Source organism: Aeromonas sp. 602396 (assembly GCF_049173735.1).
GTDB lineage: Bacteria > Pseudomonadota > Gammaproteobacteria > Enterobacterales > Aeromonadaceae > Aeromonas > Aeromonas veronii_A.
The window spans coordinates 1-57,671 of the sequence record NZ_JAAKSD010000019.1 but is presented as its reverse complement, the minus strand read 5'-3'; the positions used below and the strand labels follow the sequence as shown (position 1 = coordinate 57,671).

The 57,671-nt window shown below is 59.2% G+C and carries 48 protein-coding genes and 1 riboswitch (1 of these 49 running past the window's edge); of the genes, 20 read left to right on the top strand and 28 right to left on the bottom strand.

What is annotated here, in order from left to right; all coding sequences use genetic code 11:
* Window positions 1-1,957 carry the 5' portion of an immunoglobulin-like domain-containing protein gene (locus G5229_RS19120; RefSeq protein ID WP_421210056.1) on the bottom strand. Its footprint begins 233 nt before the window's first position, so 1,957 of the gene's 2,190 nt are visible here — the first part of the coding sequence; the start codon lies at window positions 1,955-1,957; its stop codon lies off the left edge, out of view.
* Window positions 1,958-2,007: 50 nt separating this feature from the next.
* A riboswitch (cyclic di-GMP riboswitch) is annotated at window positions 2,008-2,093 on the bottom strand.
* Window positions 2,094-2,529: 436 nt separating this feature from the next.
* Here G5229_RS19120 and prlC point away from each other — a divergent pair.
* Both prlC and G5229_RS19110 read left to right on the top strand, forming a co-directional pair.
* Window positions 2,530-4,572: an oligopeptidase A gene (prlC, locus tag G5229_RS19115; protein WP_266135498.1), complete on the top strand. Its 2,043-nt coding sequence runs from the start codon at window positions 2,530-2,532 to the stop codon at window positions 4,570-4,572.
* A 207-nt stretch (window positions 4,573-4,779) separates the two neighbouring features.
* The gene (locus G5229_RS19110) at window positions 4,780-7,326 is read left to right on the top strand and encodes a putative bifunctional diguanylate cyclase/phosphodiesterase (RefSeq protein WP_216952439.1); all 2,547 of its coding nucleotides are present in this window, start codon (window positions 4,780-4,782) and stop codon (window positions 7,324-7,326) included.
* Between the two features lie 5 nt (window positions 7,327-7,331).
* Here the strand turns inward: G5229_RS19110 and G5229_RS19105 are convergent, their stop codons facing one another.
* Window positions 7,332-8,072, bottom strand: a complete 741-nt coding sequence (locus G5229_RS19105; RefSeq protein WP_421210054.1) for a substrate-binding periplasmic protein — start codon at window positions 8,070-8,072, stop codon at window positions 7,332-7,334.
* Between the two features lie 70 nt (window positions 8,073-8,142).
* Here G5229_RS19105 and G5229_RS19100 point away from each other — a divergent pair, with 70 nt between their 5' ends.
* Window positions 8,143-8,889, top strand: coding sequence for a class I SAM-dependent methyltransferase (locus tag G5229_RS19100; protein WP_216952437.1), 747 nt, complete (start codon window positions 8,143-8,145; stop codon window positions 8,887-8,889).
* A gap of 59 nt (window positions 8,890-8,948) precedes the next feature.
* Here G5229_RS19100 and G5229_RS19095 read toward each other — a convergent pair whose 3' ends face one another.
* The 4 genes from G5229_RS19095 to rhlB form a co-directional block, all read right to left on the bottom strand.
* Window positions 8,949-9,218 carry a Rho-binding antiterminator gene (locus G5229_RS19095; RefSeq protein WP_266135500.1) on the bottom strand — a complete coding sequence of 90 codons (270 nt, stop codon included), beginning with the start codon at window positions 9,216-9,218 and terminating at the stop codon, window positions 8,949-8,951.
* Window positions 9,219-9,243: 25 nt separating this feature from the next.
* Window positions 9,244-10,221, bottom strand: a complete 978-nt coding sequence (locus G5229_RS19090; RefSeq protein WP_266135501.1) for a DUF4382 domain-containing protein — start codon at window positions 10,219-10,221, stop codon at window positions 9,244-9,246.
* 195 nt (window positions 10,222-10,416) lie between these two features.
* A complete protein-coding gene (gppA, locus tag G5229_RS19085; protein WP_421210052.1) occupies window positions 10,417-11,907 on the bottom strand; it encodes a guanosine-5'-triphosphate,3'-diphosphate diphosphatase in 1,491 nt (496 codons plus the stop codon).
* Between the two features lie 12 nt (window positions 11,908-11,919).
* Window positions 11,920-13,209, bottom strand: coding sequence for an ATP-dependent RNA helicase RhlB (rhlB, locus tag G5229_RS19080; RefSeq protein ID WP_005339414.1), 1,290 nt, complete (start codon window positions 13,207-13,209; stop codon window positions 11,920-11,922).
* A gap of 113 nt (window positions 13,210-13,322) precedes the next feature.
* Here rhlB and trxA point away from each other — a divergent pair, with 113 nt between their 5' ends.
* From trxA to G5229_RS19050, 6 genes are all read left to right on the top strand, one after another.
* On the top strand, window positions 13,323-13,649 hold the full coding sequence (trxA, locus tag G5229_RS19075) for a thioredoxin TrxA (protein ID WP_005339416.1): 327 nt from the start codon (window positions 13,323-13,325) through the stop codon (window positions 13,647-13,649).
* A gap of 204 nt (window positions 13,650-13,853) precedes the next feature.
* The gene (rho, locus tag G5229_RS19070) at window positions 13,854-15,119 is read left to right on the top strand and encodes a transcription termination factor Rho (RefSeq protein WP_005339417.1); all 1,266 of its coding nucleotides are present in this window, start codon (window positions 13,854-13,856) and stop codon (window positions 15,117-15,119) included.
* Between the two features lie 108 nt (window positions 15,120-15,227).
* Window positions 15,228-16,220 carry a hypothetical protein gene (locus G5229_RS19065; RefSeq protein ID WP_335844328.1) on the top strand — a complete coding sequence of 331 codons (993 nt, stop codon included), beginning with the start codon at window positions 15,228-15,230 and terminating at the stop codon, window positions 16,218-16,220.
* A gap of 33 nt (window positions 16,221-16,253) precedes the next feature.
* Window positions 16,254-17,723 (top strand): 4-hydroxy-3-polyprenylbenzoate decarboxylase, encoded by a 1,470-nt coding sequence (gene ubiD / locus G5229_RS19060; RefSeq protein WP_005339421.1) that lies wholly within the window; start codon window positions 16,254-16,256, stop codon window positions 17,721-17,723.
* Between the two features lie 146 nt (window positions 17,724-17,869).
* Window positions 17,870-18,568 (top strand): NAD(P)H-flavin reductase, encoded by a 699-nt coding sequence (gene fre / locus G5229_RS19055; RefSeq protein WP_058053186.1) that lies wholly within the window; start codon window positions 17,870-17,872, stop codon window positions 18,566-18,568.
* A 218-nt stretch (window positions 18,569-18,786) separates the two neighbouring features.
* Window positions 18,787-19,800: a sensor domain-containing diguanylate cyclase gene (locus tag G5229_RS19050; protein ID WP_227341660.1), complete on the top strand. Its 1,014-nt coding sequence runs from the start codon at window positions 18,787-18,789 to the stop codon at window positions 19,798-19,800.
* A gap of 54 nt (window positions 19,801-19,854) precedes the next feature.
* Here G5229_RS19050 and ubiK read toward each other — a convergent pair whose 3' ends face one another.
* On the bottom strand, window positions 19,855-20,112 hold the full coding sequence (ubiK, locus tag G5229_RS19045) for a ubiquinone biosynthesis accessory factor UbiK (RefSeq protein ID WP_005339429.1): 258 nt from the start codon (window positions 20,110-20,112) through the stop codon (window positions 19,855-19,857).
* Between the two features lie 300 nt (window positions 20,113-20,412).
* On the opposite strand from ubiK, the gene G5229_RS19040 reads away from it, so the two are divergent.
* The gene (locus G5229_RS19040) at window positions 20,413-22,857 is read left to right on the top strand and encodes a VolA/Pla-1 family phospholipase (protein WP_421210049.1); all 2,445 of its coding nucleotides are present in this window, start codon (window positions 20,413-20,415) and stop codon (window positions 22,855-22,857) included.
* Between the two features lie 66 nt (window positions 22,858-22,923).
* Here the strand turns inward: G5229_RS19040 and glpG are convergent, their stop codons facing one another.
* From glpG to G5229_RS19005, 7 genes are all read right to left on the bottom strand, one after another.
* Complete coding sequence (gene glpG / locus G5229_RS19035; protein ID WP_265774920.1) at window positions 22,924-23,757, bottom strand: rhomboid family intramembrane serine protease GlpG; 834 nt, start codon at window positions 23,755-23,757, stop codon at window positions 22,924-22,926.
* Window positions 23,754-24,077: a thiosulfate sulfurtransferase GlpE gene (gene glpE / locus G5229_RS19030; RefSeq protein WP_005355913.1), complete on the bottom strand. Its 324-nt coding sequence runs from the start codon at window positions 24,075-24,077 to the stop codon at window positions 23,754-23,756. Before glpE ends, glpG begins: the two co-directional genes overlap by 4 nt.
* Before the next feature lie 122 nt (window positions 24,078-24,199).
* Window positions 24,200-24,901 (bottom strand): ABC transporter ATP-binding protein, encoded by a 702-nt coding sequence (locus tag G5229_RS19025; RefSeq protein WP_005339433.1) that lies wholly within the window; start codon window positions 24,899-24,901, stop codon window positions 24,200-24,202.
* Window positions 24,902-24,911: 10 nt separating this feature from the next.
* Entirely contained in the window at window positions 24,912-25,685 is a 774-nt protein-coding gene (gene livG / locus G5229_RS19020; protein WP_219296971.1) for a high-affinity branched-chain amino acid ABC transporter ATP-binding protein LivG, read from the bottom strand.
* Entirely contained in the window at window positions 25,682-26,950 is a 1,269-nt protein-coding gene (locus tag G5229_RS19015; protein WP_216952426.1) for a high-affinity branched-chain amino acid ABC transporter permease LivM, read from the bottom strand. The genes livG and G5229_RS19015 overlap by 4 nt, the downstream gene beginning before the upstream one ends.
* Window positions 26,950-27,876 (bottom strand): high-affinity branched-chain amino acid ABC transporter permease LivH, encoded by a 927-nt coding sequence (gene livH / locus G5229_RS19010; protein WP_005339439.1) that lies wholly within the window; start codon window positions 27,874-27,876, stop codon window positions 26,950-26,952. The genes G5229_RS19015 and livH overlap by 1 nt, the downstream gene beginning before the upstream one ends.
* Window positions 27,877-27,942: 66 nt before the next feature.
* On the bottom strand, window positions 27,943-29,064 hold the full coding sequence (locus tag G5229_RS19005) for a branched-chain amino acid ABC transporter substrate-binding protein (protein WP_227341657.1): 1,122 nt from the start codon (window positions 29,062-29,064) through the stop codon (window positions 27,943-27,945).
* 434 nt (window positions 29,065-29,498) lie between these two features.
* Between G5229_RS19005 and G5229_RS19000 the strand changes: the two genes are divergently transcribed.
* Window positions 29,499-30,503 (top strand): substrate-binding domain-containing protein, encoded by a 1,005-nt coding sequence (locus G5229_RS19000; protein ID WP_005355925.1) that lies wholly within the window; start codon window positions 29,499-29,501, stop codon window positions 30,501-30,503.
* A gap of 64 nt (window positions 30,504-30,567) precedes the next feature.
* Here the strand turns inward: G5229_RS19000 and G5229_RS18995 are convergent, their stop codons facing one another.
* Both G5229_RS18995 and G5229_RS18990 read right to left on the bottom strand, forming a co-directional pair.
* On the bottom strand, window positions 30,568-31,893 hold the full coding sequence (locus tag G5229_RS18995) for a 6-phospho-alpha-glucosidase (RefSeq protein ID WP_227341656.1): 1,326 nt from the start codon (window positions 31,891-31,893) through the stop codon (window positions 30,568-30,570).
* On the bottom strand, window positions 31,890-33,479 hold the full coding sequence (locus G5229_RS18990; RefSeq protein ID WP_227343141.1) for an alpha-glucoside-specific PTS transporter subunit IIBC: 1,590 nt from the start codon (window positions 33,477-33,479) through the stop codon (window positions 31,890-31,892). Before G5229_RS18990 ends, G5229_RS18995 begins: the two co-directional genes overlap by 4 nt.
* Before the next feature lie 282 nt (window positions 33,480-33,761).
* Between G5229_RS18990 and G5229_RS18985 the strand changes: the two genes are divergently transcribed.
* The gene (locus G5229_RS18985) at window positions 33,762-34,469 is read left to right on the top strand and encodes a GntR family transcriptional regulator (RefSeq protein WP_227341655.1); all 708 of its coding nucleotides are present in this window, start codon (window positions 33,762-33,764) and stop codon (window positions 34,467-34,469) included.
* 156 nt (window positions 34,470-34,625) lie between these two features.
* Window positions 34,626-35,843 carry a 4Fe-4S binding protein gene (locus G5229_RS18980; RefSeq protein WP_227341654.1) on the top strand — a complete coding sequence of 406 codons (1,218 nt, stop codon included), beginning with the start codon at window positions 34,626-34,628 and terminating at the stop codon, window positions 35,841-35,843.
* A 122-nt stretch (window positions 35,844-35,965) separates the two neighbouring features.
* Here G5229_RS18980 and G5229_RS18975 read toward each other — a convergent pair whose 3' ends face one another.
* The 4 genes from G5229_RS18975 to glyQ form a co-directional block, all read right to left on the bottom strand.
* The gene (locus G5229_RS18975) at window positions 35,966-36,730 is read right to left on the bottom strand and encodes an EAL domain-containing protein (RefSeq protein ID WP_227341653.1); all 765 of its coding nucleotides are present in this window, start codon (window positions 36,728-36,730) and stop codon (window positions 35,966-35,968) included.
* A 542-nt stretch (window positions 36,731-37,272) separates the two neighbouring features.
* The gene (locus G5229_RS18970; protein ID WP_227341652.1) at window positions 37,273-38,136 is read right to left on the bottom strand and encodes a hypothetical protein; all 864 of its coding nucleotides are present in this window, start codon (window positions 38,134-38,136) and stop codon (window positions 37,273-37,275) included.
* 113 nt (window positions 38,137-38,249) lie between these two features.
* Complete coding sequence (gene glyS / locus G5229_RS18965) at window positions 38,250-40,319, bottom strand: glycine--tRNA ligase subunit beta (protein ID WP_227341651.1); 2,070 nt, start codon at window positions 40,317-40,319, stop codon at window positions 38,250-38,252.
* A gap of 9 nt (window positions 40,320-40,328) precedes the next feature.
* The gene (gene glyQ, locus G5229_RS18960) at window positions 40,329-41,258 is read right to left on the bottom strand and encodes a glycine--tRNA ligase subunit alpha (RefSeq protein WP_010672400.1); all 930 of its coding nucleotides are present in this window, start codon (window positions 41,256-41,258) and stop codon (window positions 40,329-40,331) included.
* Between the two features lie 222 nt (window positions 41,259-41,480).
* On the opposite strand from glyQ, the gene G5229_RS18955 reads away from it, so the two are divergent.
* Both G5229_RS18955 and G5229_RS18950 read left to right on the top strand, forming a co-directional pair.
* Entirely contained in the window at window positions 41,481-42,053 is a 573-nt protein-coding gene (locus G5229_RS18955) for a DNA-3-methyladenine glycosylase I (protein WP_139494348.1), read from the top strand.
* A gap of 129 nt (window positions 42,054-42,182) precedes the next feature.
* Window positions 42,183-42,839, top strand: a complete 657-nt coding sequence (locus tag G5229_RS18950; RefSeq protein ID WP_005339468.1) for an OmpA family lipoprotein — start codon at window positions 42,183-42,185, stop codon at window positions 42,837-42,839.
* 144 nt (window positions 42,840-42,983) lie between these two features.
* Here the strand turns inward: G5229_RS18950 and G5229_RS18945 are convergent, their stop codons facing one another.
* Window positions 42,984-43,331, bottom strand: coding sequence for a RidA family protein (locus G5229_RS18945; protein ID WP_201991043.1), 348 nt, complete (start codon window positions 43,329-43,331; stop codon window positions 42,984-42,986).
* A 21-nt stretch (window positions 43,332-43,352) separates the two neighbouring features.
* On the bottom strand, window positions 43,353-43,598 hold the full coding sequence (gene tusA, locus G5229_RS18940; RefSeq protein ID WP_227341650.1) for a sulfurtransferase TusA: 246 nt from the start codon (window positions 43,596-43,598) through the stop codon (window positions 43,353-43,355).
* A gap of 279 nt (window positions 43,599-43,877) precedes the next feature.
* Here tusA and G5229_RS18935 point away from each other — a divergent pair, with 279 nt between their 5' ends.
* On the top strand, window positions 43,878-44,069 hold the full coding sequence (locus G5229_RS18935) for a hypothetical protein (RefSeq protein WP_005339471.1): 192 nt from the start codon (window positions 43,878-43,880) through the stop codon (window positions 44,067-44,069).
* 75 nt (window positions 44,070-44,144) lie between these two features.
* On the opposite strand, the gene G5229_RS18930 is transcribed toward G5229_RS18935, so the two are convergent.
* From G5229_RS18930 to G5229_RS18905, 6 genes are all read right to left on the bottom strand, one after another.
* The gene (locus G5229_RS18930; RefSeq protein WP_064339027.1) at window positions 44,145-45,383 is read right to left on the bottom strand and encodes an ABC transporter substrate-binding protein; all 1,239 of its coding nucleotides are present in this window, start codon (window positions 45,381-45,383) and stop codon (window positions 44,145-44,147) included.
* Window positions 45,384-45,387: 4 nt separating this feature from the next.
* The gene (locus G5229_RS18925) at window positions 45,388-46,833 is read right to left on the bottom strand and encodes an ATP-binding protein (RefSeq protein WP_005339474.1); all 1,446 of its coding nucleotides are present in this window, start codon (window positions 46,831-46,833) and stop codon (window positions 45,388-45,390) included.
* A complete protein-coding gene (locus G5229_RS18920) occupies window positions 46,830-47,552 on the bottom strand; it encodes a response regulator (protein WP_005339475.1) in 723 nt (240 codons plus the stop codon). Before G5229_RS18920 ends, G5229_RS18925 begins: the two co-directional genes overlap by 4 nt.
* 278 nt (window positions 47,553-47,830) lie before the next feature.
* Window positions 47,831-48,994, bottom strand: coding sequence for an acetyl-CoA C-acyltransferase FadA (fadA, locus tag G5229_RS18915; protein ID WP_005342451.1), 1,164 nt, complete (start codon window positions 48,992-48,994; stop codon window positions 47,831-47,833).
* Window positions 48,995-49,015: 21 nt separating this feature from the next.
* Complete coding sequence (fadB, locus tag G5229_RS18910) at window positions 49,016-51,163, bottom strand: fatty acid oxidation complex subunit alpha FadB (RefSeq protein WP_421210043.1); 2,148 nt, start codon at window positions 51,161-51,163, stop codon at window positions 49,016-49,018.
* A 204-nt stretch (window positions 51,164-51,367) separates the two neighbouring features.
* Entirely contained in the window at window positions 51,368-53,305 is a 1,938-nt protein-coding gene (locus G5229_RS18905) for an acetoacetate--CoA ligase (protein WP_421210041.1), read from the bottom strand.
* A 191-nt stretch (window positions 53,306-53,496) separates the two neighbouring features.
* Here G5229_RS18905 and pepQ point away from each other — a divergent pair, with 191 nt between their 5' ends.
* Genes pepQ through hemG form a run of 4 tightly spaced genes read left to right on the top strand, consistent with a single transcriptional unit; the run spans window position 53,497 to window position 57,462 of the window.
* On the top strand, window positions 53,497-54,819 hold the full coding sequence (gene pepQ, locus G5229_RS18900) for a Xaa-Pro dipeptidase (RefSeq protein ID WP_421210039.1): 1,323 nt from the start codon (window positions 53,497-53,499) through the stop codon (window positions 54,817-54,819).
* Entirely contained in the window at window positions 54,819-55,436 is a 618-nt protein-coding gene (locus G5229_RS18895; RefSeq protein WP_106844541.1) for a YigZ family protein, read from the top strand. The genes pepQ and G5229_RS18895 overlap by 1 nt, the downstream gene beginning before the upstream one ends.
* 36 nt (window positions 55,437-55,472) lie before the next feature.
* Entirely contained in the window at window positions 55,473-56,930 is a 1,458-nt protein-coding gene (locus G5229_RS18890; protein ID WP_421210037.1) for a TrkH family potassium uptake protein, read from the top strand.
* A gap of 7 nt (window positions 56,931-56,937) precedes the next feature.
* A complete protein-coding gene (gene hemG, locus G5229_RS18885; protein WP_005339483.1) occupies window positions 56,938-57,462 on the top strand; it encodes a menaquinone-dependent protoporphyrinogen IX dehydrogenase in 525 nt (174 codons plus the stop codon).
* Window positions 57,463-57,671 lie beyond the last annotated feature (209 nt).

The window sequence follows — 57,671 nt, the reverse complement described above, 5'->3', positions numbered from 1 at the left end:
GCTTCTGGCCATCTGCCAGACCGGTGATGACTACTTCGTAGCTACCGTCGGTCACATTGCTGCCCTGCAGCACCAGGGTGCTGGTGCCGTTCACCTGGCTGCTGGTGGTACCGTGGCTGTGGCCGCTCTGCTCCAGAGTCGCGGTGATCTGTACCGGGTTGGCGGTGGTCACGTTGAAACGGATGCTGACCTGACCGTTGACAATGGTGTAGTCGGAGCCCATGGCGCTGACGGTGAAGTCGCTGCTGCCTTCTGCGGGTGGCGTTGTGCCGCCGCAGTCGCTGTCGCCCTGTACGCGCCAGACGCCCCAGTCACCCGTGGTGCCCGGCTCTTCGTTCTGGGTCCACCAGCCTGCCAGCCAGTTCTTGCCGTTGTGGCTGACGATGTCGCCGCCCACGTAGACCTTCTTGGCATCCCAGCTGTTTTCACAGACGGCGCCCTGCTCCCTGACGGTCACGTTGCGCTGCTGGGTTACCTGCTGACCGGCGCTGTCGCTCACCTGATAGGTGAGGGTGTAGCGGCCGACCTTGCTGCTGTCGACGCTGCCGCTGACCTTGATTTGGGCGGTCAGGTCGCCATCTTCCTCATCGTGGGCGCTGACGCCGCTCATCGGATCGAAGGGGGTACCCAGCTCCAGCGTGGTGTCGGTGACACCGCTGAACACCGGCTTCATGCTGTAGACCTCGACGGTGCGAATCTGCTCGGTTGTCTGGTTGTCGCTGTCGCTCACCTTGTAGGTGAGGGGATAGAGGCCGATGCACTGGCTGTCTACCGAGCCTTCCACCTGGATCTGGCCAGTCAGGTCGCCATCTTCCTTGTCGTTGGCGCTGACACCGGCCAGCGGATCAAAGGCGGTGCCCTGCTTGATGCGGGCATCGCTCAGGCCGCTGAACACCGGCTTGCCGTTGTCGTCCGGGGGCGTGATCTCCTGATCGTGTATGAATGGGCCGTAGCTCTTGATGAAGGATTCGTTGTAGGACTGACCGGCGGCGTTGCGGCCCATGTCCCAGTTGATGGACCAGGTCATCACGCCGCGCAGCGGTTGCCCCTCGCTCTTGAGGCGGTTGAAGGCGTTGTAGAGCTTCTGCGGATCCTGCACATAGCCGGTGGCGGCGGCGTCGATGTTGGTCGGAATGCCGAACACCAGCTTGTCATGGGGGATCTTGTAGAAGCCGCGGGTACCGTTGCTCAGCGAATCCGCCATGTAGTAGATGAACTCTTCTTTCAGGGCATCGTTGTTCTGGGCAATCCAGCCGATGCCATCGATGTAGATACCGTCGCCACCCTGGTTGTAGAACTGGGGGTTGATCCAGTCGTAGTACCCTTCCAGATTGCGGATATAGGGGATGTAGGCGCCAGTCTGGGTCAGATAGGGGAACTCCGGCGCCATGGTGATGAGGAAGTTTTTCCCCTGGGCGCGGTAGTGATCCTTGACCAGACGCAGGGCTGCCGGGATCACGGTCTGGTTGTCGGCGGCGGTGATGGCGGCCTGTTCCAGATCGATATCCAGCCCGTCGAAGCCGTAGGTCTCCACCAGACGGATGATCTCGTCGGCAAAGGCCTGATCCTGACCCTTGCGCAGCTCGATGTGTGCATCGGCACCGCCCAGCGCCAGCAGCACGGCACGGCCCTGACGGTTCAGCTCGGCGATCTGCTCGATAAACTGGCTTTCGCTCATGCCGATGGCCGGGTCGAGTTTGAAGGTGGGGATGGGATCGCTGCCATAGACCTTCATGAAGGAGACATCGACCACGTTGTATTGCGGGTTGACCTGATCGAGCTTGACGCAGGGGGCGATACCGCCCTTGTAGCCCGAGCCGTCACACCAGTTGTGCCAGTAGCCGACCACTACGCCGGACTGGGGGTTGACCATCGCCTGACCGGCACTGGCGGCATATGCCATGGGGGTGCCCATGCCGAGCAGGCAGCCAAGCAGGGATAATTTGAGTTTGTTCATTGTCTCTCCGTACGGTGCAAATAGGGCGTCGGTTGTGACCGGACGTCCCCGGGGGCAGCCCCGCTGTCATAGGTGTTTTCCCTTAGACCGGTGGCTTTGCGTCGCGCCCTTTCGGGTCACTTTGCCTTTTTCACCCGATTTCTGTGCAGCACAGAGAATCAAGTGACCTGCATGGCAGGCTGCCTATGATAGATGCTTGAAAATAAATTAATCAATAGTTGGTTTTGATTCTAATTAACTGAAATATATTGATAATTTGTTACGCCGCCCACATTCAGTCAGTACCCCTGATTGACCATTACAGTGCCTGGGAAGCAGCGGTGGCGTCGGTAAATGGCGACTTGTTGCCCCTTTAAAGTAGCGGTAAGAGCCAAAAAAGCTCACAGATTCATCCTGTTACTGACTGTTGATGACAAAACAGCGGCAATGGCAGAGATCCGGGTCGCAATGGCTGGAAAAGTACAGGGTTGTGGCGGATTCCCGCTTGATTATTGCGTGGCTTGGCCACATGTTAGAAAGCCATACAGAGCTGCTAAAGCGGTCTGTTCAAGACCAAACAAGAGGTAACCGGGATGAATAACCCTTTGCTGACAATGGATTCTCTGCCCCCTTTCAGCCAGATCAAGCCGGAGCAGGTTCAGCCTGCCGTGATTCAGGCGATTGCTGACTGCAAGCAGAAGATCAGCGATGTGCTGGCCCAGCGTGATCCCCATACCTGGGATAGCCTGATTGCCCCGCTGGAAGAGGTAAATGACCGCCTGTCACGGATCTGGTCACCGGTCAGCCACCTCAACTCCGTACTCAATAGCGAAGCGCTGCGCGAGGCCCATGACGCCTGCCTGCCGCTGCTCTCCGAATTCCAGACCTATGTTGGTCAGCATGAAGGGCTCTATCAGGCCTATCTGGCCCTCTCCCAGAGCGATGATTTCCCGCTGCTGAGCGGCGCCCAGCGCAAGGAGATCCAGAATACCCTGCGTGACTTCCGCCTCTCTGGCATCGGTCTGCCTGCCGAGGCGCAGCAGCGTTACGGCGAAATTCAGGCCCGCCTCTCCGAGTTGGCCTCCCGTTTCAGCAACAACGTGCTGGATGCGACCCAGGGCTGGCACAAGCTGGTGGGCGATGAAGCCGAATTGGCCGGTCTGCCCGACAGCGTGCGTGCCGCTGCCCGTCAGATGGCTGAACTTAAAGGCAAAGAGGGGTGGCTGTTCACGCTGGATATCCCTTCCTACCTGCCGGTGATGATGTATGCCGACAACCGCGAGCTGCGCGCCGAGATGTACGAAGCCTTCACCACTCGCGCTTCCGATCAGGGCCCCAATGCGGGCAAGTGGGACAACTCCGCCATCATGAGCGAGCTGCTCACCCTGCGCCGCGAACTGGCTCAGTTGCTGGGCTTTGCCAACTATGCCGAGCTCTCCTTGGCCACCAAGATGGCGGACAAGACCGAACAGGTGGTGAGCTTCCTCACCGATCTGGCGGCCAAATCCCTGCCACAAGGCAAGGCTGAGCTGGAGGAGATCCGCACCTTCGCCGCCGAGCAGCATGGTCAGAGCGAGCTGGCAGCCTGGGATCTCGCCTACTACGCCGAGAAGCTCAAGCAGCACAAATTCTCCATCTCCGACGAGCAGCTGCGCCCCTACTTCCCCGCCAGCAAGGTGGTGAAGGGGCTGTTCGAAGTGGTGAAGCGGGTGTTCGGCATGAAGGTGCGCGAGCGCCTCGGCATCGACACCTGGCACCCGGACGTGCGCTTCTACGACATCTTCGATGCCGACGACGAGCTGCGCGGCAGCTTCTATCTCGACCTCTACGCCCGCGAGCACAAGCAGGGCGGGGCCTGGATGGATGTCTGTCTGGGTCGTCGCTACCGTCAGGATGGCTCGCTGCAAAAACCGGTGGCCTACCTGACCTGCAACTTCAACGGCCCGGTGGATGGCAAGCCTGCGCTGTTCACCCACAACGAAGTGGTCACCCTGTTCCATGAGTTTGGCCACGGCATTCACCACATGCTGACCCGCATCGACGTGGCCGGCGTGGCCGGTATCAACGGCGTGGCCTGGGATGCGGTGGAGCTGCCGAGCCAGTTCCTCGAGAACTGGTGCTGGGAGTCCGAGGCGCTGGCCTTTATCTCCGGCCACTACGAGACCGGCGAGCCGTTGCCTGCCGATCTGCTGGAGAAGATGCTGACCGCCCGCAACTTCCAGGCGGCGATGCAGATGTTGCGCCAGCTGGAGTTCGCCCTGTTCGACTTCCGTCTCCATCAGGAGTTTGACCCGGCCAATCCGGCACAGCTCCCGGCGCTGCTGGACGAGGTACGCAGTCAGGTAGCAGTGATGACGCCACCGGCGTTCAACCGCTTCCAGCACAGCTTCTCCCACATCTTCGCGGGCGGCTATGCGGCGGGCTACTACAGCTACAAGTGGGCCGAGGTGCTCTCTGCCGATGCCTTCTCCCGCTTCGAGGAGGAGGGGATCTTCAACCCGGCCACCGGCCAATCCTTCCTGAAGAATATTCTGGAGAAGGGGGGCTCGAAGGAGCCGATGGAGCTGTTCCGAGCCTTCCGTGGCCGTGAGCCCAAGGTGGATGCACTGCTGCGACACAGCGGGATCGCTGCCTGAGATTCCTGACCCGCCGCCTGTGTGAGCTTCAAGCAGGTACACTGTTTTGCGGCATAGTGGGATCGAGTCGTGATTTCTGCGACAAAAAGGGACCTTTTGGTCCCTTTTTTCAAGGCTTTTTAATATCTTGCTGATTGCATATTTGCACTGCCCACGGCTCTTCAGTAGAGTCGTGTTCTAACCTTCAAGGAGAGAAAGCCACTTGCCATGAGGCGAGCACTCGATTCCGTCTATCAAATCATCTCCAGTCTGGCTCATTCGAGCGGCCAGGGATATTTCGATACCTTTGTGAGTGAAATCGCCGCTGCTGTGATGGCTGATGTCGTCCTGATCGCCAGTAGGGAATCAAATGCTACCCACCTGACGGTTCAGACCGCCTATCCCTCCTCCCTTGACACCGATGCCCTGACGCTGCCACTGACTGACTCTCCCGATGCCATTACCTGGCAGGAGGGGGAAGCCTGGTTCAGCGATCGTCTGCTTCAGCTCTTTGCCAACGTTCCCCTTGCACAGGAGTGGCAACCTCAGGCCTATGCCGGGATTGTCCTCAGGAATGCAGATGGCGAGACCATAGGTATCTGCGCCCTGCTTTATCGTCAGCCGCAGGCCAATATGAGCAAGGTGATTGGGTTACTCCGGTTGCTGGCTCCGTTGGCGGGTCGTGAGCTGGCGCTGATGCTGCAACGACAGCTGCCCCCCCCTCTGCCTGAACCGTCCCATGCATTGCAGAGCATGCTGTTCCAGGCTCCGGTGGGGATCGGTAAGCTGGATCTGGCTGGCCGTATCCTCTGGGCCAACCCGGCCATCGAGCAGATGCTTGGCTATCCCCTCGACGAGTTGCTGCAGCGATCCATCTCCGACATCAACCATCCCGAGGATTGGCAGGGCAGCCTCGTTTGCTACGAAGAGATCCGCCGTGGCGAGCGCAGCAGTTTCACCCGGGAGAAGCGCTACTTCTGCAAGGGGGGGCAGATCCTGTGGGGGCGGGTAACCGTCACCCTGATCCGTGACAAGCAGCAGCAGCCGGACTACCTGATGGTGCTGCTGGAGAATATCGATCCTCTCAAGCGCCATGCGGAGCAGCTCAAGCTCTCCCACCGGGTCTATGACAATCTCTCCGAGGCGATCCTGGTCTGTGATGCCGATAGCCGCATCATCTCGGTCAATCCGGCCTTCGAGCAGATCACCGGCTACAGCAGTGACGAGGTGCGAGGCCAGCGCCCCAGCCTGCTCAAGTCGGGGCTGCACGATCAGACCTTCTATGCCGACATGTACCATGCGCTGGAGCGGGTGGGGGTATGGCGTGGTGAGGTGTGGAACAAGCGCAAGAATGGCAAGCTCTATCCACAGCAGTTGATGATTAGCACCCTGCGGGAAGGGGGCAGGATCAGCCAGTACATCGCCATCTTCAGCGACCTCTCCCAAACCAAACTGGCCGAGCAGAAGATCGCCGCGCAGGCCAACTATGACAACCTCACCAGCCTGCCCAACCGCTGGCTGTTCAGTCGCTGTCTCAGCCGCTTCTGCGAGCGGGGCGAGCGCTTTGCGCTCATGGTGCTCGACCTCAACAACTTCAAGGCGGTCAACAACAGCATGGATCACCATGCCGGTGACGCCCTGTTGCGGGAGGTGTCGGACCGGCTGGTGAGCCGGGTGCGCACCGAGGACCTGGTGGCCCGCATCGGTGGTGACGAGTTCGCCTTTCTGGTGCCAGGCATCGTCACCCGTCGTCAGGCCGAGGTGTTTGCCAAGCAGGTTATCGGTAGCTTTACCCGTCCCTTTATGCTGGCCAACCAGCATCTCTATGTTACGGCAACCGTGGGGATGACCCTCTGCCCCGTCGATGGTAGCGAGAGTGACGAGCTGCTGCGAAACGCCGAACAAGCGTTGTTTGCCGCCAAGCGGCAGGGGCGGTTGATCGGTACCTACTGCTCCTCAATGCGGGAAGAGGTGCGTCAGCGCCACCAGATGCAACAGGATCTGGCGGAGGCGATCAAGCTGGAGCAGTTAACCATGGCCTACCAGCCGATCTGGGACAACCGCAGCGGTCGGGTCGCCAAGCTTGAGGCGCTGGTGCGCTGGTATCACCCCCAGTGGGGACAGGTGTCGCCAGCCGAGTTTATCCCGCTGGCGGAAGAGGCGGGGTTGATTCAGGGGCTGGGTGCGCTGGTGTTGTGGCAATCATGCCGGGATCTGGCTCGGTTGCAGCAGTCCGGCTTCCCTGATCTGCAGATGTCGATTAACCGCTCCACCATGGAGTTCCAGACTATCGACCCTGAGGCGAGCGAGTGGCTCAAGGTGATCCAGCACTTCGGGCTCGATCCTGCCGACATCGTCATCGAAATCACCGAATCTCTGCTGATGGAGAGCAGTGATCAGCACAGGGTGCGGATCGATGCCCTGCGCGAGGCGGGTTGCAAGCTGGCTATCGATGATTTCGGTACCGGCTACTCGGCCCTCAACTATCTGCGCTCTTTCCCGGTGGATCTGGTCAAGATCGACCGCTCTTTTGTGCGCCATATCCCCTTCAACGAGCAGGATCGGATGCTGCTGGACGGCATCATCAACATAGTGCACAACCTCGGTATGCAGGTGGTGATTGAGGGGGTAGAAACCCGCGAGCAACTCAACTTCCTCTGTCAGAAGGGATGTGCCTTCACCCAGGGTTATCTGCTCAGCCGCCCGCTGGCCTATGACGATCTCACCGAATATCTGCAGCTCAATGACAAGGGGATGTTTCTGCAGATCAGTTAGGGGGTTTACTCCTTCGATGTCATCTCTGCCTGCTTCGTTTGCAGTGTCCGGTAATTCTCGCCGAGATAGCGCAGATAGATGCGATCCAGTACCCCTTCATCCAGCATCTGTTGCAGCGCCTTGTTGTAGGCAGGCAACAGGTCTGCTTTCTGCTTGCCAAAACAGAGGTAGAGCGGTGTCGAGTCGATAAAGGGGGTGAGGGGGCGGATCTTGACGTCCTGCTCCCTGGAGAGGATGGGGGCCGAGAAGTAGTCGAGGATGATGAGGTCAACCCGGCTCTTCTCAAGCAACAGCAGCAACTGCTTGTCTGAATGGGCCTTGATGGGGTCCCATCCGGTGAAGTTCCTGATCTTGTCGGTATAGTCATAGCCCCTGACCATCCCTACTTTCAGCCCCTTGGCCATCTCCCACGAGAAGTTCTGTAGCGGACTGTCACTGCGCACATAGGCGGCCAGCGGATAGAAGGCGGTAGCAAGATCAGAGTGGTAGCAGTCGGGGAGGGGGGCATTGTCGAGGATGCCATCAGCCAGTTGGGTACTCACATACTGTTCGCAGCGCCCCCACGGCAGTTCGAGCAGGGTTAGGGTCATTCCGAGGCGTCTGGTTGCTTCCTGATGGATCTCCACCGATATCCCTTCCATCAGTTTGCCCTGTTCGGCGTAGGAGAAGGGGGGCCAGTCTACACCGCATACCTTGAGACTGGTGCTGCTCTGGGCGGCAAGCAACAGGGCTATCAGCAGCTGCATGGGATTCTCCGGGATATGAGGGGGGTTGTGGTACACTCGCTTCACTGAACTTAGAACGCATCCAGAGACCATGCAAATCCTCCTCGAAGACCCCGCCAAGGCCGCGCAGGCAGACGCGCTGGCCAGCCAGCTTGGCCAAATCGACCTTCCCCTGTTTGCTCTGGTGTTTACCCCGGAGCGGCTGGAGTTGCGCAAGCTGGATGAGCCCAAGCTGGGGGCCGTCTATGTGGATTTCGTCGAAGGGGCCGTCGCCCATCGCCGCAAATTTGGCGGCGGTCGTGGCCAGTCCATCGCCAAGGCAGTGGGGCTCAAGGCCGGCGCCACACCGACCGTAGTGGATGCCACTGCCGGACTGGGGCGTGATGCCTTCGTTCTGGCTTCTCTTGGTTGCAAGGTGACCCTGATCGAACGCAGCCCTGTGGTAGCCGCCCTGCTGCAGGATGGTCTGGCTCGAGCCGCCGAAGACCCGGAGATTGGCCCCTGGGTGCGCGAGCGGATGCAGTTGCTGCACGGCCCGGCGGTGGAGACCTTGCTAGGGCTAACCGAGCGGCCTGACGTCATCTACCTCGACCCCATGTTCCCCCACAAACAGAAGTCGGCGCTGGTGAAAAAAGAGATGCGGGTGTTTCAGTCGCTGGTGGGGCCGGATCTTGACGCCGATGCCCTGCTGCCGGCGGCGCTGAAGATGGCACAAAAGCGGGTAGTGGTGAAGCGACCGGACTATGCTGGCTGGCTCAATGAGCACAAACCCAGCATGGCTATCGAGACCAAGAGCAACCGCTTCGATGTCTATGTGATGGCGGCGCTGGCGGGATAACGCCGCACGCGAGGGGTAAAAGAAGAGGGCCAACCCGATGGGGTTGGCCCTCTTGCCATCTATTGGCCGTCTGACTGGGCTGGTGGAGCGAAGCGGATCAGCTTCTCCTCTCCCTGCCAGCTGAATCTCATGGTCGCCAGATCCGCCAGACTGAGTTGCTCGCCGCTGTGCAGCTGGAGATACTCTACTCCATCGCGGGCCTCTATGGTGCGGATCCGATCCGCCCACTGACGTCCGTCCCGACTGGTCAGCGCGACCGGCAACTGCCAGCTGGCGGCGATCTCCAGCCAGTCGTAGAGATCGCAACTGATGGGTTGGTAGGTGTTCATGTGCGGGTTGCCCTCTTGTCGCCGGTTACTGGAAATTGATGATGGTGGCGGGCGCCACCACCGCCTGGGCTTTCTGCACCTGTTCCAGTTGCAGCGGGTCGCCAGCCAGCGCCGGATCGTCCTCGTGGCCATTGCAGACCAGCGCCAGATCGTAGCTACCGAGATTAACAAATCCCAACTCGTAACCAAAGCCGCCACCGCTTTGCGGCAACACGGGCGCGCTGGCATAGAAGCCGTTGTCGCTGTCCGCCATGTCGGGGTAGTTGTCGTCACTTCTGGGTTGGTAGAAGTAGACGAAAGCCTTGTCGGTCAGCAGGCCGCCACACAAGCCAGCTGCTACCGTGCCCCTGACGATGGTGACCTGGGTGTTATTCACCAGCCGCACCCCTCTGGGCTTGAGCTTGTAGTACTGCTCGTGGCCGGGCAGCACCATGGCCTGGCGCAGGTCGAACTCGGTGGTGAAGGCGCTGAGGCCGTTTGCTGCGATGGTGAAGGCATCCAGCTTGAGCTCGCTGCTTGGCACTTCCAGCGGCTTGATCCCCCCATCATCCCGTTTGACGTAGGAGTAGGGGGTGCCATTCAGAAATTGGTTGCTGACCTCCCGTCCATCCAGTATCCGCAACCTCATCTGGCTGTAGTCACCGGGCATCACGCTCTGACCGGACAGCAGGGGGCGACTGGCGGATCCTTGATAACTCAGCAGGTCGATGTAGGTGAACTGCGGCCGGTCTGCACTGTCGAGCGGTATCGTCTCGCCGCTCGGGGTGCAGCCATCGTCCTGGGCCGAGGTGAGAAAACTGGCGGTGGTCCAGATCTGTTCGTTGCCGGCGACGGGGTGGATGCTGATGTTGGCGACGGCGATGCAGACCTTGCTGACCGCATCCACCGGGGCGTCGGAGAAGGCCAGCGAGAGCTGGGCTGGTTGTGGTTGGCTATTGCTGTCGCCACCACCGCCGCAGGCGGTGAGCAGGGTGGTCAGTCCGATCAGAGTCAAGGATTTCATGGCGTCCATTCCGGTTGGTTATGAAGACACCCCAACTCTAGTCGAACGTTGGTCATGAAGGGGAGGCTGGGCCCAGACGCAAGGGCGGGATCTGCCCGTCAGCCCAATAACATCAAGGTGCAGGCCTGAGTAGCACCAGTGTTGGCTGCGAAAGAGATTGTCGGAACGCCGGGGCACTGATTGGGCGTGGCCCAATCAGGCTTCCAGCAGGCGGGTGGGCCAGCCCATTTTCTGCTGGCGCTCTACCTCGAGGCGCAGCTCGCTGGCACGCAGGTAGTGTTCATCCATCCAGCCCTTGGGCAGGGTCAGGGTCAGTGACTCCTCTTCTGCCTGCAGGGTGAAGCTGGGCACTGTGCCCTGGGTGCGGCGCATGCAGAGGATCAGCGCGATGCGCAGGATACGGGCCAGCCGGATCGCCTGACGACCGGTGACTGCACCCTGTTTCTCCAGTGGTTCCAGCTTGAATTCGTCCCGCTGGTTGAACAGCAGGGCCGACAACAGCTTCTTTTGCGCAGGGGTAAAGCCCGGCATGTCGATGTTGTCGATGATGTAGGCGGCGTGTTGCGGCGCCTTCTTGTACTCGATACAGAGGCCGATCTCGTGCAGCAGGGCAGCATAACGCAAGATTGGGCGGCCGTAGCGTTTGGAGAGTCGCCAGGCCGGTTGCAGCAGGTTGAACGCCTCGACGGCGGTATCGCGCACCCGCTCGGCGTGCTCTTTATCCAGCTGATAGCGGCTGATCAGGCTGTCGGCGGTACGATCCCGGGCATCACAGTCGTGATTGTTGCCAAGCAGACCGTAGATCAGTCCTTCACGCAGGGCGCCACCCGCGAGGGTCATGCTCTCGATATCGAGGGTTTCGAAGATGGCAATCAGGATGGCGAGGCCGGAGGGGAACACTGTCAGCCGCTCGGCCGCCAGCCCTTCCAGCTGCAGCCGGTCGAGCTTGCCGCAGGCGATGGCCTGACCCATCAGCTCCTGCAGTTTCGGCAGGGTGACCCGCTCGCTCTTCCCTTGCGCCAGCATGATCTCTTGCAGCGCCTGTACCGTGCCGGAGGCGCCAACGCAGGTGCGCCAGCCAAGGGCTCGGTAATCATCCGCCACCTTCTCCAGCACCGCCTTGGCGGCAGCAATCGCCTGCTCGAAACGGGCTTCGGAGAGCTCACCATCACCGAAGTGATTGTTGAGCCAGGTGACGCAGCCCATGTGCAGGCTGTTGAGCAGTTTCGCTTCGCTGTGCTCGCCAATCACCAGTTCGGTACTGGCACCGCCGATGTCGATCACCAGCCGGTTTCCTTCCCCGGCAGAGGTCCAGGAGACCCCTTCATAGATGGTCTTGGCCTCTTCCTCGCCCGAGATGATTTCGATGCTGTGGTTGAGTACCCGTTCCGCTTCGCTGAGGAATTCGTCGACGTTGGTGGCAAGCCGCAAGGTTGCGGTGCCTACCACCCGGATGTTGTCGGCCGGGATGTCCTGTAACTGTTCGGAGAAGAGACGCAAACAGTCCCAGCCCCGCTCCATGGCGGCACGGCTGAGACGAAATTCCGGATCTAGCCCGGCTGCGAGGCGAACCTTGCGCTTGACCTTGGCGACGGTGCGCAGGGCACCGGCGACCTCGCGCACCACCAGCATATGAAAGCTGTTGGAGCCGAGGTCGATAGCGGCATAGAGAGGCGAGTTGTGCAACGGGCCTATCCTTTAGCTTTTGCGCGGCGGACGACGACGGTTGTTGCTGTTGCCACCGCCCTGGCGATCCCGCATGTTGCGGTTCACCGGCTGACGGTTGCGGAACACCCGTTTCGGCGGGGTCACGTCATCCAGCAGCGCTTCGCGATCATATTTGCTGACCGGAATGGCGTGGTGGATGTACTCCTCGATGGCCGGCAGGTTGAAGGCATAGTCTTCACAGGCCAGGCTGATGGAGTGACCGCTCTTGCCGGCACGGCCGGTACGACCGATACGGTGTACATAGTCTTCGGCGTCGTCGGGCAGGTCATAGTTGAAGACGTGGGTCACGTCAGGGATGTGCAGACCACGGGCGGCCACGTCGGTGGCGACCAGAATATCGAGCGCACCCTTGGTGAAATCCTCGAGGATCTTCATCCGCTTCTTCTGCGGCACATCACCGGTCAGCAGACCGACGCGGTGGCCGTCGTTTTCCAGCCAGGCGTGAACGTCTTCACAGACATGCTTGGTGTTGGCGAAGACGATCGCTTTTTCCGGCCACTCCTCTTCCATCAGGGAGAGCAGCAGCAACATCTTGTCTTCATTGGAGGGGTAGAACAGCTCCTCCTTGATCCGCACGCCGGTCATCTGCTCCGGCTCTACCTGCACATGTTCCGGATGGTTCATGTGTTCGTAGGCCAGCTCCTGCACACGCAGGGAGAGGGTTGCGGAAAACAGCATGCTCAGACGCTCGGTCGCGGGCGGCATGCGGCGGAACAGGAAGCGGATGTCCTTGATGAAGCCCAGATCGAACATGCGATCCGCTTCGTCCAGTACCACGACCTGAATGTTGCTCAGATCGATCACCTTGGACTTGAAGTAGTCGATGATGCGGCCAGTGGTGCCGATCAGGATGTCGACGCCCTGCTCCAGCACGGCCAGCTGCTTGTCGTAACCTTCGCCGCCGTAGGCGAGGCCGAGTTTCAGGCCGGTAGAGGCGGCAATGCTGTCGGCATCGTTATAGATCTGTACTGCCAGTTCCCGGGTGGGTGCCATGATGATGGCTCTGGGTTGATTAACCAGACGGGGCTTGGTCAGCGGGTGAGTCAGCAAATAGTTGAATGTCGCGGCCAGGAAGGCAATGGTCTTGCCGGTTCCTGTCTGGGCCTGACCGGCGAGGTCATGACCTTCTACCAGCAGTGGCAGAGACAGTGCCTGGATGGGCGTGCAATAGTGAAATCCCTTTGATTCCAGACCAGCCAGAACTTCGGGTTCGAGGCCCATTTGGGCGAATTTGTCGGTCGTTAAGTGTGTTTTGCTCATGGCGGTAGGTTATCAGGTTAGGCTTGCAATAATAAACAGGATCATTTCAAATAGGGCAACTATTGCCTTTATTGACGAGTCAATAAAGCCTTATTTACTGACTGGAGTTGGAGATGAGTGACAAGATTGTTCAGCTGAGCGATGCCAGCTTCGAGGCAGATGTAATCAAAGCCGATGGCGCCGTTCTGGTCGACTTCTGGGCCGAGTGGTGTGGTCCGTGCAAGATGATTGCCCCGATCCTGGAAGAAGTTGCCCAAGAGTACGAAGGTCGCGTGACCGTAGCCAAACTGAACATCGACCATAACTCTGATACTCCGCCGAAGTACGGCATTCGTGGTATCCCGACCCTCTTGCTGTTCAAGAATGGCGAAGTGGCAGCGACCAAGGTCGGTGCACTGTCCAAGACTCAGCTGAAAGAGTTCCTGGACGGCAACCTGTAATAATTAAAGAGGAGCGCATTGCAATAATGCGCTCCTTGTGTTTTATCACCTAGACGCTCATCCCGATTGGTGCTAGTTTATCGCTCGTTTGCTAACCTTTTTGCCTGACTCTTTGCTAACCACAGCCTGGCAATCAAATCCGATCAGCATCAATCCAGCAGACTGTCTCCTCATTTCAATCCTTGCTTACAGACTTTCACCACTATGAATCTGACTGAATTAAAGAACACTCCTGTGTCCGAGCTGGTCAAGCTTGGCGAATCCATGGGGTTGGAAAATCTGGCTCGGGCGCACAAGAAAGATATTATTTTTGCAATCCTCAAGGCGCACGCCAAGGGTGGTGAAGATATCTTTGGCGACGGTGTGCTGGAAATCCTGACCGATGGTTTCGGCTTCCTGCGCAGTGCAGACGGCTCCTATCTGGCAGGCCCTGACGATATCTACGTCTCCCCGAGCCAGATCCGCCGTTTCAACCTGCGTACCGGCGATACCATCTCCGGCAAGATCCGGCCACCGAAAGAGGGCGAACGCTACTTCGCACTGCTCAAGGTCAATGAGGTCAACTACGACCGTCCGGAAAACTCCCGCAACAAGATCCTGTTTGAAAACCTTACCCCCCTGCATGCCAACGAACGTCTGCGTATGGAACGGGGTAATGGCTCTACCGAAGATATCACCGCCCGTGTACTGGATCTGGCTTCCCCCATCGGTAAAGGCCAGCGTGGCCTGATCGTGGCGCCGCCCAAGGCCGGTAAGACCATGCTGCTGCAGAACATCGCCCAGAGCATCGCCTACAACCACCCGGACTGTGAACTGATCGTTCTGCTGATCGACGAGCGTCCGGAAGAGGTGACCGAGATGCAGCGGATGGTGAAAGGTGAAGTGATCGCATCCACCTTTGACGAACCTGCTTCCCGTCACGTTCAGGTTGCCGAAATGGTGATCGAGAAGGCCAAGCGTCTGGTCGAGCACAAGAAAGATGTGGTGATTCTGCTGGACTCCATCACCCGTCTGGCCCGTGCCTACAACACCGTCATCCCGTCATCCGGCAAGGTACTGACCGGTGGTGTGGACGCCAACGCCCTGCACCGTCCGAAGCGCTTCTTCGGCGCCGCGCGTAATGTTGAGGAGGGCGGCAGCCTGACCATCATCGCCACCGCGCTGATCGATACCGGTTCCAAAATGGACGAGGTTATCTACGAAGAGTTCAAGGGTACCGGCAACATGGAACTGCACCTCTCGCGCAAGATTGCCGAGAAGCGTGTCTACCCGGCTATCGACATCACCCGCTCAGGCACCCGTAAAGAAGAGCTGCTCACCTCAGGTGACGAGCTGCAGAAGATGTGGATCCTGCGCAAGATTGTCCACCCGATGGGCGAGATCGACGGTATCGAATTCCTCATCGACAAGCTGGCGATGACCAAGACCAACGACGAGTTCTTCGACGCCATGCGGCGCCAGCAGAAGTAAGTCCGGTCAGAAAATGACGAAACCGCGGCCCTGGTCGCGGTTTTTGTTTATCTGTTTTCCGGTCGCCCTAGTAGTATGAGATCCCGATGTCACATGGATGGAGACGTCATGAAGCCTGTTTTCTGGTTATTGCTGGGGTTGCTGAGTGCAATGCCAGCCTGCGCGCAGAGTGCTCCGGTCGCGGTGACAGCCGAGACGTTGCAGACTCACCAACGCTATCTGGCGGGCCGTCTGCAGGAGGGGCAATTTGCAGCCATCGACTCTCTGCTGGCGACCCTGAGTCGCGAGCGGCGGGAGTTCCTGCTGTTGCAACTGCTGCGGGATATTCCCGCTACCACCCCTGGATCCCCTGCGTTGCAACAGTGGGTCGAGGCTCAGGCCGACAAGGCCCCCGAGTGGCTCATGGAGCAGCAGGTCGACGGTTTTCTGGTGCAGCAACCTGTCTATGATTTTGCCGCGCAGGCCCGTCTGCTGCTGGGGGCGTGGCAACTGCAATCACTGGTGCAGCGCTATCGGCAGCAGCTTGCCCAGGGCAGCTTCCAGCTAAAGTCCATCTACTACAGCAGTAACCCCGATCTCGCCATGCAGCAGCAAGCCCTGTTGCTGGCCCTCGACACCTTGCCGCAACCGATCTGGATGCGGGAGGCGCAAGCGCTGGCCAGCCAGAATATCTATCTGCCCGACAATCATCTGTTGTTCCATCTGTTGCAGCGCACCGGCGAACCGGCGCTCTATAGCATGCTGTGGCGGCGGCCGGCAGATCAGGATGCGCTGCGCGCACTCTCCACCATCAGCCGCTTTCATCACGGCAGTGCTGCTAGCGATCTGCTGATTGCCGCCAGTGGCAATGAGGGATTGAAGGGAGCCGCCTTGCGGCATCTGAGCGCACTCTCCCCCTTGCCACCTCAAGCCCAGAAATACCTGCTGGCGGAGCTCTCCAACCGCCAATACGGGGCGCTGGTGGCCGGTCTGTTGATGGAGGTGGACGAGCCCCAACTGCTCTCTGCGCTGGCCAGACGCCTTGGCCAGCGTGACATGCCACCCATTGCACCGAGTCTGCTGCCCGATTCGGGTACACCCGATGGGCAGCCAGGGTTATAATGCGTGACCTCCTGAACCCGGTTGGGAACTTGCATGAAATACAAGGATTTGCGTGATTTCATCGCGCAGCTGGAACAAAACGGACAACTCAAGCGCATCACCCGCGAGATAGATCCCTATCTGGAGATGACCGAGATCAGCGATCGCACCCTGCGTGCGGGTGGCCCGGCTCTGCTGTTCGAAAATCCCAAAGGCTACACCATGCCGGTGCTGACCAACCTGTTCGGTACCCCGGATCGGGTTGCCATGGGCATGGGCCAGCCCGATGTGGGCGCTCTGCGTCAGGTCGGGGTCTGGCTCTCCTATCTCAAGGAGCCCGAGCCGCCCAAGGGATTCAAGGAGCTGATGGAGAAGCTGCCGATCTTCAAGCAGGTGCTCAACATGCCGACCAAGCGCCTCTCTTCCGCGCCCTGCCAGCAGGTGGTGCAGGAGGGAGATGCGGTCGATCTCGACCAGATCCCCATCCAGCACTGCTGGCCCGGCGATGTGGCGCCGCTGGTCACCTGGGGCCTTACCATCACCCGTGGCCCCTACAAGAAGCGCCAGAACCTCGGCATCTATCGCCAGCAGAAGATCGCCAAAAACAAGCTGATCATGCGCTGGCTGGATCATCGTGGCGGTGCCATCGATTTTCGTGAGTGGCAGGAGGCCCATCCCGGTGAGCGATTCCCGGTGGTGGTGGCACTTGGCGCCGATCCCGCGACCATTCTCGGCGCGGTGACGCCTGTGCCGGATACTCTCTCCGAATATGCCTTTGCCGGTCTGCTGCGCGGCAGCCGTACCGAGGTGATCAAGGCCATCAGCTGCGATCTGGAGGTGCCCGCCAGCGCCGAGATCGTGCTGGAAGGCTATCTTGAGCCGGGTGAGATGGCGCCGGAAGGGCCCTATGGCGATCACACCGGTTACTACAACGAGGTGGACGAGTTCCCAGTCTTCACCATCACTCACATCACCAAGCGGCGCGATGCCATCTATCACAGTACCTACACCGGCCGTCCGCCTGATGAACCGGCGGTGCTGGGTCTGGCGCTGAACGAGGTGTTCGTGCCGCTGCTGCAGAAGCAGTTCCCCGAGATTGTGGACTTCTATCTGCCGCCGGAGGGGTGCTCCTACCGGATGGCGGTGGTGACCATCAAGAAGCGTTACCCGGGCCACGCCAAGCGGGTGATGCTGGGGGTCTGGTCATTCCTGCGCCAGTTCATGTACACCAAGTTCGTGGTGGTGTGTGACGATGACGTCAACGCTCGCGACTGGAAGGATGTGATCTGGGCCATCACCACCCGGATGGACCCGGCACGGGACACCACCTTGATCGAGCATACGCCGATCGACTATCTGGACTTCGCCTCGCCGGTCTCTGGCCTCGGTTCCAAAATGGGGCTGGATGCCACCAACAAGTGGCCGGGCGAGACCAATCGGGAGTGGGGTCAACCCATAGTGCAGGATGAGGCGGTGAAGCAGAAGGTCGATGCCATCTGGGATGAGCTCAATATCCTCGGATGAGGCAAACATGAGAGCTTTGCTGCAAAAAGTGATGCGATCCGCACTGATTTGAGTATTCTCGACTGACGGGGCCAGGGCTGCTGGTCGTCACTCCATAGTGAAACAATGAGCGAAGCGGGCCGAGCGAGCCCGCCACAAGGACAAGAATGCAACGTATCAAATGCCGCGTAGAGGAACTGCGCGAATATGTCGACACCATCTGGCATGTGGCCCTGGCGCCGCAGCAAGCGATCAGCTTCAAGCCGGGCCAGTATCTGCTGGTGGTGATGAGCGATTCGGACAAGCGCCCCTTCTCCATCGCCAACTCGCCGACCCGCCCGGGCGTGCTGGAGCTGCAAATTGGTGCCACTCCCGAGAACGCCTATGCCGGTCAGGTGCTGGCCCGCATGCGCGAGCAGGGGGAGATCGAGGTCGAATTGCCGGCTGGCAAGGCGTTCCTGCGCGATGAGTCTCCCCGTCCGCTGATCCTGATGGCGGGCGGCACCGGCTTCTCTTACGCCCGCTCCATTCTGGAATATCTGATCGACACAGGCAGCAAGCGCCCGGTGTTCTTCTACTGGGGGGTACGTCAGGCTCACTGGCTCTACGAACTGGAGCAGATGCAGCAGTGGGAGCGTGACTATGCGCCGCTCACCTTTATCCCGGTGGTGCAGGAGCCGGATGCTGACTGGACCGGCAAGAGCGGACTGGTGCACAAGGCGATCATGGATGACTTCGTCAGCCTCCACGACTACGACATCTATGTCGCCGGTCGCTTCGAGATGGCGGGGGCCGCGCGTGAGGAGTTCAAGATCCTCGGCGCCGAGCCGGAGCGCATCTTCGGTGACGCCTACGAATTTATCTGACGGGATCCCCGCTTGGATGACGCAGCCCCCGGTTTTGCCGGGGGCTTTTGTTTTTGTGGCTGCCGCAGTACCTGATCGTACCGAATGGTTGGATTATCGCGGCGTTATCCCATTATTTTTCAATATTTTGGCTATGAATGGCTACTAATCTGGCTTGGCTGGTGGCATCTTTGTTTGGATTGACAAGAGCATCCATAGAGCAAGCACAAGGAGGCGCAGTGTTAAGCAAAGAGGCAAGGGGGCAACCCGGGTATGATCGGGAGGCACCCTGCGCGACTGAGCTGGCCGCCATGCCGGAACCCTCCTCCGGTGGTGATGCGTTTGCCCGTTTGCAGGCAGAGATCGCCGCTTTGCAGCATGAAAACGGCCTGTTGCAGGAGAAGCTCAATGCCGCCCTCGATGGCACCGGCATCTGTCTCTGGCAGGGCACCATTCCCACCGGCGAACTGCGGGTCTTCAATCTGCAGAACTTTCAGGCTGGCGATATGGCCCCTCATTTCGATCAGTGGAGCGCCAAGCTCCATCCCGACGATCGCGCCCATGCCATGGGCAGCTACTTTGCCCACCTTGAGAGGAAAACGCCCTTCTACGAAGCTGAATACCGCACCATCAGCCCGGCCGGGGAGATCACCTGGCTGTGGGATCGTGGTCGCGTAGTGGAGTGGGATGATGAGGGCAGGCCATTGCGGATCATGGGCTCCCATATCGATATCACCCAGCGCAAGGCTTATGAGCAGCGGCTGGCAGAGCGTGCCAACTGCGATGCGCTCACCGGCCTGCTCAACCGGCAGGGATTTGGCAAGGCGTTCGCTCTACAGCCGCCACAAGGGACGGGGGCACTGCTCTTTATCGATCTGGATGACTTCAAGGGGATCAATGACCAGTTGGGCCACGCTTGTGGTGATCAGGTACTGCAGCAGATGGCGGAGTGGTTGCGTCTCATTATGCCGGGCTCTGCCCTGTGCGGCCGTTACGGCGGTGACGAGTTTGTGGTTTATCTGCATCGTGATGTATCAAACCATGCTCTGGCTCATCTGGCCGATGCCCTGATCTGCCGGATGCATGGTTACGTGCCCAAACCCGGTTGCCCGCAGCGGGTGGGGCTGAGTATCGGCATCGCCCTGTGGGAGGAGCAACCATTGAGCTTCCGACAGGCATTGGAGGTGGCCGACCGGGCCATGTACGAGGCCAAGGCGCGCGGCAAGCGGGCCTGGTATCTGCTTCAGGTGTGATGCTTTTTACAGGTTCAATACAAAGCAAAAACCCCAGCTGAGCTGGGGTTTTCGTTATTCGCCTTTGGCGCCGAGCTGCTGCTCGAGCTGAGCCAGCTTGCTTTCGAGGGCGGCCAGTTTTTCCCGGGTACGCAGCAGCACCTTGGTCTGCACGTCGAACTCTTCACGGCTGACCAGATCCAGCTTGCCCAGCTGCGCTTGCAGTACCTGACGCATCTTCTTCTCGGCCTCTTCACCCATGCTGCGAATGCCGGGTGGCAGGGAGTTGTGCACCTGCTTGGCGATCTCTTCCAGTTTCTTCGGGTCGATCATGATGTCCTCCTTAAGCGTTGGCGGACATTCTACCGACAATTCCCTCACTTTGCCGAGATCGCGGCGGCTTTTTAGTCGTGATGGTGCCCGCTGGCTGGTCGGGTCTGGTTAATCACTCACTGTTGTTACCCTTGCGCCCCTTTGTTGACGTAAAACCTTGATTCTCGCCACAAACCTGAGCAGAAGATGACCAACATGAGTCTCGTTGGTTGTTGGTTTTATGTTAACGTCTTGCAGTCGCGGTCGTGATGGCCTCGTTGGCTGGTGATGGATAACAACCCTATAAAAAGAGAATAAAAAATGAAGAAGAAGCTAATTTATGCAGCTGTTGTCAGCGCTCTGCTGAGCGGATGTGGTGGAGATGACAACAAGGGAGATACTACCAGCTCCCTGGACTATGCCCTGAGTGGAGCCAATGGACTTCGCCCGAGTGTGCTGGCCCCCCGCGCCAGCGATGGTACCCTGAAGTTTTCGACAGAAACTGCTGATCTGTCGAACCCGGTATCTGCCCTCTCCACCCTTGATGGCTGGTCAACCACCCAACCCGTCCAGCTGGTACCGGCGACCGTGACCGGTGTCTCTGTGCCGGCCCCGGCGGCCAGCGAGTATGTCTCTGCCGTTGCGCCCCTCTACCTGCTGGAGCTGGTACTGGATCCGGTGACTCAGCGACCCGTTGGAGTGAAGAACAATAAGACTCTGACCTATGGCACTGACTTTGTGGTGAGTGATGGTGGCGGCAAACTCAATCTGGTTCCGCTCAAGCCGCTCAATCCCTCTTCCTACTACATGATCGTGGCGACCGACTCCCTCAAGGACAGTCGTGGTACGCCGCTCAAGGCCGGCGGTGATTACAGCAACTTCAAATCGACGGCTGGTGCAACCGCGCAGGAGCAGACCATCAGCAGCCTGATTGCGCTGCAGGAAGCGTTGTTCAAGGCCGCTACCGGGATTACCGGCGATCGGGTGATTTTCTCCGACTGGTTTGCCACCCAATCTGGCGCCGATGTGCTGCTGGCTGTGAAGGGAGCTGCGGCCACCGTGTTGCAGAGCCCGACCCTGGATGCCGCATCGTTGTGGAAGCAGGACGCCAAAGGCAACACCAGCCTGCCGGGGACCTATACGATTGATGCGCTCAATGGCGGGGTATCCTTCCTGACCCAGCTGGCGAACGAGCCATTCTTGCCTCAAGATGATCGGGATGCGATTGCTGCCGCTGTCGCTGCCAATGCCACATTGAACGGCATCGCGGCGGTGACCAAGGTGTATACCGGTGCCGTCAAGCTCCCTTACTTCCTCTCTACTCCAGCGATAGCCGGCTCCTGGGACAAGGCCAAGACCCAATCTTGGCATGGCGCCATTCCCAGCCTCTATGCCATCGCCAATGCGTTGAAAGCGGGTGATACCGAGGTGATCGGTGGGCTGGTCGGGGCGGGTGTGGACCCAGTACTGCTGGGTGAGCTGATCGCCGATCCGAGCCGTCAGGCCGATCTGCTGAGGGAGGCGAGCAAGCTGATCGGGGTGACCCTCACCTCGGGTGGCAAGCCGCTGGATGCCGAGCGCAATATCGGTCGTTTCAACCCGCTGCCGACCCTGACCGAAGTACAATCTGTACCGCTGCGGATCTTTGCCCCCACCACTGACCTCAGCACTGTCACCGATGTGATCATCTATCAGCACGGGGTCACCTCCATCAAGGAGAACGCCTATGCGCTGGCGCTGAGCCAGATAGGTGCCGGGTTAGACCCATCAGTGAACAAGGTGGTTGCTGTGGTGGTGATCGATCACCCGCTGCACGGTGAGCGTGGCTATGCCCTGAGCGGCAGCATGGATACCGTCACCACCTCCGAGAACCCGACTCCCTATCTGAATTTGGGTTATCTGACGGTGGCGCGGGACAACCTGAAACAGAGCGTGGCCGATCTGCTTGGCCTTCGCCTGGCTGTCGGTCTGGCCAATGCCAAGGGGCTGGGTGGCCAATTGGGTGGTGCTGGTCTGAAGGTGCATTTCCTCGGTCACTCACTCGGTGCCATTACCGGGGCCAATCTGCTGGCTGTAGCCAACCAGACCACCGGCAGTGCTCAGGCTGATGCCCTGTTCAAGTTCGATACCGGCGGTCTTGCGATGCCGGGTGGCGGCATCGCCCCGCTGCTGCTCAACTCGCCGAGCTTCGGGCCGACCATCAAGATGAGCGTGCTCACCTCGGGCAGTCCTGAGTTGAAGGCCGGGTTTGAGGCTTATGCTCCCGGTTGCCAGACGGCGGTGCCGACCTGTTTCGTGAACGAGTTCCTGCCCAGTCTGGATGCGGCTACTCAGGCGGGGGCTGCGAGCACCTTGCAGAGCTATACCTTTGCCGCCCAGTCAGTGCTGGACTCTGCCGACCCGATCAATCTGGGCAGTGGCGTCGCCAAGAGCTTCCCGCTGTTCGCCACCGAAATTGTTGGTGATGGGGCGCTCAGCTTACCGGATCAGGTGATCCCCAACAGCATCGCCTCCGCGCCTTTGGGTGGTACCGAGCCGCTGTTCCGGGTACTGGGTTTGCAAGAGCTGAAGGGTTCCGGCGTGCTCCCGGCGGGTCACCATGCTGCGCGCTTCCTGAAAGGGGGCCATAGCTCGCTGCTGGCCCCTGACGAGAACTTTGATCCGACTGGCGCGGTCACCACCGAGAGCCAGACCCAGTTCGCCAGCTTCTTTATGAGTGGCGGTGCGGCGGTCAAGGTGACTGACGACACCCTGCTCAAGCAGTAACTGCGCAGACCATAAGCAAACGCCGCCCTTCGGGGCGGCTTTCTCGTTTCTGAAACTGCTGAATAATCAGGTCGGCTGGTGGTTGCGATCCAGCCAGCCTTGCAGCAGGCCGACCAGCAGGCCGGTCAGGTGGGCGATGTTGGCGGTGCTGGTTCCGAGCATGTCGAAGAAGCCGAGCACCATCCAGAACAGCATAAAGCCCATCAGCGCCGGTGGCAGAGTCAGGCCACAGGCCGGTTGCAGCTTGCTGCGCAGCCAGCAGTAGCCGAGCAGGGCATAGACCACGCCGGAGAGGCCGCCAAACAGCGGGCCGCTGGCGAAGAACTCGGCGATATTGGGCAGGGCGGCGCCCACCAGCAGCAGGATCAGCAGCTTGCCGCTGCCAAGGCGCTGCTCGATCTGACCGCCGAGATACCACCACCACAGCAAGTTGAACACCAGATGGAGTACCGAGAAGTGGATCAGGGCGGGGGTGAAATAGCGCCACGCCTGCCAGTCGGTGAACTGGGCCAGCGTCGGGTGGAATGCCAGTTCATCGTAGATGGGTAGGCCGATGGCCTCGATGCCGTAGATGGCGAGGCAGGCGATGATCACCACCAGCGTCAGTGGCCCCGCCTGATGGAGGAAATCGGTGATGGGATCCGTCATCCCCTTGCTGTAGTCGATGCGGGCATCGGCGCGGCCGGATTGCCAGGAGGCTTCCATATAGCGCGGGTGGCCCGGCTCGGCCAGAAAGCGCTTCACCTCCAGCTGGGCTTGGGCAAGGCGTAGCTCGTCCGCCAACCAGATGGTGACCCCCAGCTCGGACTGGGTCAGCTCGCAGGAGATCCCCAGGGTCGCCAGATAGTCCACCAGCGCTTGTGCCATGCGGGCGTTGTCGAGCACTAGCAGCTGGATCATGCCTCGCCAGCCTCGATGGGAAACTCCCGGCGCCACGCCTCGAAACCGCCATCCAGACTGTAGACCTCGTCATAACCCTGTTGCAGCAGGTATTGGGCGGCCCCCTGACTGCTGTTGCCGTGATAGCACATCACGATGACCGGGGTATCGAAATCCACTTCGTTCATAAAGCGCACCAGGGTGCCGTTGGTGAGGTGGAAGGCGCCGACCGCGTGGGCCGCTTCAAAGGATTGCGGGTCGCGAATATCCACCAGACGGGCTTCACCCGCGCTCAGTTTCTGGTGGGCATCATGGGCATTGATATGGGCAAACTGGTCCATCGGGATGTCCTGCGAATAGGTTGATTACGGGCCAGTGTACCGCAAGCTTGGGCGCAAACTAACCCCACAAAAGATAAGGGAGCCAGCGGCTCCCTTGTTGATATGGCATGCGGGTGAGTGGGTTAACCGCCCAGATAAGCCTGCCGCACCGCCGGGTTGGCCAGCAGGGCGGCGCCCGTGTCTTGCAGCACCACGTGGCCGTTCTCCAGCACATAGCCGCGGTCGGCCAGCTTGAGCGCCTGGTTGGCGTTCTGTTCCACCAGAAAGATGGTCATCCCCTTCTGCCGCAACTGTTCGATGGTGTCGAAGATCTGCTGAATGACGATGGGGGCCAGCCCCAGCGAGGGTTCATCCAGCAGCAGCAGGCGCGGTTTGCTCATCAGGGCGCGGCCGATGGCCAGCATCTGCTGCTCGCCGCCGGACATGGTGCCTGCGCGCTGCTCCAGTCGCTCATGCAGGCGCGGGAACAGGGTGAACACCTGATCCAGCAGGCCATGCTGCTCGGCCTTGTCGACGAAGAAGGCGCCCATCAGCAGGTTCTCCTCCACCGTCAGGCGGGCGAAGATACGGCGCCCCTCCGGCACCACGGCGATATCCTTGCGCATGATGCGGGCGGTGGTGAGGGAGCTGATCTGTTCCCCCTCAAACCAGATGGAGCCGCTGCTGGGCTTGGGCTCGCCGCAGAGGGTCATCAGCAGGGTAGTCTTGCCCGCGCCGTTGGCGCCGATCAGGGTGACGATTTCCCCCTCTTTCACCTCGACGCTAACATCGTGCAGCGCCTGAATTTTGCCGTAGTGGGTCGATACGTTGCGAAGTTCTAACATCTTGTTTTCCTTACGACTCGCCCAGATAGGCCTTGATCACTGCCGGGTTGTTACGGATCTCATCCGGCTTGCCATGGGCCAGCGGGGTGCCCTGGCTGACCACGAAGATGCGGTTGGAGATGCCCATCACCAGCTTCATATCGTGTTCGATCAGCAGCACCGAGACCCCGAATTCGTCCCGCAGGCTCATGATGAGCTCGTCCAGCTCGTCGGTCTCCTTCGGGTTGAGGCCGGCAGCAGGTTCATCCAGCATCAGCAGCTCGGGACGGGTCGCCATGCAGCGGGCGATCTCGAGGCGGCGCTGCTGACCGTAGGCCAGATTACCGGCGGCGCGGTTGGCAAGATCCTTGAGGCCCACTTTATCCAGCCAGAAGGCGGCCCGCTCCAGCCCCTCCTGCTCCGCCCGGCGGAAGGCCGGGGTCTTGAACAGACCGGCGATAAAGCTGGTGTTGAGGTGCTGGTGCTGGGCAACCAGCAGGTTCTCCACCGCTGTCATCTCCTTGAACAGCCGCACATGCTGAAAGGTACGCACAATCCCCTTGCGGGCGATGAGGTGGCCGGGCAACCCCTGGATCTCCTCACCCTTGTAGCGGATGATGCCGCCGCTCGGGCAGTAGAAGCCGGTCAGGCAGTTGAAGATGGTGGTCTTGCCCGCGCCGTTGGGGCCGATGATGGAGATCACCTCGCCCTTGTCGATATCCAGTTTTACCCCGTTGACTGCCAGCAGGCCGCCGAAGCGCATCGACAAATCAGAGACTTCCATTAACTTCTGATGAGTACTCATTTCTTCAACTCCAGATGCGGACGGGTCATCGGCAGCAATCCCTGTGGTCGCCAGATCATCATGAACACCATCAAGAGGCCGAACATCAGCATGCGGTACTCGTTGAACTCGCGGGCCAGCTCCGGCAGCACCGTCATCACGATGGCTGCCAGCACAACCCCGATCTGGGAGCCCATGCCGCCCAGCACCACAATCGCCAGCACAATGGCCGACTCGATAAAGACGAAGGATTCCGGGCTGATAAAGCCCTGCCGCGAGGCAAAGAAACTCCCCGCGAAGCCTGCGAAGGTGGCGCCTATGGTGAAGGCGGTCAGCTTGATGATGGTGGGGTTGAGCCCCAGCGATTTGCAGGCGATCTCATCTTCCCGCAGCGCTTCCCAGGCTCGGCCAAGGGGCATGCGCAGCAGGCGGTTGATGACGAACAGGGTCACCACCACCAGCACCAGCGCCATCAGGTAGAGGAAGATCACCTTGTGGTTGGCGTTGTAGGTAATGCCGAAGAAGTTGTGGAAGGTATCAAAGCCCCCATCCTTGACGGTGCGGTTGAACTCCAGCCCCCCCAGCGTCGGCTTGGGGATGCCGGAGATCCCGTTCGGGCCGCCGGTCAGGGTAGTCATGTTGTTGAGCAGGATGCGGATGATCTCGCCAAAACCCAGGGTGACGATGGCCAGATAGTCCCCCCGCAGCCGCAGCACCGGGAAACCGAGCAGGAAGCCGAAGGTAGCGGCCATCAGCCCGGCGATGGGCAGGCACTCCCAGAAGCTCAGTCCGAAGTAGGTGTTGAGTAGGGCATAGCTGTAGGCACCGACCGCGTAGAAGCCGACATAGCCGAGATCGAGCAGACCGGCGAGGCCGACCACCACGTTCAGCCCCAGCCCCAGCATGATGTAAATCAGGGTGAGGGTGGCGAGATCGATGGCGCCGCGAGAAGCCATAAAGGGCCAGCTCACCGCAAACAGCAGCACCAGCACGGCGGTGAGGTTATAGAGCTTGGGCGCCTCTTCCGGGCTCGGCAGCACCAGCTTGGTGAAGCCGACCGAGAAGCCGCTGATGGAGGCCTGAAACAGCTTGGCAATCTGGCCGCGCAGCATCTGGAACCAGAAAACAATGGTGGCGCCCCCCAGTAGCCAGGCCAGCGACACATCGAGGCGGCTCACTACCTGCAGGCTGGAGCCATCGGTCTCCAGCTTGAAGCCGAGCAGCCAGAAGGAGAGCACCAGCAGCACCAGGCTGGCGATACAGGCGTGGATCAATTGATGTTTCATCACACTTTCTCCACTTCCGGACGACCCAAGATGCCAGTAGGCATAAAGAGCAGCACAAAGATGAGCAGGGCAAACGCCATCACATCTTTGTACTCGGTGCTGAGATAACCGGCGGTGAGCGCTTCAACCACCCCCAGCAGCAGGCCGCCCAGTACGGCGCCCGGAATGCTGCCGATACCGCCCAATACTGCGGCAGTGAAGGCCTTCAGACCGGCCATAAAGCCGAGGTAGGGGTTGATGACGCCGTAATACATGCCGAGCAGCACCCCGGCCACGGCGGCCAGTGCAGCCCCCAGCACGAAGGTGATGGAGATGACCACGTGGGTGTCGATGCCCAGCAGATTGGCCATCTTGATATCTTCCGAACAGGCGCGGCAGGCGCGGCCCATGCGGGAGCGGCCGATGAACTGGGTCAGCGCCAGCATGGTGATGAAAGTCACCACGAAAATGATCAGCTGCATATAGGAGAGGCTGGCCTGAAAACCATCCTCACCCCCCAGGGTCCAGCCACCTGAGATCAGGCTGGGCATGGCGATATCCCGCGAGCCCTGAGCCATGCGCATCATGTTCTGCAAGAAGATCGACATGCCGATGGCGGAGATGAGGGGGATCAGCCGGTTGCCACCGCGCAGTGGCCGGTAGGCGACTCGCTCGATGCTCCAGCCATAGGTGCCGGTGATGATGATACTGACCAGGAAGGCGCCCCCCAGCAGTAGAAAGGTGCTGTCGATGCCCATCATCATGAGCCCCGCCATCACCATGAAAGCGACATAGGAGCCGATCATGTAAACCTCGCCGTGGGCGAAGTTGATCATGCCGATGATGCCATAGACCATGGTGTAGCCAATGGCGATCAACGCATAGGTGCTGCCTATGGTTAATCCGTTCAGCAGTTGCTGAACGAGATAAAGGAGGTGTTCGGACATACTGCGTTCCCTGTACTTGCCCGCAAAGAGAGGAGGGGGTGAGCGTACTCACCCCCGATCGGCAGATTATTTGACTTGGCTGGAAGTACCGTCAGCGTGCCACTGGAACACACCAAATTCGAAGCCTTTCAGGTCACCGTTAGGTGCCCAGGTCAGGGGGCCCATCACGGTATCGATCGGTGCGGCCTTGATGGCGGCGGCAACGGCGGCCGGGTCATCTTCACCCGCCTTGGCGATACCGGCAGCCAGGCTCTGCACCGCGGCATAGGTGGTCCAGACGAACGGGCCGGAGGAGTCCTGACCCTTGGCCTTGAACGCCGCCACCAGCGGGGCGTTGGCAGGCACCAGATCGTATTTGTTCGGCAGGGTCACCAGCAGGCCTTCGGAAGCCGGGCCGCCGATGGCGGAGATATCCTTGTTACCGACCCCTTCCGGGCCCATGAACTTGGCTTTCAGCCCCTTCTCGCCAGCCTGACGCAGGATCAGGCCCAGCTCAGGGTGATAGCCGCCGTAGTAGACGAAATCGACGTTCTCTTTCTGCAGCTTGGCGATCAGGGCGGAGAAGTCCTTGTCACCGGCGGTGATCCCTTCATAGGCCACCACCTTCACGCCAGCCTTGTCCAGTGCTGCTTTGACGCTGGAGGCGATCCCTTCACCGTACTGCTTCTTGTCGTGGATAACGGCGACGCGCTGGGGTTTGACCTGCTCGATGATGTACTTGGCGGCAGTCGGGCCCTGATCGCTATCCAGACCGATGGTGCGCAGAGTCAGCTGGTAACCGCGCTCGGTGATCTTGGGGTTGGTGGAGGCGGGGGTGACCATCAGGATCCCCTCGTCTTCATAGATGTCGGAGGCGGGCAGGGTATTGTCGGAGCAGAGGTGGCCGACCACGAACTTGACGCCATCATTCACCACCTTGTTGGCGATGGCTACCGCCTGCTTGGGATCACAGGCATCGTCATAGATGACGGCTTCGATCTGCTTGCCATTGATACCGCCAGCCTTGTTGATTTGCTCGACCGCCATCTTGCCGCCGGTGAACTGCATGTCCCCGTACTGGGCAACCGGGCCGGTGAGCGGGCCTGCGATACCTATCTTGATGGTGTCTGCCGCGTGGGCGATGGAGATCGATCCAAACAGAGCCAAAGAAACCGCTGCGCCAACTGTGATTTTGCTCAACTTATGCATTGATTCGTCCCTTAATCAGTGGATTGTTTCATTTACGAGTGCCATTCCGGATCGACATCCCGTGCATCCGGCTATAGGTATGGTTCTATCATTCCTCACGGGGCAATAACAAGCTGTTAAAGATACTAACCAGAGGGGGTGGGGTGGGCTTATTTTGAAATAAATGACCTGTCATTTGTGTTGAATTGGAATTTAGTATCGATTCTTCGCCTTAACATCTTGGTAACCAGAGGTGATTATGATGAAGCACAGAGGATTAGTCTGGTGATATTTTACTCTGATGGTGCTCCCATTTTGACCATTAATCGTTTGCGCAAACAGAAATGAGCGCCTAAATTAGCCGGCATTGACAATTCCGTGGCAGAGCCCGTTAAAACCAAGCCTTTATTCGGGAAATCTGCTAATGTTCCGCCTTTGACAGTCAGGAGACAGAGATGGCCACTATCAAGGATGTCGCCTCGCGCGCAGGCGTATCCATCTCCACCGTCTCACATGTGCTCAACCACACTCGGCGGGTCAGCGAAGACGCGACCCAGAAAGTGATTGAGGCGGTGGCAGAACTCAACTACGCGCCCAACTCGGTAGCGCGCAGTCTTAAGATAAATTCGACCAAGACCATTGGCATGCTGGTGACCACCAGCGTAAACCCCTTCTTCGCGGAAGTGGTGCAAGGGGTTGAAGCGTACTGCTTCGAACAGGGCTACAGCCTGATCCTCTGCAACACCGAAAACCAGCCGCCTCGCCAACAGCATTACCTGAGAATGCTGATGGAAAAACGGGTGGATGGTCTGCTGGTATTGGGGACCGATATCGACACCCCGTTGCGCGACATGCTGCGCATCCACAAGAACGTGCCGCAGGTGGTACTGGATTGGGGGACGGAGTGCGATTTCGCCAACGTCATCAACGACAACGCCCGCATCGGCGCCCGCATGGCCGTACGCCATCTGCTGGAGCTGGGGCACCGCGACATCGTCTGCATCACTGGCCAGCTCTCCAAGCCGACCACCCAGCAGCGGCTGGACGGGGTACGTGATGCGCTGGGCGAGCACGGTCTGACCCTCAAAGATGAACAGGTCTTTGAAGGGGATTACGAGAGCCAGAGCGGCTTCGATGCCATGCAGCGCATCCTGGCCCTGCAGCCTCGTCCGACCGCGGTCTTTGCCTTCGACGATCCCATGGCGATCGGCGCGATTTGCGCTGCCTGGGAAGCCGGAGTCAAGGTGCCGGACGATATCTCCATCATCGGCTACGACGATGTGGAGATGGCGCGCTTCTCCAGCCCGCCGCTGACCACCATCCGTCACCCGAAGGCCGAACTGGGCCAGCTGGCGGTGAAGCATCTGGTCAGCCGGATCCGCAACAAGGAGCTGGAAGTGGAATCGATGACGGTACAGCCCGAGCTGATCGTCCGTCGCTCGGTCAAACCGCTGCGTTAATCCGCACCCGTTGCCAACACGAAAAACCCCCTCTGTCACGAGGGGGTTTTTGTTTATGGGCGGTTTATTTCAGTTCCGGCCAGTAGGCTTTGTTGGCCTCTATCAAGTCATCGAGAATGGACTTGGCCACCGAGGCGCTAGGTACTGTCTTGGAGAGGGTGATGGCTTGCCACAGCTTCTGGTAAGAGTGCTCAACCCAGGCTTCGACCACCAGTTTCTCGACCGCGACCTGTTGGCCCATCATGCCCTGCTGGAACAGCGGGATGCTGCCCACCTGCAACGGCTCTGGCCCACTGCTGCCGACCAGGCAGGGGATCTCGACCATGGCTTCCGGGTCAAAGTTGGGGATAGCGCCGCGATTGGGTACGATCAGCAGCATCCGCTCCTGAGTGTTGAAGGCGATGGCGGTTGCCAGATCCACGATATAGGAGGCGTGTTCATCGATCTCCAGCTCGCCAGCTGCTGAGTTGCCTGCCTTGACGATCTCGGTGCAAGCGGTAAAGACCTGCTTCTCGCGGTGCTCCATTACTTCGTTGGCGCGAGTGTGTTCCGGGTTGGAGTGGGCCACCACATAGTCCGGGTAGAGGTAGTACTTCAGATAGGTGTTGGGCAGGGTATCCGGGTCGAGCGCCCATACATCCTTTGCCTTGGCGAAGGTATCGTTCCAGCTGGCTTCGGCATGACTGGCGCTGTTGGGCACATAGCCGTGGCGGGCAACGTGCTCCTTGATCTTCGGCATCAGGTCGTTGCCTTCCAGATCCTCGATGCGGGTCCACCAGCCAAAGTGGTTGAGGCCGTAGTAGCGTACCCGCATCTCTTTGCGGGATTTGAGACCGGCAATCTGGGCCATGCGCCCCTCGATCCCGATCGGCATGTCGCAGATGTTGAGAATTTTGGCGTTGGGACGCAGGCGACGGGTCGCTTCGGCGACGATGGCGGCCGGGTTGGAGTAGTTGAGCATCCAGGCATTGGGTGAGTACTGCTCCATATAGTCGACCAGCTCCAGCACTCCGCCGATGGAGCGCATGCCATAGGCGATACCGCCCGGGCCGCAGGTCTCCTGACCGACCACGCCATGACGCAGCGGGATCTTCTCGTCCAGCTCGCGCATCGGATATTTGCCAACCCGGATATGGGCCATGACGAAATCTACATCGCTAAACGCTGCTTTGGGGTCGGTGCCATAGCTGAAGGCGATCTCGGGAGCCTTCTCTTTCAGCAAGATTTTGCAGGCTTCGGCGATGATCTCCTGACGGGCACCATCGTTGTCGTAGAATTTGATCTCCTTGAGCGGGAAGCGATGCTGATTTTCCAGCAACATCAGAACGATACCTGGAGTAAAAGTGCTACCACCACCGGCAATGACTACAGAGAATTTTTTCATGATCATGACTCCATTACTAAAGACGATTGTTGATGACTGTTGTTCATAATCGATTCCATATTTTCACGTACCTGAGGTACATGCAGACCGATAATTACCTGGATACTATCGCCATGGCGGACGACACCATGGGCTCCCAATTTAATAAACTCCTCATCTGCATCTGCTAGCTTGCTGTTAACCAGCGATATTCTTAAGCGCGTGGCACAATTATTCAGACTGCGTATATTTTTGACTCCACCAAGCGCTTCGATAATTTGTGTTGCACTATCACTGCTACGCTGGTTTTTGGCTGCCTGATAATCTGACTTGGAATAAAGCTTTATTTCACTGTCTTCCCGGCCCGGTGTTTTAAGATTGAGCCTGATAATCAGCGCGCGGAATATCAGGAACCAGATGCCGGTAAAGACCAATCCGATAGCGATCTGGGTGAACATCATTCCCGCATGGTTGTGGAACATGGGTATCCAGTTCTGCGGCAGGAACTGGTCGAGCAGACCTCCACCCATGTTGCCGACCACACCAAACAGGTACATCACAGTCGACATGGTGGCTGCCAGCAGGGCGTGGATGGCAAACAGCAGCGGCGAGATGAAGAGGAAGGTGAACTCCAGCGGCTCGGTGATGCCGACCAGAATGGCGGTCAGGGTGGCCGGGATCAGCAGGCCTGCAACCTTGGCCTTGTTCTCTTTGGCTGCCGTGGCATAGATGGCCAGGGCAATCCCCATGGCACCGAAAATCTTCGAGTTGCCATGCAGGGCAAAGCCACCCTGAGGGAACTGTTCAATCAGCGGGCGAGTGCTCTGGCTGAACTCCAGCATGTGCTGCGCCCAGTAGAGTTGAATGCCCCCCTCTACTGCCGCTGGGCCGAAGATGAAGGGGCCGTAGATAAAGTGATGCAGGCCGGTCGGGATCAAAATCCGCTCGAGGAAGGTGTATACCCACACCCCGACCGGACCCGAGATCAGCATGAAATTCTGCAGGGAGGCGATGCCCATCTGTACTTTTGGCCAGCCAAGCAGGGTCAGCCAGGCACAGGGGATCATCACGAAGAAGGCGACAATGGTGACAAAGGAGCTGCCCTGAAAGATGCCGAGAAAGACCGGCAGTTGGCGATCAAACAGGCGGTTGTGCAGTGCCGTCACGGTGCCGGAGATGACGATGGCCCCTATGATGCTGGTATCCAGGGTCTTGATCCCCGCTACCATGGCGAGGCCACTTTCACCCCCTATATCCTGACTGAAGTCGACCCCGAAATAACTGCCCCAGGTCATGCCCATGGCGTTGATAAAATAGTTCCAGGTCATGAAACTGACCAATACAGCCAGACAGGCTCTGGCTTGTGCCTTATTTGCCAGACCGATTGGCAGGCCAATCGCAAATATAAGCGGCATATTCCTGAATACTGTCCAGCCACCCTCTTCAATAATATGGATGATCTGGAAGAATAATCCTTGTGGGTTTGCCAGTGATTCACCGACAAACATCGGGTTTTTCAGCATAATTGCAATGCCTACTACCATACCTGCAAAAGGAAAAAGCAGTACAGGAGTGAACATTGCTCCGCCAAAACGTTGAATTTGACTGAGCATATATTGTCCCTTGGTTGAAATAGCTAATCGAATCCTTGCCGGTGTTGCCAGATGCAAATTAGCAACGATAAAAAGAGACCTCATGAAATATCTTGGAATAATGTGATCTGACGCATGCAGTTATTTAGACAAAGATGTCTAACTTTTGCGATATTGTTGTACCTCTTGGTTTCGTGATGTTCTTGCAGCTTTGGTTGAAAGTTAAGTTATTGTTTTTAAGCAATTTAGTCACTTGATTCAGAATAAGATGGTTGGCATTGTGACCACAGGAGATGTCTAGCAGTGATCTATAAATCGGTGGCTGATCGACTCAGGATCAGGGTAAACGGTGCCGAGTGCCGGGTGGGAGATGTGTTGCCCGGCGAAAAAGCGCTGGCAGAACAGTATGGCGTCTCCCGCATGACCATTCGCAAAGCGGTAGACATGTTGATCGAGTGGGGATTGGTCGAGCGGCGCCACGGCAGCGGCACCTATGTGACAAAAAAGGATGTCCAGCATGAGACCAAAGGGCTGAGCGGGTTTACCGAACTGATGCGCGAGCAGGGGCGCACTTTGACCAGCCAGGTGTTGGAATTTCGCACCATGCCTGCGCCACCGGCCATCGCCAGTCAGCTGAGGGTGAAGGTGAATGAACCCGTCTATTACTCCAGCCGGATCCGCTCGGTGGATGGTCGGGCTCTGCTGCTGGAAGAGAGCTATATGCCGGTCAGACTGTTTCGCAATCTGTCGGTCGCCCATCTGGAAGGGTCCAAATTCGACTACATCGAACGGGAGTGCGGCATCGCGATTGCGGGCAACTATGAGTGCTTCAGCGCCGTGCTGGCGGATCGGGCTACTGCCGAGCTGCTCCATATCGAGCAGGGGGCCCCTATCCTGCGGCTCACCTCACTCTCATACAGCGAGAGCGGAGAGTTCCTCAACTACTCCATCATGTTCCGTAATGCCAACGACTATCACGTTGACTACCACCTCCACCGTGCCCGCGGTTAGTGCCTGGCTGATGAGGCAGCGTGTCGTTGAAAGAGGGGAGAGCCTGCGAGGGAGGCATTGGCCATAACTCCTCCCTCGGCCCATGCAGATCAAAATAATCAACTCAAATGTTAGTTATCCTTGCTGCCGGATCCGGATGTAGGCAGTGGGGGATGCATGAGCGTGATTGAAGCGATAACCATGGTGGCCGGTATGGTTTATCTGGTGTTGTTGGCGTGGCAGGTGCGCACCGGCTGGCCGGGGCGTCTTGCGCTCGGCCTGCTGGGGCTGGTCTGGTTGCTGGCGGCCGACAGCCTGCTCTGGCTCGCACTGGGGACGGTCACCGCCGTGCTTGCCCTCCGGCATCAGAGGCGGCCGCTGCCCGTGTTCGGGGCGATCGACAGTCAGCAGTTGCGGGCAGGCACTCGCCATCTGCTGCTGCTCTGCTGGGGGCTGGTCACAGTGCAATACAGCCTGCATATCTGGCAGTTGGGACAGGGGATGAGCCCCTGGCTGGTGCGCCCGGACGTGGTGGATGCCTTCCTGCCCATCGCCGGTGGCCTCGGGCTGCGGGCCTGGTTCGCGCAGGGGTTGGTGGATCCCCACCATCCGGCAGCCACCGTCACCGTACTGGTACTCTCCCTGTCGGCCCTGCTGCTGGGGCGGGCGTTCTGTGCCTGGTTCTGTCCGCTCGGGCTGGTGGGGGAATGGCTACATGGCCTGCGCCACCGGTTGCTGCCGGGGGAGTGGAGCCCGCCGCGCTGGCTGGATCTTGCCCTGCGCACCCAGAAATTTCTGGTGCTCGGCTTTCTGCTCTTCATCATCCTGCTGGCGGTGCCGGCTGCTGCCCTGCCCGGCTACTTCACCAGCCCCTACCATCAGGCGGCGGACATGAAGATGGGAGCCTTCTTCTTCAACCTGACCCTGATCTCGGGTCTGTGCCTCGGCTGGGTGTTGCTGCTTACCGCGACCTTTCGTCAGGGATTCTGCCGCTACCTTTGCCCCTATGGCGCCTGGCTCGCCCTGCTGGGGCTACTGACGCCGCTGCGCATTCGCCGCGACCCGGCCCGCTGCCTGCGAAGCCTGGGTCATGACTGCGACAAGTGCAGCCGGGCCTGTCCATCGCGCATTGCGGTGCACCAGCTTATCGCAGTTCGCAACCTGGAGTGCACCGGCTGCCTGAGCTGCGTGGCCGCCTGCCCCAAGCGGGCCGAGGCCCTGCACCTTGGCAGCAAGGTGAAGCGGCTTGCACCGAGCCGTTTGCTGGTGCTGCTCTGCCTGTTGCTGCTGGTGCTGCCGTTGCTCGCGTATGGCCTGCTGGAGATCTGGGTCAGCCAGACGCCGCTGGCGATACGGGCTCACCTGCTGCAACTGTTGCCACAGCTGACCCATTAACCGGGGAGGGTGACTGTGTGACCATGGCGCAAGGTCACAGGGTATGCACATGGACACCCTCGGGTGTCCGTTTTCTTATTCGGGCGGGTGTGGGTTGAGGGGGGCAGTGCAGACCGACTGGCTTACAGGCTGGCGAAATCTACTTCCGGCAAGTTTTCAAAGCCGGGGCGGGCAAACAGATAGCCTTGCATCAGGCTGACGCCCATCTCCCGCAGGCAGGCCATCTCTTCGCGGGTCTCGATCCCCTCCGCCAGCGGGGTGATCTGCAACTCGGCAAACAGCGCCAGACAGTGGCGCACTATGGCTTGTCGGGTCGGGTCCTGGTCGATGCCCCGCAGCAGGTGCATATCGAGCTTGACGATGTTGGGGTGAAAATCGGCCAGCAGGTTGAGGCCCGAGTAACCGGCGCCAAAGTCATCGATTGCCGTCTTGAAGCCGAGGGCCTGATAGTGATCGACGATGCCGCGAAGATGCTGGCTATCCTGCACCTGCTCCACCTCGGTCAGCTCGAACATGATCTGCTCGATGGGGAAGTGGTGTTCGCGGGCCGCCTGCAGGGTGGTGCGGATGCAGCGTTCCGGACGGTAGACCGCATTGGGCAGAAAGTTGATGCTCAGCATGCCCCGCATATCGAGCCGGGCGGCCAGTGCGATGGCCTTGATGCGGCACAGCTGGTCGAAGCGGTAGCGATTGCCATCGTTGACCCGGGCAATCACGCTCTGCGCCGGTTCGTTGTTGATCCCCCGTACCAGCGCCTCATAGCCGAATATGGTGCGCTGGCTGCAATCGACGATGGGCTGGAAGGCCATGGTGAAATCGAAGTCGAGCTCGGCTTTCTCCTGACACAGCTGGCAGATGGCGGGGGACGGGGCGGCAGGTATATCCATGACTCTCCTCTCGGGGCGTGGCGGCGCTGGGCACTGTCTCAAATGATAACAGCTCATTACCCCCCTGTAGGTTCGATTAGCGCAGCGTAATCGGACGATCGAGAGGCTTTGATTACGGTTGTTGCCGTGATTCAGGGGCGGCCAGCCGTAGGGGGAAGTGCGGCTGGCCGTGATAGCGGGAGAATCCATTTACGCGAACGTCCGATTACGCCTGACGGCTAATCGAACCTACGAGTTGCCCCCTTCTCCCCTTGCGGGAGAAGGGTTGGGGATGAGGGGGCGTAATGCCAACCCAAGGTCAATGTTGAGCTTCTCGATGTTCGGCACCGACCGGCATGCTCCGCAATCCACCGCTTTCTGTAGGTTCGATTAGCGCAGCGTAATCGGACGAACGAGAGGCTTTGGTTGCGGTTGTTGCCGTGTAACAGCGTCGGCCAGCCGGAGGGGGAATTCGACTGGCCGTTATGGTGGGAGAATGGATTTACGCGAACGTCCGATTACGCCTAGCGGCTAATCGAACCTACGAGCAGGTGCCCCTGTAATTAATTGTCAATTGTTCTCGCCTCTTCAAGCAAAGTGAAAATTTTATTAATACTTATGTTGTGTTTTTCATCTAGTTCTTTAAGGTCATTTTTTGCTACATCAAGAAGATATTGTGAGACCTTTCTTTTTTTATCAATAAAGGACTCTTGTATGGTTGCTGCTATGCGTTCTAGAATACCACCAATATCTCTCCCTTCATTCTCCACAAGCTTATTTAGCTCTATACAAGCAGATAAGTACTGAAATTGTGTTAGCAACACGTTATCTCCGACACCTCTAGTATCCCAGAGTCTTTCTTCAACAAATCGCAGCGATACTTCATGACCCAAATGACTAATTTTAATGTGTTTAATGCAGTCAGCTATGCTCGCTTTGACCGTTTCTATTTGTCCATATAGTTCATCCGTAGTTTTATCTACTTCTGAATGTAATACATGAAGATTATCTATTTTTGAATTGAGTTGAATCACTACGCTTTTAATTTCACTGTTTATGCTTTCCTGGACATTATGGATCTTTTTAATTTGACTTATTTCTCTCTCGGAAATAAGTGCTGATACTTCATCAAGAATACTTTTTTTATCTTTTTCGTGGAGTTTGAAGTTTGACCACCATCCAAAACCTAGAAGCAATGCTAATATCCCAAAAACAGAACCAAGAGACCAATAAACAGTATCTAAAATTTTCTCATGAAACTCCTTCATGATTTTATTTTCTATCTTTAACTCCTCGAATTCTTTTAATTTATAAACCGTTTCTATATCAACTGATGGTGTAGTAGTTATATTTATAGTGCTATCTTTATGGTTTTCAACTGATGTTGCAGATAATAATGCGAATATGAATAATATGATTTTGCTCATATGTGACTCTGGAAAGTTATTAGTAATATTAATTTATCTTTTTTGTTTATATTCGGTCAAACAAAAACGGCGCCTTAACGGCGCCGTTTTTTATATCACTGATTCAACCAACATCACTGCAATAGGGAGATATCCGCGACTTGCAGGAACAGGTTGCGCAGGTTGTTCAGCAGTGCCAGACGGTTGGCCTTGAGGGCTTCGTCGTCGGCCATCACCATCACCTCGTTGAAGAAGGTATCGACCGGCTCGCGCAGGGCGGCCAGACGGGTGAGGGCAGCCTGATAGTCACCGGCGGCGAACAGCGGGGCCAGTTCGGCTTGCAGTTCGGCAACCTGGGTGGCCAGAGCCTTCTCGGCGGCATCGACCAGCAGTTCCGGTTTAACGGCAGTCGGCAGTTCGCCTTCGACCTTGGCCAGAATGTTGCTCACGCGCTTGTTGGCGGCAGCCAGTGCCAGTGCGGCATCCAGCGTGCGGAAGTGGCTGACGGCCTTGACGCGACGATCGAAGTCGAGCGGACGGGTCGGGCGGCGGGCCAGTACGGCCAGCACCACGTCGGCACCGATGCCTTCGTCCTGATAGGCGGCGCGGAAGCGGCCCAGCATAAAGTCGACCACGTCGGTAACGACGGTTTTGTTGGTCAGCTTGTCGCCGTAGACGCGTACCGCTTCTTCAACCAGTTCAACCAGATCCAGATCCAGCTGCTTCTCGGTCATGATGCGCAGGGCACCGATGGCGGCGCGACGCAGGGCGAACGGGTCCTTGTCACCCTTCGGCAGCATGCCGATGCCGAAGATACCGGCCAGGGTGTCGAACTTGTCGGCCAGCGCGACGGCGCAGGCCACCAGACCGGACGGCAGGGCATCGCCGGCAAAGCGCGGCATGTACTGCTCGTTGAGGGCCACGGCCACTGCTTCATCTTCGCCATCGTGACGGGCGTAGTGCATCCCCATGACACCCTGGGTGTCGGTGAACTCGCCAACCATGTTGGTCATCAGGTCACACTTGGAGAGCAGACCGGCACGCTTGGCCTGAGCCACGTCGGCACCGATGCGCTCGGCGATAAAGCCGGCGACGGTCTCGATACGCTCGACCTTGGCCTTGACGGTGCCCAGCTGTTGCTGGAACAGCACGGTTTCAAGGCGCGGCAGGCGGGAGGCCAGAGTCTGCTTGAGGTCGGTCTTGAAGAAGAACTCGGCGTCAGAGAGACGGGGGCGAACCACCTTCTCGTTGCCGCTGATGATCTGGCTCGGGTCCTTGGACTCGATGTTGGTGACGAAGATGAACTTCGGCAGCAGCTTGCCGTTCTTGTCGTAGACCGGGAAGTACTTCTGGTCACCCTTCATGGTGTGAACCAGCGCTTCAGCCGGCACGGCCAGGAACTTCTCTTCGAAGTTGGCGGTCAGCACCACAGGCCACTCGACCAGTGCGGTCACTTCTTCCAGCAGGGCGTCGTCCAGATCGGCCACGCCACCGAAGGCGGCAGCGGCCGCTTCGACGTCAGCCTTGATCTTGGCCTTGCGCGCCATGAAGTCGGCAATCACCATGCCGCGCTCCTGCAGGATCTGCGGGTACTGGCTGGCGTTGTCGATGGTGAACTCGCTCTCGCCCATAAAGCGGTGGCCGCGGATGGTGCGGGCAGAGTCGATACCCAGAATGTGGGCGGGAACCAGCTCGCCATCCAGCAGCAGGGTCACGGTGAAGACCGGACGCACGAACTGGATGGTCTTGTCGCCCCAGCGCATCATTTTCGGGATCGGCAGTTTGGCCAGTGCGGAGGCGACCAGCTCGCCCAGCAATTCTTTGGCCGGACGGCCTTCGACCTTGGCGGTGTGAACCAGCCACTCACCCTTGTCGGTGACCAGACGCTCGGCCTGCTCAACGGTGATGCCGTTGCCACGGGCCCAGCCTTCGGCAGCCTTGGTCGGCTTGCCTTCGGCATCGAACGCCTGCGCTACGGCCGGGCCGCGCTTCTCGACGCTCTTGCTCGGCTGTTCGCCGGCCAGCCCGCTTACCTTCAGCGCCAGACGGCGCGGTGAGGCAAACCACTCGACGTCGCCGAAGGCCAGATCGGCCTTGGTCAGTTCGGCTTTGAAGTTGTCGGCAAAGGCTTCGGCCAGGGAGCGCAGGGCTTTGGGCGGCAGCTCAGCAGTACCGATCTCTACCAGAAATGTATGTTGTGCCATGTCCGTTCCTTAACCTTGCTTGTTCTCGTTGCTGCCACGTTGGCACATCGGGAAGCCCAGCGCTTCGCGGGAGGCGTAGTATGCCTCTGCCACGGCCTTGGTCAGGGTGCGAATGCGCAGGATGTAGCGCTGACGCTCGGTGACCGAGATGGCCTTGCGGGCATCCAGCAGGTTGAAGGAGTGAGCGGCTTTCAGGATGCGCTCGTAGGCAGGCAGCGGCAGCGGTTTTTCCAGTGCCAGCAGATTCTGGGCTTCCTTCTCGTACTGCTCGAAGCAGTGGAACAGGAACTCCACATCGGCGTGTTCGAAGTTGTAGGTGGATTGCTCCACTTCGTTCTGGTGGAACACGTCGCCATAGGTGGTCTTGCCCAGCGGGCCGTCAGACCAGACCAGATCGTAGACGCTGTCTACGCCCTGAATGTACATGGCCAGACGCTCGAGACCGTAGGTGATCTCGCCGGTGACCGGCTTGCACTCGAGGCCGCCAACCTGCTGGAAGTAGGTGAACTGGGTCACTTCCATGCCGTTCAGCCACACTTCCCAACCCAGACCCCAGGCACCCAGAGTCGGGTTTTCCCAGTTGTCTTCCACGAAGCGGATGTCGTGGATTTCAGGATCCATGCCCAGCTCTTTCAGGGAGCCCAGATAGAGTTCCTGAATGTTGTCGGGGGAAGGCTTGATGATCACCTGGAACTGGTAGTAGTGCTGCAGGCGGTTCGGGTTTTCACCGTAGCGGCCGTCAGTGGGACGGCGGGACGGTTGCACGTAGGCGCAGGCGATGGGCTCCGGGCCCAGGGCACGCAGACAGGTCATGGGGTGGGAAGTACCGGCACCCACTTCCATATCCAGCGGCTGAATGATGGTACAGCCCTGGCGGGACCAATAGTCCTGCAGCTGCAGGATCAGGCCCTGAAAGGTTTTGACATCGAATTTTTGCATAATTTTTTTCGCGCGAAGTGAAAATCAGAGCAAGATTTGCTGAATGTGAACCGAGGGAGTATACCGTCTGGCATGGTCGGATAATAGGCGAAATTGCAGCGGATTCGCGGGATGGTGCTGGGCTCTGGCTGGTCGGGCGGGATGTCCGGTATATGATGTGAGCAGTGCCGCCTGTAGAGTGGGCAGGGTCGGGTACACCGCTGAAATAACGAGGGAGAGGAAATGGAACTGCGCTGCGCCTGGGTGACCAAAGACCCGGAATACATTGAATACCATGACAAACAGTGGGGCAGGCCGGTCTATGACGCCCGCGAGCTGTTTGCCAAGCTTTGCCTCGACGGCCAGCAGGCGGGGCTGTCGTGGATCACCATCCTCAAGCGTACCGAGAGCTACTACCGCGCCTATGCGGACTTTGATCCGGTGCAGATTGCCCGGTTCGACGAGCAGGATGTAGAGCGGCTGATGCAGGACACCGGCATCATCCGCAACCGGCTCAAGGTGCAGTCGATCATCAGAAACGCCCGCGCTTATCTGGCGTTGCAGGAGCAGGGGATCGACTTCGCCGACTACCTGTGGGGCTTTGTTGGCGGCGCCCCCATCGTTAACCAGCGGCAGGGCAACGGCGATATTCCGGCGACTTCGCCGGAGTCGGATGCCATGTCGAAAGCGCTCAAGAAGCTCGGCTTCAACTTCGTCGGCAGCACCATCTGTTACGCTTTTATGCAGGCGGTGGGGATGGTGAACGATCATCTGGTCAGCTGTCCTTGCCATGCCGAGTGTCAGTTATCGCGCTGACAACCCGTCGATCGCCCAAAAAAACATCACTCTCGCCGTCGATTCAGGCTTGCGTCAGACAATGGCGTGCCAGCGCGTTACAATCCGGCCCCCGGCATGGTGCCGGATTGTTTTCACAGAGGTTTTTTCATGCGAGCCAAGATCCTGGTGCCTGCTCTGGCACTGACCGTTGCCCTGAGCGGCTGTACCACCAACCCCTACACAGGTGAATCCCAGACCTCCAAAGGTGCCTGGGGCGCGCTGGCTGGCGCCGCTGCCGGTGCGGCCGTAGGTGCGCTCTCCTCCAGCAAGGGTGACCGCAAGAAGGGCATCCTGACCGGTGTTGCTGCCGGCGCAGCGCTGGGTGGCGGTATCGGCTACTACATGGACGTGCAGGAAGCCAAGCTGCGCGAGAAGCTGCAGGGCACCGGCGTCAGTGTGACCCGCAATGGCAATGAGCTGATCCTCAACATGCCGAACAACGTCACCTTCGACAGCTCCAGCTCCCAGCTGAAAGCGGCCGGTGCCAACACCCTCTCCGGCGTGGCCATGGTCGTTGCCGAGTTCGACAAGACCCGCCTGAACGTGGTCGGTCACACAGACAGCACAGGTTCCCGCGACCTGAACATGAAGCTCTCCCGCGATCGTGCCGATGCCGTTGCCGCCCAGCTGATTGGTCAGGGCGTAGCAGGTAGCCGCATCTCCACCACCGGCGTGGGCCCAGATCAGCCGGTTGCTACCAACAGCACCGCCGCTGGCAAAGCCCAGAACCGTCGCGTGACCATTACCCTGACCCCGACCGCCTAAGTCGTTCAGGTTTCGGTAACGAAAAGGCCCCGCCAGTGATGGCGGGGCCTTTCTATTGGCGCTTTGGCGAGCAATGACGCCTTGTTGTTTGCTCCCTTCTCCCCTCGTGGGAGAAGGGACGGGGATGAGGGGGATAAGCGCCTCTTAGACAGCGGCAGTCAGCTGTACTTCGACCTTGTAGCCTTCGTGGGCGAGGCGGGCTTGTACGCAGGCGCGCACGGGTGCGGTGCCAGCCGGGATCCAGGCATCCCACAGCTCGTTGAAGGCAGCGATGTCCTGAATGTCTTTGAGATAGATATTGGCCATCAGGATCTTGTCGACGCCGGAGCCGTTGGCTTCCAGCAGGCGTTGCAGGCTCTCAAGCACTTCGCGGGTCTGCTGGTGGATGTCGGCCTCTTCGCTGACGGGCACTTCCACCACGTAGAGGGTGCCATTGTGGATGACCACGTCTGACCAACGCTGGGTGGTGCCGATTCGGGTAATGGTTGTCATGGAGTGCTCCGGTACGGGGGCTTATTGACCCTTGCGGATCAGATAGCGGTAGGGGGCCTGCTCTGTCTCGCTGGCGACCAGGGTGTGATCCATAAAGCGGCAGAAACTGGGGATGTCGCGGGTGGTTGAAGGATCGTCGGCACTGACCAGCAGGGTCTCGCCATCCGCCATCAGCCGCACTTTCTTGCGAACCATCATAACGGGTTCCGGGCAACGAAGCCCGATTGCGTCCAACTCGTGGGTTGCGCCGCAGAATAAATTACTCATTAATAATCAACCTTCAGCCGCACTTTCTTGCGAGCTATCGTCACGGGTTCCGGGCAACGAAGCCCGATTGCGTCCAACTCGTGAGTCGCGCCGCAGAATAAATCACTCATCTATTATCAACCTTCAACCTATTCGGCTGCCAATGATACTCAGGGCTAAAAAATAATCAAATAAACGCCCCATCAACCAGCATATGTAACCGAAATGTTATTCTGCCCTATCCAGCTTGCGCCGGACGAGTAATATAAAAATTGAACCATATTCAACAAGGAGGTGAATATGCAGGTCTCCTACGGCAGATTACAGGCCTATGCAGGCATGGGGTTTTTGTCCTTCGCCATGATAGTGATGGGCAGCCCGATCGGGAATACCGGTACCTGGTTCGGCTCCATGGTGATGGTCGGGTTGGGGCTCTGGATCGAGCTCAGCGATTACTATGACGAGGATGAGGACGAGAACGATCAATCCTGAATCGGATGACGATTCAACAACAAAGGCGGAGCTATTCCGCCTTTGTCATTTCTGCCGTTTGGCAATGTGCCCGGATCAGCGGGTCGAGCGCATCGCCCGCTCCAGATGCAGCGCCGTCTGCTCCGGGTTGGCCTTGGGATCGTTGAAGAAGTTGCTCAGCACATCGAGGATCGCCTGCCGCATATTGGTCGGCGTCGCCATCCCTTCTGCCATGCTGGGCAGCAGGTTGTCCTGCTTTTCCGCCAGCAGGAAGTCCTGATAGGAACGGACGGCGCAGCGGTCGAACTTGCTCATGTCGGGATTGGTCAGCGCCGGGATCGACCCCTTCACCCGATTGAACTCCTCCTGGAATTTCGGCGTCATCAGCAGTTGGGCCAGATCCCCCTGCGCCTGCAACTGGGCCGGATCCCGCTGTTTGAACATGGCGATGGAGTCGAGATTGTAGCTGAACAGTCCGGCGCTGCCCGGGCTCGGCAGACAGGCGATATCCTCACCCGGCCGGTAGTTGCCCGCGCTCAGTTCACCCTTCACCCAGTCCCCCATCACCTGCATGGCGGCGCCACCGCTCTCCAGCAGATTGGTGGCCTGATGCCACTTCAGACCGGCGTATTTTTGCGGCACATAGGCGCGCAGCTGCTGGAAGCGGGTCAGCACCCGCACCATGTCGGGGCCGGTCAGGGTGGCGCTGTCCTGCTCGAGGAACGCCTTGCGATAGAATTCTTTACCGCCCTCACCGAGTGCCACCGTTTCAAACAGTACCGCCAGCTGCCAGGGCTCGTTACCGATGGCGAGCGGGGTGATGCCCCGTTTTTTAAGCTGGTCGGCGACGGTGACAAACTGGGCCCAGTCGGTGGGTGGAGTCAACTTGTTGCGCTCGAAGATCTTGCGGTTGAGCCACAGCCAGTTGACCCGGTGGATGCCGGTGGGCACCGCCATCAGGGCGCCATTCTGGCTGAGGGTGGCACGCACCATGGGCGGCATCTGGCTGTACCAGCCGAGGTGTTCGGCCATCGGGCTGAGATCGCGCAAAAAGCCCAGCCCGGCCCACTCCTTGAGCTCATAGCCCTTGAGGTGGGCCGCTTCTGGCGGGTTGGCGGCCAATGCCCGGCTCTTCAATACCGTCATGGCGCTCTTGCCGCCGCCGCCCTGCACTGCAAAGTCGTTCCACTGGTTGCCCTGTTTGGTCCACTCGGATTTGAGCACTTCGACCGCTTTCGCTTCGCCGCCGGATGTCCACCAGTGCAGCACTTCCACCTGGGAGGCGGCAACGGGAGCAGAGAGCAGGGCGATGACAGAAAAAGACAACCACTTCATAAGGTTACTGCCTTGGTAGGGAGAGCGTGGCCTGCAGGCCACCTTGCGGACGGTTTTCCAGCACCAGATCGCCGCCGTGGGCGTGGGCTATGTTGCGGGCGATGCCAAGGCCGAGGCCGGTGCCAGCCTGATCCGTGCTGAGCCGGTAATAGGGTTCGAAGATACGCTCGAACTGGTCGTCCGGCAGGCCGGGGCCCTCATCCATGATGAAGAGGATCAGCATCTCCTCGTCATCCATGATGATGATGCGCACCCGCTGGCCGTACTTGATGCCGTTGTCCACCAGATTGCCGATGCAGCGTTTGAGCGCCAGCAGCTTGCCGCGATAGGGCCACTTGCAGTGGCCTTCGATGGTCAGCCGCTCGTCGTGCAGGTTCATCGACTCCGCCATCTGCTCCAGCAGGGCATTGATGTCGATCTCCTCGATATTCTCGTGAATGTCGGTCTCTTTGACCGTCTGCAGCGCCCCTTTCACCATCAGCTCCAGTTCGTCGAGATCCTTGTTGAACTTGGCGATTTGCACCTCGTCGTCGAGCAGTTCGACCCGCAGCCGCAGCCGAGTGATGGGGGTTTTGAGGTCGTGGGAAATCGAGCTGAACAGCCGCTCTCTATCGTCGATATAGCGACGGATGCGGTGCTGCATGATGTTGAAGGCGCGGGTCGCCGCCACGATTTCCGATGCCCCTTCCTCCTTGAGCGAAGGCTGATCGATATCTTTGCCGAGATTGACCGCCGCCTTGGCGAGACGGCGCAGCGGGCGGGTCTGCCAGCGCACCAGCATAAAGGTGAAGAAGCAGAGGAACACCGTCATCAGGGCGATGAAACGCACCTGGTTGCTCGGCATCACGGTATCGTCGAGGGTCATGTAGGGGGCGGGCAGCAGGGCCGCCAGATAGAGCCACTCCCCCTTTTCAATCTCGATCTGGGTCACCAGTACCGGTGGATTGAGCGGCTCCAGCGACAGGGTGTAGCGGGCCCAGGAGGAGGGAAGATCCGCCAGCAGGGTGTCGTTGTTGAAGACGTGGAGGTCATCGGGCCGGGAGAAATCCACCTTGATCGCCATGGCGTCGGAGAGCTTGCGGGTCAGCACTCCCTGCACCTCCTCCAGCACCTGTGTCTTGCGTTCGCTGTCGGGGATGGCGTTGATGTGGATCTCTTCCTCGTTGAGCGAGACGAAGAAGCGGCTGCCCCCCATGTTGCGCAGCTGGTCCAGCGCGATATGGCGATACTGTAGCGGCAGGGATTTGAAGAAGTTGACGGTGGAGGCGGCAGACATGGCGAGGTTGCGGGTGGTGCTGAGCATCCCCTCCAGTTCCCGCTTCTGGATCTGTTGCATCCAGATGCCGGTCAGAATGGTCTGGGAGAGCAGGATGGCCAGCAACAGCAGCAGGATCATCCGTGACAACAGGGAGCGGGGTACCAGCGCCCCCCAGGACCACTTGTTGCTCATGGCAGCTCGTGCACCTCGGCAATCAGCATGTAGCCACTGCCGCGAATGGTCTTGATGATGCGCGGGCTCTTGCCGTTGTCGCCCAGCTTCTGGCGCAGACGGCTGATCTGCACGTCGATGCCGCGCTCCATCGGCAGACTTTCGCGACCGCGGGTGGCATCCGAGATGGTGTCGCGATCCAGCACCACGCCGGGCTGTTGCAGGAACATGCCGAGCAGCATGGCATCGCTGCCGGAGAGATCTAGCAGGCTGCCATCGTCATGGGTCAGCTGGTGGCTCAGGGTGTCGAGGGTCCACTCGGCAAAACGCAGGCGGCGGCTCGGCTCTTTCTCTTTTTCCGGCTGGCGGAATTCGGCGCGGCGCAGCAGCGCCTTGATGCGGGCCTGCAGTTCGCGGGGGCTGAACGGCTTGGCGATATAGTCGTCGGCGCCGAGTTCGAGGCCGATCACCCGATCCGCTTCGTCGGAGGCGGCGGTCAGCATGATGATGGGCACCTGGGAGTCACGACGGATCTGCTGGCAGAGGGTAAAACCGTCCTCGCCGGGCATCATGATGTCCAGAATAATCAGGTCCGGGCTGTGCTGGGCGAGTTGCTGACGCATCTCGTTGCCCTCCGCCGCCGTCAATACCTGAAAGCCCGCCCGGGTCAGGTACTCATTGAGCAGCTCGCGGATCTCTTGGTCGTCATCGACGATCAGCAGTTGTTTGCTCATTGACATATGTATGTGCATCCACCCATTTTTTTGTGCAGATTGAACCTGTCGGGGGAGTAAAAAGCAAGCAAGCCCCCTATCTAATGTGAGGTTTAAGGCAATAACAGCCTATTGATAAGATTAAAACGAAAAAAGGCCGACCCAAACGGGACGGCCAACAGACAGCTTCTGACCACTGACGAGCACCCCGTGTGGCGATCGTCACAGACTTGAAAAGGGGCCAGTCAGACTGGCCCCGAAAAGGGACAACTCTCAGTAGTGCATCCCGTCGATCCGGTTGGTTATCACACCCGTTCAAACACGGTGGCGATGCCCTGACCCAGACCGATACACATGGTGGCAACCCCCAGGGTGGCATCCTTCTCCTCCATCAGATTGATGAGGGTGGTGGAGATGCGGGCGCCGGAGCAGCCAAGCGGGTGACCCAGGGCAATGGCGCCACCGTTCAGGTTTACCTTCTCGTCCACCAGATCCTGCAGACCCAGATCCTTCACGCAGGGCAGGGACTGGGCGGCAAACGCCTCGTTCAGCTCGAACAGGTCGATATCACCGACAGTCAGACCGGCACGTTTGAGCGCCTTCTGGGTGGCCGGCACCGGGCCGTAACCCATGATGGCGGCGTCACAGCCAGCGATGGCCATGGCACGTACCTTGGCGCGCGGCGTGAGGCCGAGGGCCTTGGCGCGATCCGCGCTCATCACCAGCATGGCGGCTGCGCCATCGGACAGGGCCGAGGAGCTACCGGCGGTGACGGTGCCGTTGACCGGATCAAACACCGGGCGCAGCTGGCTCAGGGTTTCGACCGTGGTCTCCGGGCGGATCACCTCGTCATAGTCGTAGAAGAAGCGGGCGCCGCTGGCGTCATGGCCTTCCAGCCCGACGATCTCCTTGGCAAAACGCCCTTCCACGGTTGCTGCGTGGGCGCGGCGGTGGGAGCGGGCGGCAAACTCGTCCTGCTGCTGACGGCTGATGCCGTGCAGCTTGCCGAGCATCTCGGCGGTCAGTCCCATCATGCCGGAGGCTTTCGCCACCGACTTGGCCATGCCCGGGTGGAAGTCGACGCCGTGGCTCATCGGCACGTGACCCATGTGCTCAACGCCGCCGATGATGAAGATATCCCCATCACCTACCTGAATGGCGCGGGAGGCGTCATGCAGCGCCTGCATACTGGAGCCGCACAGACGGTTGACGGTGACCGCCCCCACCTGCTTCGGAATGCCGGCCAGCAAGGCGGCGTTGCGGGCGATGTTGAAGCCCTGCTCCAGGGTCTGCTGCACGCAGCCCCAGTAGATATCCTCGATCTCGTTCGGGTCGAGGTTGGGGTTGCGCAGCAGGATGGATTTCATCAGGTGCGCGGACAGATCTTCTGCACGCACGTTGCGGAAGGCGCCGCCCTTGGACCGGCCCATCGGGGTCCGGATACAGTCGACAATGACTACGTCTTTCATGAATGGATCTCCTTTCCGCAATCAGTAGAAGGTTTTGCCTTGGGCGGCCATCTCGCGTAAGCGGTCGCTGACGCGGTAGAGCGGGCCCAAGTCGGCATACTGGTCGGCCATGGCCACGTAGCGATCCAGACCAATGGTGTCCAGATAGCGGAACACGCCGCCGCGGAAGGGAGGGAAGCCCAGACCGTAGACCAGCGCGATGTCGGCTTCGGCTGGCGTGGCGACTATGCCCTCTTCCAGACAGAGCACCACCTCGTTGATCATCGGGATCATCATGCGGGCGATGATGGCGTCCTTGTCGAAATCCTGTTTCGGCTTGGCAATGGGGGCCAGCAGCTCGTAGCTAGCTGCGTCAGCCACCTTCTTCGGCTTGCCCTTCTTGTCCTGCTCGTAGGCGTAGAAGCCCTTGCCGTTCTTCTGACCGAAGCGGTTCACTTCGTACATCACGTCGATGGCGGTGCGACCTTCCTTGCTCATGCGCGCCGGGAAGCCCTGCGCCATCACGTCACCGGCATGGTGACCGGTGTCGATGCCGACCACATCCAGCAGGTAGGCGGGGCCCATCGGCCAGCCAAACTCTTTCTCCATTACCTTGTCGACGGCGGCGAAGTCGGCGCCATCGGCGACCAGCTTGTTGAAGCCGAAGAAGTAGGGGAACAGTACCCGGTTGACGAAGAAGCCCGGGCAGTCGTTGACCACGACCGGGGACTTGCCCATGGCGGCAGCATAGGCCACCACGCGGTTGATGATTTCATCGGAGGTCTGCTCGCCGCGGATGATCTCCACCAGTGGCATGCGGTGCACCGGGTTGAAGAAGTGCATGCCGCAGAAGTTCTGCGGGCGCTTCAGCCCTTTGGCCAGCAGGGAGATGGGAATGGTGGAGGTGTTGCTGGCGAGCACGGCGTCTTCGCCAATGATCCCTTCCACTTCGCCCAGTACGGCGGCTTTCACCTTGGGATTCTCGACCACGGCTTCGACCACTACGTCCGCGCCTTTGACGTTGTCATAGCTGAGGGTCGGGGTAATGGCGGAGAGCACCTGGCCCATCTTGATGCCATCGATGCGGCCCTTCTCGAGCTGGCCGTTGAGCAGCTTGGTGGCTTCGCCCATGCCAAGTGCCAGCGCCTTCTCATTGATGTCCTTCATCACCGCCGGAATGCCCTTGCTGGCAGACTGGTAGGCGATGCCGCCCCCCATGATGCCGGCACCCAGTACGGCAGCATGGCCAGTGGCCTTGCTCGCCTGCTTGGCCGCCTTCTTGGCCAGCGCCTTGATGTGCTGATCATTCAGGAAGATGCCGACCAGCGCTTTGGCCACGTCGGTTTTAGCCAGCTTGATAAAGCCCTGTGCCTCGACGGCCAGCGCCTCGTCACGGCCCATGCCTGCGGCGGTCTCGACAGTTTTCACCGCAGTCATCGGCGCCGGATAGTGTTTGCCCGCCACGGCGGCAACCATGCCGGCGGCGGTGGTGAAACTCATCATGGCTTCCAGTTTGGAGAGGCGCAGCGGCGCTTTCTTGGCGGCGCGACGGCTCTGCCAGTCCAGCTTGCCCGCGATGGCGTCCTTAATCATCTGCAGCGCTGCGCTCTGCAGTGCGTCGGGGGCGACCACGGCATCGATGGCGCCCACCTTGAGGGCGTCATCGGCACGGTAATCCTTGCCGGTGGTGATCCACTCGAGCGCGTTGTCAGCGCCGATCACCCGCGGCAGACGGACGGTGCCGCCAAAGCCCGGCATGATGCCGAGTTTGGTCTCGGGCAGGCCAATCTTGGCGCTGGTGTCAGCCAGACGGAAGTCGGTGGAGAGAATGGTCTCGCAGCCGCCGCCCAAGGCGTGGCCCTTGATGGCGGAGAGGGTCGGAACCGGCAGATCTTCGATGGCATTGAAGATGTCGTTGGCCTTTTTCAGCCAGCCGAGCAGATCTTCTTGCGGCAGATCGAACAGTTCCAGGAATTCGGTAATGTCGGCACCGACGATAAAGGCGTCTTTGCCGGAGGTGAGGATCAGACCTTTTAGTTCACGTTCTTGTTGTAATGCGGCGATCGCTTCGCTCAGGGAGAGCAGGGTAGCGCGATCCAGCTTGTTGACTGAACCCGGGGCATCAAACCTCAGTTCGGCAATGCCGTTTTCGAGGTAGCTGACCGACAGGGTTTCGCCTTGGTAGATCATGAGAGTGTCTCCTTGTTCCCACTCAGTGGGGAGTGGTGCTCCTTAATCCCCAGCAGGGGGCGAGGCTCACTATTGATCCAAAAGGAGACATTTTCAACACCTATTTAAAACATTTGTTTAACAGTTGTCGAGTAAAAGCTCCTCATCACAAAACGGGCAAAAGAGAGGCGCCTTGTGGCGCCTCGGATGAATATGAGTTTGTTATCAACTGGCCAGTTCCGGCCTGTTGCGATACTGGTTCAGCACCTCGGGATCGGCGAGGGCATGGGTATTGTTGACCGGTCGGTTGTGTACCACTTCCCGCACCGCCAGTTCGACGATCTTGCCGGACTTGGTGCGGGGGATGGCATCCACCTGCAGGATGCGGGCGGGCACGTGGCGGGCGGTGCAGTGCTGTTTTATCTGCTGGCGGATCCGTTCGCGCAGCGGCTCGTCCAGCTTGCAGCCCGCCTTGAGCTTGACGAACAGCACCACCCGCTCGTCCTGCTGCCACTGCTGGCCGATGACGATGCTCTCCTCCACCTCGTCGAGTTGTTCGACATAGCGGTAGATCTCGCTGGTGCCGATACGCACGCCGCCCGGGTTGAGGGTGGCGTCGGAGCGGCCATAGAACAGAATGCCGCCGGTCGGGGTCAGCTCGATCCAGTCGCCGTGACACCAGATGTTGTCGAACCGTTCGAAGTAGGCGGCGTGGTATTTGTCGCCATTTTCGTCGCCCCAGAAGTAGATGGGCTGAGCCGGGAACGGCTTGGTGCAGACCAGCTCGCCCTTCTCCCCCTGCACCGGCTGGCCCGCTTCGTTGAATACCTGCACCGCGAGACCGAGGCCGCGCCCCTGACTCTCGCCGCGATAGACAGGGCTGAGCGGGTTGCCGATGACGAAGCAGGAGCAGATATCGGTGCCGCCGGAGATGGAGCTGAGCTGCACATCCTGCTTTATCTGCTGGTAGACGTAGTCGAACCCCTCCGGCGACAGCACAGATCCGGTGCTGCAGATCAGCCGCAAGTGCGGTAAGTCGTGGGTCTTGATGGGGGCGTAACCCTGCTTGTGCAGCGCATCGAGATACTTGGCCGAGGTACCGAACAAGCTGACCTGCTCGTCGCGGGCGAGATCCCACAGCACGTTGCCATCCGGGTAAAACGGCGAGCCGTCATAGAGCACCAGGGTGGCGCCGGAGGCGAGGGCGCTCACCAGCCAGTTCCACATCATCCAGCCACAGGTGGTGAAGTAGAAGATCCGCTCCCCCGGCTTGATATCGCAGTGCAGCTGGTGCTCTTTCAGATGTTGCAGCAGGGTGCCGCCGATGCCGTGCACGATGCACTTGGGTTTGCCGGTGGTGCCAGAGGAGTAGAGGATATAGAGCGGGTCATTGAAAGCCATCGGCTCGAAGGTGAGCTGGGCATCGTGCTGGCTTGCCAGCAGTTGTTGCCAGTCGTGGCCAAGCTGCAACGGGTTGCCGAGCAGGGGGATCATCACCGTCTGCTCTATGCAGCCTAACTGGCTCACCACGCTGGCGACTTTCTGTTGAATGTCGATAGCCTTGCCGTTGTAGCGATAGCCATCCACCGCAAACAGCACTCGTGGTCGGGTCTGGCCGAAGCGCTCTACCACGCTGGCTTCACCGAAGTCGGGGCTGGTGGAGGTCCAGATCGCCCCTAGGCTGGTGGTTGCCAGCATGGCAACCACGGTTTCCGGAATATTGGGCAGGTAGGCGGCGACCACATCGCCGCGACCAATCCCCTGATGACGCAGCCACTGCGCCAGCCGGGCAACCTGATCACTCAGTTCACCCCAGCTAAGAGTACGGCTTGGACTCCCTTCGATACGGGAGATGATGGCCGGGCTCTCGTCCTGACGGCGCAGCAGGTTTTCGGCGAAGTTGAGGCTGCTGTCGGGGAACCAGCGGGTGCGCTGCATATCCTGACGGTTCTCCGCCACTATGTTGCCGAGCTCGCCCTTGACGCCGCAGTGCTGCCATACCAGCGGCCAGAAACGGGTGGTCTTCTCCACCGACCATTGATAAAGCTGCGGGTAGTTCTGCAACTGCAAGCCGTGGAAACGGTTCACCTCCGCCATAAAACGGTAGAGGTTGGATTGCTGCGTCCCGAGCGGATCCGGTTGCCACAGGCAGAGGTTGTCCATGAGTAATCCCTGACTTCATGTATCTACCGGCAGTGTATTGAATTGTTTCTGGTTTGTTAATGATTGGTTTTCTGTTGATAACAAACACGTTTGTAACGTATGCGTTACCTCACGAAGCGGCAGCTTGACGGGTCGAGCCGCCAAGCGCTTGATGTTATGCTGCAATCACATTCACCTCGGAGCAGGACGCCATGAGCAGCTATAGCCAACTTTTTGCCCAGCACCTCGATACCTTGCAGCAGCGCACCCGCGACATTCTGCAACAACAGGGGCTCAGCGGACTGGCCATCCACTCCGGCCAGACTCACCGTATCTTCCTCGATGATCAGGATTATCCGTTCAAGGTAAACCCGCACTTCAAGGCTTGGTTGCCGGTGCTGGACAATCCCCACTGCTGGCTGCTGGTGGACGGGGTGAACAAACCAATCCTGCTGTTCTACCGCCCGGTGGATTTCTGGCACAAGGTAGCGGATCTGCCCAACGCCTTCTGGGTCGAGTTCTTCGATATCCGTTTCCTGACCCGGCCGGAACTGGTGGCCGACCATCTACCTGCCAACAAGCAGGAGTGGGCCTACCTTGGCGGCCATCTGGAAGTGGCCGAGCTGCTGGGGGTGACCCAGCCCAATCCGGAGGCGGTGCTTAACTACCTGCACTATCACCGCGCCTACAAGACCCCCTACGAGCTGGAGTGTCTGCGCGAGGCGAACCGGATCGGGGTACGCGGCCATATCGCCGCCAAGGACTCCTTTATGGCGGGGGCGAGCGAGTTCGAGATTAATCTGGCCTACATGAAGGCGGTCGGGCAGGGGGCCAATGAGGCGCCCTACGGCAATATCGTCGCCATCAACCGCAACGCGGCCATCCTTCACTACACCCACTTGTCTGCCGTGCGGGTGCCCGATGCGGAGCGCCACTCCTTCCTGATCGATGCCGGTGTCGATTTCCACGGTTATGCCTCCGACATCACCCGCACCTGGGCGTGGCGGCGTGGCGAGTTTGCCGATCTGATTGCCGCCCTCGACGAGCAGCAGCAGGAGATCATCAAGGAGATCAAACCGGGTCGCCGCTACAGCGAGCTGCATCTGCAGATGCACCACAAGCTGGCGCGCCTGCTGCAAGCGACCGAGCTGGTGGATATGTCGGTAGACGAGATGATCAACACCGGGGTGACCAATGTCTTCTTCCCCCACGGCCTCGGCCACTTCCTCGGTTTGCAGGTGCACGATGCGGGTGGTTTCATGCAGGATGAGCGCGGCACCCATCTGGCGGCGCCCGAGCTGTTCCCCTATCTGCGCTGCACCCGGGTGATGGAGGTGGGTCAGGTGTTCACCATCGAGCCGGGGCTCTACTTCATCGACAGTTTGCTGGAGCCGCTGCGTCAGGGCGAACAGGGTAAGAGGGTCAACTGGAACAAGGTGGAGGCGCTGCGTCCGTTCGGCGGCATCCGCATCGAAGACAACGTGGTGCTGCACGCCAACGGGGTGGAGAACATGACCAGACAAGCAGGACTCTGATGGCGGCTGCGTACTCCATTCCGGCTGCTCCGCTGGAGTTGACCGAAGAGATAAAGAAGAGCCGCTTCATTACCCTGATCGCCCACACCCCGACCGTCGAGGCGGCCAAGGGGTGGGTCAACGAGATCAAACGCCAACATCCGGCCGCGCGCCATCACTGCTGGGCGTTTGTGGCGGGTGCGCCGCAAGATAGTCAGGTTTATGGCTTCAGCGATGACGGCGAACCTTCCGGTACTGCGGGCAAGCCGATCCTGGCCCAGTTGATGGGCTCGGGGCTCGGTGAAATCTGCGCCGTGGTAGTGCGTTACTACGGCGGCATCCAGCTTGGCACCGGTGGACTGGTCAAAGCCTATGGGGGCGGCGTCGGTGCCGCCCTCAAGCAACTGCCCACCCTGCTCAAGGTGCCACTCACTCCCTCTCTCATTCACTGCGATTACGGTGACATGGGGACGGTCGAGTCGCTGATCAGCAGCCATAATGGCGAATTGCTGGCGGCGGATTACGGTCAGCAGGTCACCTTGCAGGTGGCGTGGGAGTCCTCGGTTTGGGCTCAGGTGGACCGTGAATTGACCGACCGGACTCATGGGCGGGTATCCCTCAGCCCCTTAGATGGCTAGAATCCATCGCTCTTTAATTGGGGAAAGGGAGCTGTAATGCACATTCTGAGCATTATTCGCATTGTTGGCCTGCTGGTTGCGCTGTTCAGCTCGACCATGCTGTTGCCTGCACTGGTGGCTTTTGGCTATCGGGATGGTGGTGGTGCCGAGTTCGTCAGCTCTTTTCTGATCGCCCTGCTGCTCGGCGTGGTGCTCTGGTTTCCCAATCGCTATCACAAGAAGGAGATGCGCTCGAAAGAGGGCTTTCTGATTGTGGTGCTGTTCTGGACCGTGCTGGGCAGTGTGGGGGCTGTGCCCTTCATCATGAGCGATGTGCCGGATATGTCGGTCTCGGAGGCTTTCTTCGAATCTTTCTCCGGCCTGACCACCACTGGCGCAACGGTACTGACCGGGCTCGATAATCTGCCCAAGGCGTTTCTGTTCTATCGCCAGCTGCTGCAGTGGCTGGGGGGGATGGGGATCATCGTACTGGCAGTGGCCATTCTGCCACTGCTGGGGATCGGGGGTATGCAGCTCTATCGTGCCGAGATCCCGGGGCCGGTGAAGGATACCAAGGTGACGCCGCGCATCGCCGAAACGGCCAAGGCGCTCTGGTTCATCTATCTGCTGCTGACTGCGCTCTGTGCCTTGGCATACTGGCTCGCCGGAATGACGTTGTTCGATGCGGTTTGCCATTCGTTCTCGACGCTGTCGGTCGGTGGCTTCTCCACCCACGATGCCAGCATCGGTTTCTTCAACAGTCCGGTCATCAACCTGATTACCGTGGTGTTCCTGTTGCTGGCCAGCGTGAACTTTGCGCTCCACTTTACCGTCTTCTCCCACCGCCCGGTGCGGCTCGGGCGCTACCTTTACGATTCTGAACTCAAGGTGTTCCTGGCTATCCAGGCAACCTTGGTGATGATCTGCTTTGTCGCCTTGCTGACCCACGGACACTACGCCACCTGGCAAGAGGCGCTCAACCACGGGTTGTTTCAGGCGGTCTCTCTGGGTACCACCACCGGCTACAGCACCACTACCTATGCCGACTGGCCCTCGCTCCTGCCCATGCTGCTGATGTTTTCCGCCTTTATCGGCTGTTGTGCGGGCAGTACCGGCGGTGGCATCAAGGTGATGCGTTTTATGATCCTGTTCATGCAGGGGATGCGCGAGTTGAAGCGGCTGGTTCACCCCAGAGCCATCTATACCTTGAAGCTGGGGAATCGGGCGGTGCCCGAGCGCATCGTCGAGGCGGTGTGGGGCTACTTCGCCACCTATATTATTCTCTTCTTTATGTTCATGTTGCTTTTGCTGATGACGGGACTGAACGAAGTGACCGCATTCACCGCTGTGGCTGCGGCTTTCACCAACGTAGGCCCGGGTTTGGGAGAGGTATCAGCCAACTTCGGCAATATCTCGCCGGCGGCCCAGTGGGTACTGGTGTTGGCTATGTTGTTTGGTCGATTGGAAATTTTTACGCTTCTGGTACTGTTTACTCCTGCATTCTGGCGTAGTTGAGGTTGTTATGGACAAGATTCTGGTGCTTTATTCCTCTCGGGATGGCCAAACCCGCAAAATAGTCGATGTCATGCTGGAGCAGATGCCGGGATGCGAAGTGGTGATGCATGACCTGCATACCTTGCCGATGTGCAACCTCAGCAAGTATGCCAAGGTCTTGATCGGCGCCTCCATTCGTTATGGCAACTTCCACCCCAGCTTGTTCAGCTTTATTCACGCTCATCAGGAGCAGCTGGAGGTGGCCAATGCGGCCTTCTTCTGTGTCAACCTGACGGCCCGCAAGCCAGAGAAGCAGACGCCGCAAACCAATGCTTATATGAAGAAGTTCCTGCGCCTCTCCCCCTGGAAGCCGAAAACCCTGGGGGTGTTTGCCGGTGCGCTGCAATATTCCCGCTATAACTGGTGGCAGACGCGCATCATCCAGCTGATCATGAAGATTACCGGTGGCAGTACAGACACCAGTAAGGACATTGAATTTACCGATTGGGAAAAGGTGCGCAGCTTTGCACGCGAATTCTGGTCAAAAAGGTAGCTGTGTGATGTGAATTAAGGTTTTTTTGCCCGAAACAGCCCCGCCGATGCGGGGCTTTTGTTTAATAAAACAACGGTTAAACCTGAAAGTTGTAAAAAATGCCATTTTTTGCAGTTTTCCTCTTGTCATCCCGGCGCGGCTCCCTATAATGCGCCCCTACCAGCACGGCGGAACACGCCGAACTGATGAGCCAGCTTCCTAGCGAAGTG

Excerpts from the sequence above, each read along its gene's own strand:
- fadA (WP_005342451.1), bottom strand. The coding sequence starts at position 48,994 with ATGAAAGACGTAGTCATTGTCGACTGTATCCGGACCCCGATGGGCCGG.
- livG (WP_219296971.1), bottom strand. The coding sequence starts at position 25,685 with ATGAGTACTCATCAGAAGTTAATGGAAGTCTCTGATTTGTCGATGCGC.
- G5229_RS18920 (WP_005339475.1), bottom strand. The coding sequence starts at position 47,552 with ATGTCAATGAGCAAACAACTGCTGATCGTCGATGACGACCAAGAGATC.
- G5229_RS18935 (WP_005339471.1), top strand. The coding sequence starts at position 43,878 with ATGCAGGTCTCCTACGGCAGATTACAGGCCTATGCAGGCATGGGGTTT.
- G5229_RS18950 (WP_005339468.1), top strand. The coding sequence starts at position 42,183 with ATGCGAGCCAAGATCCTGGTGCCTGCTCTGGCACTGACCGTTGCCCTG.
- livH (WP_005339439.1), bottom strand. The coding sequence starts at position 27,876 with ATGTCCGAACACCTCCTTTATCTCGTTCAGCAACTGCTGAACGGATTA.
- G5229_RS18925 (WP_005339474.1), bottom strand. The coding sequence starts at position 46,833 with ATGAGCAACAAGTGGTCCTGGGGGGCGCTGGTACCCCGCTCCCTGTTG.
- G5229_RS19095 (WP_266135500.1), bottom strand. The coding sequence starts at position 9,218 with ATGAACACCTACCAACCCATCAGTTGCGATCTCTACGACTGGCTGGAG.
- G5229_RS19110 (WP_216952439.1), top strand. The coding sequence starts at position 4,780 with ATGAGGCGAGCACTCGATTCCGTCTATCAAATCATCTCCAGTCTGGCT.
- hemG (WP_005339483.1), top strand. The coding sequence starts at position 56,938 with ATGGACAAGATTCTGGTGCTTTATTCCTCTCGGGATGGCCAAACCCGC.
- G5229_RS19025 (WP_005339433.1), bottom strand. The coding sequence starts at position 24,901 with ATGTTAGAACTTCGCAACGTATCGACCCACTACGGCAAAATTCAGGCG.
- glyQ (WP_010672400.1), bottom strand. The coding sequence starts at position 41,258 with ATGCAAAAATTCGATGTCAAAACCTTTCAGGGCCTGATCCTGCAGCTG.
- glyS (WP_227341651.1), bottom strand. The coding sequence starts at position 40,319 with ATGGCACAACATACATTTCTGGTAGAGATCGGTACTGCTGAGCTGCCG.
- G5229_RS19000 (WP_005355925.1), top strand. The coding sequence starts at position 29,499 with ATGGCCACTATCAAGGATGTCGCCTCGCGCGCAGGCGTATCCATCTCC.
- G5229_RS18980 (WP_227341654.1), top strand. The coding sequence starts at position 34,626 with ATGAGCGTGATTGAAGCGATAACCATGGTGGCCGGTATGGTTTATCTG.
- G5229_RS19005 (WP_227341657.1), bottom strand. The coding sequence starts at position 29,064 with ATGCATAAGTTGAGCAAAATCACAGTTGGCGCAGCGGTTTCTTTGGCT.
- trxA (WP_005339416.1), top strand. The coding sequence starts at position 13,323 with ATGAGTGACAAGATTGTTCAGCTGAGCGATGCCAGCTTCGAGGCAGAT.
- G5229_RS19065 (WP_335844328.1), top strand. The coding sequence starts at position 15,228 with ATGAAGCCTGTTTTCTGGTTATTGCTGGGGTTGCTGAGTGCAATGCCA.
- rhlB (WP_005339414.1), bottom strand. The coding sequence starts at position 13,209 with ATGAGCAAAACACACTTAACGACCGACAAATTCGCCCAAATGGGCCTC.
- ubiK (WP_005339429.1), bottom strand. The coding sequence starts at position 20,112 with ATGATCGACCCGAAGAAACTGGAAGAGATCGCCAAGCAGGTGCACAAC.
- G5229_RS18890 (WP_421210037.1), top strand. The coding sequence starts at position 55,473 with ATGCACATTCTGAGCATTATTCGCATTGTTGGCCTGCTGGTTGCGCTG.
- tusA (WP_227341650.1), bottom strand. The coding sequence starts at position 43,598 with ATGAGTAATTTATTCTGCGGCGCAACCCACGAGTTGGACGCAATCGGG.
- G5229_RS18895 (WP_106844541.1), top strand. The coding sequence starts at position 54,819 with ATGGCGGCTGCGTACTCCATTCCGGCTGCTCCGCTGGAGTTGACCGAA.
- G5229_RS18945 (WP_201991043.1), bottom strand. The coding sequence starts at position 43,331 with ATGACAACCATTACCCGAATCGGCACCACCCAGCGTTGGTCAGACGTG.
- rho (WP_005339417.1), top strand. The coding sequence starts at position 13,854 with ATGAATCTGACTGAATTAAAGAACACTCCTGTGTCCGAGCTGGTCAAG.
- G5229_RS19015 (WP_216952426.1), bottom strand. The coding sequence starts at position 26,950 with ATGAAACATCAATTGATCCACGCCTGTATCGCCAGCCTGGTGCTGCTG.
- glpE (WP_005355913.1), bottom strand. The coding sequence starts at position 24,077 with ATGGACCAGTTTGCCCATATCAATGCCCATGATGCCCACCAGAAACTG.
- G5229_RS18905 (WP_421210041.1), bottom strand. The coding sequence starts at position 53,305 with ATGGACAACCTCTGCCTGTGGCAACCGGATCCGCTCGGGACGCAGCAA.
- G5229_RS19100 (WP_216952437.1), top strand. The coding sequence starts at position 8,143 with ATGCAAATCCTCCTCGAAGACCCCGCCAAGGCCGCGCAGGCAGACGCG.
- G5229_RS19040 (WP_421210049.1), top strand. The coding sequence starts at position 20,413 with ATGAAGAAGAAGCTAATTTATGCAGCTGTTGTCAGCGCTCTGCTGAGC.
- prlC (WP_266135498.1), top strand. The coding sequence starts at position 2,530 with ATGAATAACCCTTTGCTGACAATGGATTCTCTGCCCCCTTTCAGCCAG.
- ubiD (WP_005339421.1), top strand. The coding sequence starts at position 16,254 with ATGAAATACAAGGATTTGCGTGATTTCATCGCGCAGCTGGAACAAAAC.
- G5229_RS18995 (WP_227341656.1), bottom strand. The coding sequence starts at position 31,893 with ATGATCATGAAAAAATTCTCTGTAGTCATTGCCGGTGGTGGTAGCACT.
- pepQ (WP_421210039.1), top strand. The coding sequence starts at position 53,497 with ATGAGCAGCTATAGCCAACTTTTTGCCCAGCACCTCGATACCTTGCAG.
- fre (WP_058053186.1), top strand. The coding sequence starts at position 17,870 with ATGCAACGTATCAAATGCCGCGTAGAGGAACTGCGCGAATATGTCGAC.
- G5229_RS19105 (WP_421210054.1), bottom strand. The coding sequence starts at position 8,072 with ATGCAGCTGCTGATAGCCCTGTTGCTTGCCGCCCAGAGCAGCACCAGT.
- fadB (WP_421210043.1), bottom strand. The coding sequence starts at position 51,163 with ATGATCTACCAAGGCGAAACCCTGTCGGTCAGCTACCTCGAAAACGGC.
- glpG (WP_265774920.1), bottom strand. The coding sequence starts at position 23,757 with ATGATCCAGCTGCTAGTGCTCGACAACGCCCGCATGGCACAAGCGCTG.
- G5229_RS18955 (WP_139494348.1), top strand. The coding sequence starts at position 41,481 with ATGGAACTGCGCTGCGCCTGGGTGACCAAAGACCCGGAATACATTGAA.
- G5229_RS18975 (WP_227341653.1), bottom strand. The coding sequence starts at position 36,730 with ATGGATATACCTGCCGCCCCGTCCCCCGCCATCTGCCAGCTGTGTCAG.
- G5229_RS19090 (WP_266135501.1), bottom strand. The coding sequence starts at position 10,221 with ATGAAATCCTTGACTCTGATCGGACTGACCACCCTGCTCACCGCCTGC.
- G5229_RS18990 (WP_227343141.1), bottom strand. The coding sequence starts at position 33,479 with ATGCTCAGTCAAATTCAACGTTTTGGCGGAGCAATGTTCACTCCTGTA.
- G5229_RS18930 (WP_064339027.1), bottom strand. The coding sequence starts at position 45,383 with ATGAAGTGGTTGTCTTTTTCTGTCATCGCCCTGCTCTCTGCTCCCGTT.
- G5229_RS18970 (WP_227341652.1), bottom strand. The coding sequence starts at position 38,136 with ATGAGCAAAATCATATTATTCATATTCGCATTATTATCTGCAACATCA.